Origin of the sequence: Streptomyces sp. NBC_01003 (genome assembly GCF_045162695.1) — a bacterium.
In the GTDB taxonomy this organism is placed as follows: Bacteria; Actinomycetota; Actinomycetes; order Streptomycetales; family Streptomycetaceae; genus Streptomyces.
Genome location: NZ_CP108707.1, coordinates 2,398,289 through 2,455,959 on the forward strand (window position 1 = coordinate 2,398,289; position 57,671 = coordinate 2,455,959).

A 57,671-nucleotide genomic window follows, 5' to 3' on the forward strand; every position below is an offset into this window, starting at 1 on the left:
TCGCCCCAGCGCCCGCCCGACCGGCGCCACCCTCGCTGTCCGCCTCGACGCGGTCGACGCGATCCTGCGCACCAGCGGCGCGAGCCCGGACGGCCTGGCCGCGGCGGTGACCGCGCTGACCGGACCCGTCACCCCGCGCCGCGCCACCCGCGAGGCCGAGGACCTGGCATGGGCCCACGCGCACGCCCCGCTCGACGGACTCCCCGCACCGCTCGCCGCCTGGGCCGAACGCGTCCGCACCGAAGGCCGGTTGCGCCGTCTCGCCCGCTCCCCCGACGCCGCCCGCACCCTGGCCGAACAGTCGGCACACGCCCTCGCCGCGCTCCCCGCCGACCCGCCCGTCTCCCTGCCGACCTTCGCCGCCCGCGCCCTGGGCTCCGCCCACGCCCTGGACGACGGCACCCCGACCGCCACGCTCATCCTGTCCGGCGTGCGCGCTCTCACCGGGCACTCCGACGGCAGTGGCGCGGCCTGGCGACGCGCCGCGTGGGCCGCGGCAGGCCTGCTGCGCGACGAAGTCTCCTCCACCGTCCTGACGTTGGGGCTGCGCGGCAACCCGGCCCTGGACTGGTATGCCGACCAGGGCGAACCGGCGATCCTGACGCTACGCCAACTTGCCGCACCCGCTGTCGCGATCGCCGCTCCGGCCCTCGCCTACGTCTGCGAGAACCCGGCCGTCCTCACCGCTGCCGCTGATGCGCGAGACCCCGCCGCCCCGCCGCTGATCTGCGTACAAGGCCAGCCCTCGGCTGCCGCCCTCGCCCTCCTTCGCCACCTCGCGGGCCGGGGCACCCGGCTGCGCTACCACGGCGACTTCGACTGGGGCGGCCTGCGCATCGCCACCGCCTTGCGCACCCACGTCCCCTGGGAGCCCTGGCGTTACACCGCCGCGGACTATCGAGCGGCCGCTCCCCACGCGACGCTTCCCCTGAGCGGCACGCCGGCCGACTCTCCGTGGGATCCGGAACTCGCCGTCGAGATCGGCCGATTCGGCGTCCGTGTGGAGGAGGAAGCGGTGCTCGACAGCCTCCTTGATGACGTGACGGTCGGGTAGCCGGAGGGAACTTCCCCTCCGGCTACCACAGAGTGAAGTAGGCCGCCGACGAGGTGCCTCTGGAGGAGGTCCTTTTCCGACGGCCCCTTCCCGAACCGGGCAGGCGAGATTTCCCCGCACCCGGCTCTCCGGTAGTCAATTCCGGGCAAGTGCTGTACTCCGTCCCGCGTGGATGTTCTGGTGGCAGCGCCGCCCATTCCTCGCCGCACTGCTCACCCCACTCCCGCGCGCGGCACGGGGCCGACTCCGGCCGCTGGTCAACCCAGACACAGTGCTGCGCCGGCACCGCAACCTGCAGAAGCACCGCCACGCCCGCGCGAGTACCGACCCTGCGGGTGCCGATTAATACGTCCATGCAGGTCAGGCCGCGTGCGCGTACTCGTGGAGGATGCCGCCGAGTCGGTCATGTCGATGGACAGTGAGGCAGTCGAGCCGGTCGTGGTCCGTGATCGGTTCGGGGACTGATCGCAGAGGCGCGGCGCTGCGCAGCGTACGGTGAGGCCGATGCTGGTTGTAGAACGACTCGAACTCCCCGAGCGCGGGAAGCAGGCGAGCTTGGTTCCAGATCAAGGTGCGGTCGAGGAGCTCATGTCTACTGGTCTGCACCCAACGTTCCATGATTAAGTTCATCCGAGGAACGCGGATGCCGGTGGTGACGATCTCGATGCCCTCGCCGGCGAAGACGGCGTCGAACGCGCGGGTGCACTTGCTGTCGCGGTCCCTGATCAGGTACGCGACCGTGGCACCAGCGTCCTGAAGGTCCATCACCAGGTTCCTGGCGGCCTGGGTGACCCAAGCCGCGGTGGGATGGCCAGTGACGCCGAGGATACGGACGCGGCGGTAGGCATGTTCGATGACGGCGAAGACGTACAGGGTCGCCCCGCTGAGCGTGGTGGCGGTGAACGAGAGCCTGGATCGCGCGACGGGTCGGCGGTCTGCCAGCCCGCTTGCGGCGGGAGGCATGGGCGTGGCGGTGGCGCATGAGGTCGCGGTGCCACCGCAGGATCGTGTCCGGTGAGACGATCAGGCGCAGCCTGGGCCTGGGCAGTTGGTGGAGGAGCGCGCAGCGAGGAAGTCTCGGTCCGCCGCGACAATACGCGGCCTGTCGATCTGGCGCTGCAGGACGGCCAGTTGGTGGCGCAGCGTCAATATCTCGATCTTCTTGTCAACCTCGCTCATCGGAAGCAGCCGCATGAAGGCGAACACGCTCGACACGGCGAGGTAGGTCAGTCGCAGCAGCACGATCCAGCAGCCTGACACGCCGATCCGGCAACTGTCGGTCACTCACAAGAACACGCAGGTCACAGACTTTGGATGGGGTATTCGGCACCCGCAAGGCCATGAGGCGCGGGCGCCATGGACTTGCCGCAACTTGCCTGAACTGGCGCGCATGACTGGCTTCGCCAGGGGTGGGCGGGCCGCCAGCACACCTGGGCCGGAACGGCATTCCGCCACCCGGGCAACGACGCGGCACGCTCACAGCAAAGAGCGCCTCCACGCCCCGCCCTGTGCGCACTCTGCGCCCAACCCCGGACGCGACACCGTGACATCCACGGAGAACTCTTCTCGCCACGCACAGGAGGATGTTCATGACCGCATCCCGCCTCGCCCGCGGACGCGTCTACCGCGCCTGCGGTTGCCGCGACGAGCAGCGCAAGCAGTACGGGCCACGCTGCCCGCGCCTCAAGGCCAATACGCAGCACGGAAGTTGGGCCTATGCCATCGACCTGCCCGACACACAGGGACGGCGCACCACGCGGCGGCGCACCGGGTTCGCCAGCCGTAGCGAAGCCGAGCGGGCCCTGACCGCATTCGCCACCGGAGAGGCCACCGGCGTATACGAGGAACCGCGCCTGACCGTCGGCGCCTACCTCGAAGAGTGGCTGGCCGGACGCGAAGAGCACCTGAGCCCGTCCACGCTGGCTGGCTACGCCCGGGCCGTCCACTACGATCTGCTGCCCGGCTTCGGCCCGCTGCGCCTGCTCGATCTGCGCGCCCGGCACGTTCAGGAGTGGGTAGCCGGCCAGCGCGCTGCCGGACGCGGGGCCGTCACTCTCTACCGGACCGCCGGCACGTTGCGTACCGCGCTCAACGCCGCGGTACGCACCCGGCGCCTGGCCTACAACCCCGCTGCCTACGCCGTACCCGCCCGGCCCGCCGCACCAGAGCGCAGGTGCTGGACCCCGGCTCAGGCGGCCGCCTTCCTGCGGCACAACGCCATCGCCTACGCCGACCAGCTCACCGACCTGTTCGAGCTGATGATCGGCACCGGACTGCGCCGCGGCGAAGCACTCGGCCTGCACTGGCACGACGTCCACCTCGCCGAGCGCCGCCTGTACGTGCGCTGGTCCCTGACCGCTGTGGGCAACAACCACCTGCACCTCGGCCCGCCGAAAACCCGAGCCAGCCGCGCCTGGATCGCGCTGTCCCCGCGCGTCACCGCGGCCTTGACCCGTCAGGCCCGCTTCCACCACGCACTGACGCCCGCGGGTCCCCCGCTGGAGGGACTGGTCTTCGCTCACGCCGACGGCTCACCGCTGCGGCCTCAGTGGGTCCTGGACCAGCTGCGCCGGCGCACCTCCGAACTCGAACTGCCCCGCATCGGCCTGCACGACCTGCGTCACACCGCGGCCACCATCATGATCTCTTCCGGCGTCCCGCTCGCAATCGTCTCCAAAACCCTGCGCCACTCCACCCTGTCGACCACCCTGAACACTTACGGCCACCTACTCGCCTACGCCGCCCGCGACGCGGTCAGCGCCCTCGGCGCGGCCCTGGACCACGCCGACAACGACAGCCTCACAGCACCCACCGCGCCCATGGCCGCCTAGCGCACGAGACAACACAACTCCCCAGGCCAGAAGGGAACCGTCCCAGGGAGTTGTCGCACCCGGCGACAACCATGCGGCCCGCATACCTCTGCGATCACCCCCAGCAGCAGCACAGTGCACGCGAGAGATCCAGGATCCGGACACCCGTCCCACCAGCCGACCATCCCGCCCCTCCGCACGGCGGCCAGAAGGCTATCGACGGCCATCAGGGACGCCAGGGCGCGACAACCGTGCGACAACACCCGCCCCGAGCACCAGAAAGGCCGTCTCCGCAATTCTGCGGAGACGGCCTGCGACCTGCGTAAACGCTGGTCGGGACGACAGGATTTGAACCTGCGACCCCTTGACCCCCAGTCAAGTGCGCTACCAAGCTGCGCCACGTCCCGGTGCTCGTCTGACCTGGGCTTTCCCCTGGCCGAACGCGCACGGAAACCATACCGCACTCGGAGCGGTGGTCGCGCACCCCTTTCTTCCACGGCCGCTGGGCGACAGGTCACTCTTGACCTCAAGTTGGCTTGAGGTTGCACGCTCCTGTCATGACAACGACAGCGGCACGTACAGCGGCGGGCTCCCACACCTACGAAGACCTTCCGGCCCTCATGGGACGCATGACCGGCGACGAGAAGCACGGCCCTGCGGCGACCTCCACCCTCGATGTCCTCTGGGTGCTCTACGACCGGGTGCTGCGGGTGACGCCCGAGGGCGTGCGGGATCCGGAACGTGACCGGTTCCTGCTGTCGAAGGGCCATGGCCCGATGGCGTACTACGCGGTGCTCGCGGCGAAGGGCTTCGTGCCGGAGGAGTGGCTGCCCGGCTTCGGGTCGTACGACTCCCCGCTCGGGCACCATCCGGACCGGGTGCTCGTCCCCGGGGTGGAGATCGCGAGCGGGTCCCTGGGGCACGGGCTGCCGATCGCCGTCGGGACCGCGCTCGGACTCCGCGCGCAGGGCCTTACGGGACCGGCGGTCTGGACGCTGATCGGGGACGCCGAGCTGGACGAGGGCAGCAATCACGAGGCCATCGCCTTCGCCGGGCCGGCCGCCCTCGACCGGCTGCACACCGTCGTCGTCGACAATTCCTCGGCCAGCCACTCCAGGCCCGGCGGCATCGGCGCCCGCTTCGAGGCGGCCGGCTGGTCCGCCGCGACCGTCGACGGCCGCGATCACGAAGCCCTGTACGAGGCCTTCACCGCGCCGCACCCGGGAAGGCCGCGCGTGGTCGTCGCCCGCGTGGAGCCCAAGAGCGCCTGAGCCGCGCGCCGCCCCCTCTCCTGTTCTCATTTCTCTTCCCCGGAAGGACACCGCGTCATGGACACCATGCGTGATCGATTCGCCCCTGTCGTCTCCCGGCTGCTCGACGAGGACCCCCGGGTCGCCGTCGTCCTCGCGGAGATCGGCAGGGACCGCTTCGTGGAGGCGGAGCGCAGGCACCCGGATCGGGTGATCAACGTGGGCATCAGGGAGCAGCTGCTCATCGGAACGGGTGCGGGGCTCGCGCTGACCGGGCTGCGGCCCGTCATGCACACCTTCGCGAGCTTCCTGGTGGAGCGCCCCTTCGAGCAGGTGAAGCTGGACTTCGGGCATCAGGACGTGGGCGGGGTCCTGGTGAGCGCCGCCGCCTCCTTCGACTGGCCGTCCGGCGGCTTCACGCACATGTCGCCGGGCGACGTGGCGCTGCTCGACACGCTCGACGGCTGGACAGTGCATGTGCCGGGCCACCCGGACGAGGCCGAGACGCTGCTGCGGCACGCGGTCGGCGCCGGTGACGACCGGGTGTACGTCCGCCTCTCGGTGCAGTCGAACAGGGAGGCACTCGCCGTCGACGGGGAGCGATTCCTGACCGTCCGCGAAGGCCGGGGCGGCGTCGTGGTCGCGGTCGGACCGATGCTCGACGCGGTCCTCGCCGCGACGGAGGGCCTCGACCTGACCGTGCTCTACGCGACGACAGTGCGGCCCTTCGACGCCGGGGCGCTGCGGCGTGCCGCGGGCGCGGCCGACGTCGCCGAGGTGGTGATCGTCGAGCCGTATCTGGCGGGTACGTCGACGGCGGCCGCCAACGACGCGCTCGCCGACCTGCCGCACCGGGTGCTGGGGCTCGGTGTGGGCCGCCGTGAGCTGCGCCGATACGGACAGATCGAGGAGCACGTGGCCGCGCACGGCCTCGACCCCGCGTCGCTGCGAGAGCGGATCAGCGGCTTCCTCGGCGGGCGGGCTCGCGGCTAGCGGGGGCCTTGCGCGGGCTCCCGCCGGGCACGGTGCTGTCGACCCGTATCAAGCCTCTGATCGCGGGGACAGAGAGCAGGGCCGCCGCCACGAGGACGGTCGTCACGCCACCGGCGAGCAGTACGTGGCGAGTGCCGAAGACTCCGGCGGCGGGCCCCGCGAGGGCCTGGCCGACCGGCGTCATCGCAAGAGAGCCCGCGACGTCGTAGGCGTGTATGCGGTTGAGGACGTCGCGCGGGACCTGGGTCTGGATACTGGTCGCCCACATGACGCCCCAGAACGACATCCCCGCGCCCGCGACGACCGCGCCCGCCGCCATCCACTCCACGCCGAGCCCGGCGCCCACCGTCGCCGGGAACAGGCTGAACCCGAAGAGGGCGACGGCCCCGGCGCGCAGCATCCGGCGAGGGCGCAGCCGCAGGGCGAAGACGCCACCGATGACGGTGCCGAGGCCGAGCGCAGAGTTGACCAGGCCATAGACGCGCGGGCCGTGCTCCTGGACGACCTGCGTGGCGATGAGCGGGACGGCCGGGCCCCAGGCGGCGATCATCAGCACGCACCAGATCGCTATGACGCCCCAGAGCCAGGTGCGCGATCTGAACTCCCGCCAGCCCTCGACGAGATCGGCCCGGAACCCGCTGCCGCGGATCGCCTCGGTGCCGGGCTGGGCCGGGGGCAGTCGGAGCAGGAGCAGGCACAGGGCGCTCAGGCCGTACGTGCCCGCGTGGGCCGCGAAGACGACGCCCGGCGAGGCGAACGCGACGAGCAGGCCGGCGACGGCCGGGCCGGCGAGCTGCGCCACGGACTCGGCGACGCGTATCGCACCGTTCGCCGCCTGTACGTCGGCGGCGAGGCGCGGGACGGTGCTGGCGACGCCGGGTTGGAAGAGGGCGGACGCCGCGCCGTTCACCGCGCCGATCACGCAGATCTCCCACAGCACCACGTGCCCGGAGAAGAACATGACCGCGGCGAGGGACTGGGTGACCAGGCGCGTGACGTCGGCGCCGATCATCAGCAGCCGGGTGCTGAAACGGTCCGCGAAGACACCGCCGAAGATGACTAGTCCGGCGAAACAGGCAACGGAGGCGGCCATCGCGAGGCCGACGGCGCCGGCGCCGTACCCGTGCTGGAGCAAGCCCGCGGCGAGCGCCACCGGCAGCATGGTGTCCCCCAGCTTGGCCACGGCACGCGCCGAGAAGAACAGCCCGAAGTCCCGCGACCAGATACCGCCGCGCGGCCGCTTCAATTCACCGGGGCCAGGATTCGACCCCTCAATCGAATCCCGCGGCCCCCTCGGTTCACCAAGACCAGGAACCGACCCCCCAGCCGAATCCCCGGCCCGCTCCCGCTCCTCCCCCGACCCCCGTGACCCTTCCGTCGACATTCCGCCCATAAGTGCCCGTACCCTCCCCGGCGGCGCGGCAGCCCCAGCGGCTCCGCGTCCCCCACCCCTGCCGGATGATGCCACGCGGCACTGACATCGCCCCGGGAATATCAGCCCGTGGGCTCCGGTGGGCCCAACTCCGGGTGGGCGTCCAGGAGTCGGCCGGGGGCGGCCTGGCGCCAGGAGTCAGTGAGGATGTCGCGCAGCTCGTCGCCGTCGTCGAGCGCGGCGAGCCTCACCCGCACCCACGCGAAGCCCGCCTCGTGGTCCGCGATCCAGAACTTCTTCGGCTCCGCGAGAACCAGTTCATCGCGCTCCACCTTGGGGCAACGCACCGCGATGGAGGTCTCCTCCTCCGGCATCGTGGCGAACATCTTCCCCGCGACCCGGAACGTCGGCATGCTCCAGGCGATCTTCTCCGTCACCTCCGGCAGGGCGAGTGCGATGGAACGTACGTCGTCGGCGTCTTGCATGGAAGAAACCTAGCCAAGGCCACTGACAACCGCCGGTCGGAGCGCATACGTGGGACAGTCGCCCACCGGTTCGGGCGCGACCGGCGCCGGGCCCCCGCCCCGTCCGCGTCCCCGCGAACGACGACCGGCCCGCCCACCACTTGAGGCGCCACCGCCACCGGCCCTCCGCGATCGACAGCCAACCGCTCAACCGGTTCGCCGGCGACTGCAACCCAATCCCCCGCGTGGCGACTGCCACCCGCTCCCCCGTGATCGCGGCACCCCCTCCGCATCTCCTGGCCCGTTCCGACCCATTGACCCCTCTCCGCCCGGAACCTACGCTGTGCGATGCCATCGGGAAAGCGCTTTCTAAGCTTCGGCTTCCAGGCGCTCCGGCATTCCCGCAGCACTCACCGCACGCCCGAGTCGGCCCACCGGCCAACAGCCCAGGGAGCGCCATGAGTTCTACGAGTTCCGCCACACCCGTACCGTCCGGGAGACACGGTCCTCCCGCGCCCAGCACCTCCACCGCCCGAAGCCCGCACGGTCCGCGACGCCCGCGCAGGTACTCGCCCTGGACCGTCCTCCTCGCGCTGATCGCGCTCGTCGTCGGCCTCGGTCTGGCGGCCCCGCCGCGTGCGGAGGCCGCCGCCTCGTACCGCGTACTCGTCTTCTCCAAGGTCACGAACTTCGCCCACGACTCGATCCCCGCGGGCATCGACGCGATCAAGAAGCTCGGCAGTGAGAACGGCTTCGAGGTCGAGGCGACCGACGACGCCGCCGCGTTCACCGACGAGAACCTCGCCCGCTTCAAGGCGATCGTCTTCAACAACACCAACTCGACGCCTGAGAAGGGCGATCTGCTCGATGCCGACCAGCGCGCGGCCCTCCAGAAGTACGTGCGTGGGGGCGGCGGCTGGGTAGGGCTGCACGCCGCGTCGGCCAGCGAGCGGGACTGGGGCTGGTACGAGGGGCTCGTCGGGGCCATCTTCGACCAGCATCCCGCCGTACAGACGGGCCGGATCAAGGTCCTCGACCACGCGCACCCGTCCACGAAGGGGCTTCCGGAACTCTGGGAGCGTACGGAGGAGTGGTACAACTGGCGCACCAACCCCACCGGGAAGGTGCACACGCTCGCGCAGGTCAAGGTGCGTGACGGGGTCACCGGTCTCGACGAGGGCGTCGATCACCCGTGGTCGTGGTGCCAGAACTACGACGGCGGCCGCTCCTGGTTCACCGCGGGCGGGCACGCCAAGTCGGCCTTCGAGGAAGCCGGTTTCCTCCAGCACATCCTCGGCGGCATCCAGTGGGCGGCCGGCGACAAGCCGGGTGACTGCTCGGCGACCAGGACAGGCAGCTTCCAGCGCACCCCGCTGGCGACGGCCGATCTCGCCGACCCCTTCGAGCTGGCCGTGGCCCCGGACCGGCGCGTGTTCTTCATCCAGCGGACCGGCAAGCTGAAGATCATCGATCAGGAGACGCTGAAGGTCACCACGGCGCTCGACTTCGCCTACACGCCCGAGATGACGAGTCAGTCGGACGGTCTGCTGGGGCTGGCGCTCGATCCGAAGTTCGGGGACAACCACTGGATCTATCTATTGAACTCCGACAAGACCGAGAAACGGATCAACCTCTCGCGGTTCACCGAGTCGGGCGGCAAGGTCGACCCGGCGTCGGAGAAACGCCTGCTCACCGTGCCGACCTGGCGGGGCGAGGGGCGTGCCAACTCCCATATGGCGGGCTCCATCGCCTTCGACAACAAAGGTGACCTCTACATCGCGACGGGCGACAACACCGACCCTTTCGCGTCGGACGGGTTCAACCCGATCGACGAGGGCGAGGGCCGTCGCGCCTGGGACGCGCAGGGCACCGCGGGCAACACGAACGACCTGCGCGGCAAGGTGCTGCGGATCACCCCGAAGGCCGACGGGACGTACGGCGTCCCCGAGGGGAACCTGTTCGCGCCCGGCACCGACAAGACGCGCCCGGAGATCTACGCGATGGGCCTGCGCAACCCGTTCCGGATCACAACCGATCCGGTCAGCGGCGCGCTGCTCCTGGGTGATTACGGTCCCGACGCGCGCAACGCGGTGGCCGACCGCGGGCCTGAGGGAACCGTCGAGTTCAACCGCATCACCGAGGCGGGGAACTACGGCTGGCCGTACTGCATCGGCGACAACACCCCGTTCAACGACTACGACTTCGAGTCGAAGAAGTCCGGGGCGAAGTTCGACTGCGGCCACCTCGTGAACGACTCGCCGAACAACACCGGCCTGCGCGACCTGCCGCCCGCGCGCGCGGCGTCGGTCTGGTACGCGTACTCCGCCTCGGAGCAGTTCCCGGAGCTCGGCACCGGCGGCGGTGGCCCGATGAGCGGACCCGTGTACGCCTACGATCCCGCGAACCCCAACAAGACCAAGTTCCCGGAGTACTTCGACGGGAAGTGGTTCAACTACGAGCTGACCAGGCAGTGGTTCAAGACCTTCTCGATCCAGGAGAAGGACCAGACGTTCACGGATCCGCGGTTCGCGCCCGCCAAGGCCGGCGATCTGCAGTCCGTCAACTCCGTGTTCGGCGACATGAAATGGAACCAGCCCTTCGACGCGGACTTCGGTCCCGACGGGGCGCTCTACGTCATCGACTTCGGGCTGGGCAGCGGTACGGGCCGCGGTGGCAGCAACGAGGGCGCCGGCATCTACCGGATCGATTACGTCGCCGACAGCCGCCTGCCGGACGCGCGGGCAGCCGCTGCGCCGGACAGCGGCTCGGCACCGCTCGCCGTCACGTTCTCCAGCGAGGGCTCGGGCCTGCCGGACGACAAACCGGTCACGTACGCCTGGGACTTCGACGGGGACGGCACCACCGATTCGACCGACGCGAACCCGAAGTACACGTACACGAAGAACGGCGTGTTCACGGCGCGGCTGACGGTGACCGGGCCGACGGGGCTCACCGGACTCGCTGTGCAGGACATCACCGTGGGGAACACACGGCCCGAGGTGACGATCCAACAGCCGCCGAACGGTGGGACGTTCAGCTTCGGCGACACGATCCCGTTCAAGATCAAGGTGACGGACCGGGAGGACGGGCGTCCCATCGACTGTTCGCGCGTCGTCGTCCAGTCGCAGCTCGGCCACGACTCCCATCTGCATCCGCTGGACAACTACACGGGGTGCGCCGGGGAGATCGTGACGGACGCGGGTGACAGCCACGGTCCCGGCCAGAATCTCTACTACGGCATCAGCGCCCAGTACGAGGACAAGGGCGGGGCGGGCGGCGTGCCCGCGCTGACGGGGTCAGCGTCGCTCTCGCTGCGCACGTCGTTCCGTGAGGCCGAGCACTACACGAAGACGGGCGGCGCGCACGACGGTGTCGTGGTCGCCGGCCGCGCGGACGCGTCGGGCGGCAAGCGGCTGACCGAGATCGAGGATGGGGACTGGATCTCCTTCGACCCCGTGCATCTGAAGGGCGTCGACTCGGTGACCGTGGGCGCCGCGTCGGGCGGAATCGGCGGCGACGTCGAGTTCCGCGTGGGCTCCCCCACCGGCGAACTGCTCGGCAAGGTGCCGGTCCCCAACACGGGAGACTGGGGCAACGTGGTCTCCCCCACCACCCAACTCGCCGACCACGACGGCACGTTCCCGCTGTACGCCGTCTTCACCAACCCGCAGTGGAGCGCCGACAAGCCCGACCTGTTCGCGGTCGACTGGCTGCACTTCAACGGGCCCGGGGTGGAGAAGCGTGCGGGCGCCAAGGTGAAGGTGACCGCGACGCCGGAGGCCGGTGCACCGCCGCTCACCGTCGCGCTCAAGGGCACCGTGAAGCTCCCGGAGGGCCGTACGGCGGCCTCGTACCACTGGGACTTCGGGGACAACGTCAAGCCGGTCGGTACGGAGGGTGCCGACGCCCAGCACGCGTACGCGCGCGCGGGTGCGTACACGGCGCATCTGACCGTCACCGACGACAAGGGCGACACGACCACCGGCTCGGTCCGGATCACGGTGAAGTGAAGGGTGAGGAGTGGCATGAGAAGCAGTAGAAGGGTCTTTCTCGGTACGTCGTTGGGGCTCGCGGCGGCGGTCGGTACGGCGCTGCCCGCGTCGGCCGGGCAGCGGCGGCGCATCCCGCGCGGCGGCATCGGCATGCACCTCTACACGATGCGTGACGTCCTCGCGACGGACTTCGCCGGCACCGTGGAGCAGCTCGCGGAGATCGGGTACGCGACGGTTGGTGTGAGCGGGCGGCACGGGTACGGGGCGGCGGACATCCGGCGGATGCTCGACACCGTCGGCCTGCGCGCGGTCCTGGAGCATGTCGCGTACACGACGCTGACCGGCAGCGGCCTGCCGCAGGCGCTGGAGGATCTGCACACCTTGGGCGCCAAGTGGCCGGTGGTGCCCAGCCTGCCGGGCTCCATGCACAGTCCGGCCGGATACCGGGAAGCGGCAAGGGAGTTCAACCGGATCGGGGCCGCGTCACGCGAGGCGGGTCTCGGCCCCGTTCTGTTCCACAACCACGACGGCGACCACGACGTGATGGACGGGGAGAACCTGTACGACATCCTCGTCCGCGAGACCGATCCGCATCTGGTCGCCTTCGAGCTGGACGTGTACTGGGCGTCGAAGGGCGGCGCGGATCCCGCCGCGTACTTCGTGCGGCACCGGCGCCGCTTCCCCGCCCTGCATGTGAAGGACATGGCGCCCGACGGCGGGTTCGCCGACGTGGGGTCGGGGACGCTCGACTTCGCCGCCATGTTCGACAAGGCGGACACCGGCGGCGTCAAGCAGTGGCTCGTGGAGCACGACACCCCGAAGGACCCGTTCGCGACGGCCCGTAACAGCTACGAGTATCTGGCGGCGCTGCGGTACTGAGAAGGCCGGTGCAGGAGACCAGAAAAGGGACCCCGCGTCCCGTGACGCTTGCGGAACAGCGTCACGGGGCGCGGGGTTGCCAGTTGCTGGTTGTGAAGGTTGATGAGTGGGCGTGGCCGCGTGGGAGTGGGTGGCGTCATCAGCATGCGAATGGCCGCGGCTTCACGCCGAAAAGCGAGTCCCATTCTGGTGCGGCTGAACTCGTCAGACCACACCTTCACCACAAGTTCCGCATCCCGCGCCGCATGTGGGACGTCAACGGAACTGCCGCCGAACGCAAGCGGGTTGATCGCAGTGCAGACCTCGTCGATCATGTACGCGAGTTCATCCGCCCCCGCGGCAACAAGCAGGAACTCACCGAGCTCGAATCGGCGGAGCAGGAACTCGCTGAGCGCCGCGCACGCGAGGGTGGCCGGCCGAAGAGGGAGTCAAACGCATGAGCATCTGGTCGAGCGTGCCGGGTCCGGACATCCTCGCCCTCAGCGGGGCGGACGACGCAGCGAACTATCACGCCGAGGGTGAAGCCACGATCAACGTCGACGTGGCCACGAACGGCCTCCATGACCACATCCGGCTCGCCCTGTTCTTCGGCTGCCCCGAGGTGGATGCGCTGCTCTCGCCGGCCGCCGCGCGCACGCTGCGCGATCGACTGACCGCGGCACTCGGCGACGTATCCACCGCATGACCACAGCCGCGCACGGAACCACCAGGCGGGGCCGCTGCGTGAGGCCTCGCCACCCCTGCGTCGAGTCGTCCGTGATCTCCACAGACACCTTCGTACTCGCCGTCGCCGTACTGATCACGGACGGCGTGTAGTTCAAGCTCGTCCGATCCGACAGCTCGACCGTCTCGATAGTCGGGCCGGGCTCGTCGCCGTGGATCTCGTGCGGGCAGACGTTCCCGGGGTGTCGACCGCGATCAGGCGTTGCGCGCGCTCGCCGAGGGCGTCGCCGTCTGCCCGCACTGCCGGCCGGACACGGAGCTCGGCGTCCTCGATCAGGGCCGGTCCGGCGGGTCGTGGGGCCTGCGGAGCTATGGACGTGCGATGCGCCGGGTGCCATCATCACGCTGCCGTCGGGCATGGGCCCGGCGCGCAGGGGAGAGACCGTGACGCTGTACATTGCTGTGCCTCTTGTGCTGTTGGCGTTGCTCTACGCTGCCTCCGGCGTTGCGGGGGTTACTCGCGGCTGGGTGCCGCCCATGAACCGGCGCCATGTTCACGCCCCGCGGATCTACGGCTGGGGACAGCTGACGGTGGCCTTCGCGCTGTGCTGGGAGGCGGCCTTTGGGTTGTTGATCAGCGATTCGGGCATTTGGCCGTCGGCACCGCTGATCGGCAGCGCGATTCTCGTGGCCGGCTTCATCGTCATGATGATGGGGCAGCGCGCCGGTGGTAAGCGCGAGCGCGGCGGTACGCCGTAAATCTTGTCCGAGCGGTCTCGTTCGGAGTCGGATGGCATGGGCTACTGCTGTGGCGGTGCCGTTGAAGGTGCAGCCGCACATGTCATAGCGGGCGGCTTGGCCCCTGTCATGGGAGAGCCCTTCCAGCGGCGCCCCACGACCCCTAGGATCGCCGTCGGATCACGGGGCATGGATGTCAACTGGGGGCGCATATGGGCTTCTTGATAGGGATCCTGCTGATCATCGTAGGAGCGCCGCTGGTCGGCGTCATCGGCACCTGGATCGAGGACGCCGGACATGCCATGGCAGGCAAGACGATCTCCGTCGGTGGGTACCTGGCGGTGCTCGGTGTCGCGGCGTGGCTGATCATCAGCTCTTTCTGACGCCCGTAACGCCGCGACATGTGTGCGGTGCGTCGCTAGGAGACGCTTGCCCTCATCGACGACATCGGGGACGGGTGGCGTCGCCGTGGATCCGGTGCGTACCTCCATCTGGGGCGGTGAGTAGTGGCGCAAGCCCCCACTAGCGTAATGCGCATTGCGACTCGCCATGCGCCGCTTCGGTGGCGATCGGTAGGCGCGCCCTCGGACATTCGATCCGGCGGCGGACGACACCGCCCCGCTACGACCGGAGCGATCGTCGTGGGCATCGGACCGTCCAGGCCGATCACCGTATCTCAGGGCGTGAGGTACCCCGCCGTCCCGTCACGGAGCGTGCACACGATGCGCCTCGCCTGACATGGACAACGAGAACGCGGGAGACCAGCGCATCCAACACCGTTCGGGATGCGCACAGTTCCAGGACATTAGTCCAAGACTCACTCCTGCATGCTGTTTAGGAACGGTCCCTGCCGTGCGCGTAAGGCGTACGTGCACGTCGTAGGCGTGCCGGTGCGCGCTCAGTCGTGCGCCGAGACCGCCCCCAGGAGCGCGCGGATGCGGCCCGTCGCCGTGCGGAACTCGGGGGTCGCGAGCGTCTGCGCGTAGTCCCGCTCGGCCGGCAGGCCGACGTCGATGATCTCGGTGACGGTTCCGGGGCGTGGGCTCATGACGACGACGCGGTCCGCGAGGTAGACGGCCTCCGGGATGGAGTGGGTCACCAGGAGGACGGTGGTGCGGGTCTGGCGCCAGATGCGGTTCATCTCGACGTTGAGCTGCTCGCGGGTGAGCGCGTCGAGCGCGCCGAACGGCTCGTCCATGAGGAGGACGGGCGGCTCGTGCAGCAGGGCCCGGCACAGGGCGACCCGCTGCTGCATCCCGCCCGACAGCTCGTGCGGATACGCGTCCTCGAAGCCGGTGAGGCCCGTCATCCGGATCAGTTCGTCGGCACGCGCGCGTGCCAGTTCGGTGGCCATGCCGCGCATCTCCGCCTGGAGGAGGATGTTGCGGCGCGCCGAGCGCCACTCCAGGAGGGCCGCGCGCTGGAACACGTACCCGATGTCGTGGCGCGGGCCGCGCACCCGCTCGCCGTAGAGGCTGACCTCACCGGACGAGGGCGAAAGGAGCCCCGCGACGAGCTTGAGGAGCGTGGACTTGCCGCAGCCTGACGGTCCGACGATGGCGACGAACTCGCCCGACGCGACGTCGAGCGAGACGTCGGTGAGGGCGGTGACGTCCTTCTTCTTCGTACGGAAGCGGACGTCGACGTCCGCCGCGCGCACGGCGGGCCCGACGTGTCCGCTCGCCGTGGCGGCCTTCTTCAGTGTCGCGTCCTTCGGCATGGTGCAGCTCTCCTTGTGGGCTGTACGGGACGGGTGCTCAGCCCTTGATCCCGTTGGCCGAATCCCAGTAGTCCGCCACCGGCTTCGCGCTCTTGACCATGCCGGCCTGGGCGAAGACGTCGATGGTCTGCTGCCAGTCGGCCTCGGTGTTGGCGCCGGGCGCCTTGCCCTGCGTCGCGTCCGTGTGCAGGAGGGTCAGGGTCGTCTTGAACTGCTCGGACAGCACGTTCTCCGGCGGGAGTTGCTCGGACGCGCCCTTCATGGAGGCGACGGCCGGCTCGGGGCTCTTCTCCGCTGCGGCCCAGGACTCGCTGACGGCCTCGACCATGCGCTTGGCCAGATCGCCCTTGCCCTGAAGGGTCTTGGGACCGGCGATGAGCCCGTTCGAGTAGAAGTTCAGGCCGTGCTCGGAGAAGCGGAGGTACGAGACGTCCTTCTTGGCCTTGTCCTGCATGGTGGGGCCCTGGTCGCTCGCGTAGCCGAGGAGGGCGTCGGTCTTGCCCGAGATGACGGCGGCGATCTTGCCGGCGGGGTCGGTGTTCTGGACCTTGACGTCCGACTCGGAGAGGCCGTTCTTCTTGAGGAAGATGGGGAACGTCTTGGAGAGCGCGTCGCCCGCCGTCCCCGCGATGGTCTTGCCCTTGAGGTCCGACGGAGACTTGATGTTCTGGCTCGCGAAGGACTGCACCGAGGCGGGCGTCGTCTGGAGGAACACGCCGAGGCTCTTCACGTTGACGCCCTGGTCCACGCCCGCGAGCACCGCGGGGGTGTCGGCCCAGCCGAAGTCGGTCTGGCCCGCGCCGGTGGCCTGCACGGTCTTCTGCGAGCCCTGGCCAGCGCGGATCTCCAGGTCGATGCCGTGCTTCTCGAAGATCTTCTCCTTCTTGCCGTAGTAGAACGGCGCGTGCTCGCCGTACGGGTACCAGTTGAGCGTCAGCGTGACCTTGTCGAGCTTCTTGCCGGAGTCGTTGGTCGACGTGGCGTCGGAGTCGTCGCCGCAGGCCGTCACCGTGAGGGCGACGAGCGTCAGGGGGACGAGTCCGGTCAGGAGTCTGCGCGCGTGCATGGGGCGGCCCTTCTCGCGACGGTCGGTGAGTGGTCCGGGGAGGTTCCCGGGGTGCCGGCGTTCAGTACGCCGTGGTCGCCGCGACGTCGCGGCGGCTCGCGTGCCACGGCAGGAGCAGCTTCTCGGCGATCTCGACGAGGACGAACAGCACGACACCGATCAAGGACATGACGAGCAGTCCCGCGAAGAGCATCGGGGTGTCGAGGTTGCCGTTGGCCTGGAGGATGACGTAGCCCAACCCCTCGTTGGCGCCCACGAATTCACCGACGACGGCGCCGGTGACGGCGAGCGTGACGGCCACCTTGAGGCCGGAGAACAGGTGCGGCAGGGAGGCCGGGAAGCGGATCTTCCGGAAGGTCTGCCAGGGGCTCGCGCCCATCGTCGCGGAGAGCTGGAGCATCTCCGGGTCGACGGCCTTGAGTCCGGTCACCATCGAGATGACGACCGGGAAGAACGCGATGAGTACGGCGATGAGGATCTTCGGCGCGATGCCGAAGCCGAGCCAGACCACGAACAGCGGCGCGATCGCGATCTTCGGGACGACCTGGGCGAAGAGCAGGATCGGATAGAGCGTCTTCTCGACGGTCGACGAGTAGACCATGATCACGGCGGAGAAGATGCCGACGCCTACGGCGATGACGAAGCCGAGCAGCGTCTCGTACGTGGTCACCCAGGTGTGCTGCCAGAGGTAGTCCGGCTTGTCGAGGATGACGTCGAGAGTCCGCCCCGGCGACGGCACCAGATACGGCTCGACCAGCTCCGCCGCGGCGATCACCCACCAGGCGACGAAACAGACGACGAGCAGCGCGACCGGGCGCCAGCTCCGCTCGGCCATGTCCGCGGCACGCCGGCCAAGGCTGGGCCCCTGCCGGTCGGCAACTCCAGCTGTCTTGGCGGGAGTTGCTGGCAGTGTGCTCTGACTCACGATGAACTCCTACGGAATCGGGAGGCAGTTGAGGAGAGCTGAGGTAACAGAACTCGCGAGGTAACGGAACAACAGGTGGGACGGTAACGAAGAGGGGAAATCGCTTTCAGAAAGCGCTTTCTGGTACGATGTCAGCCACGCTAATGACTCGTGGAGCACAGGGTCAATAGGCCGTTCCGAAGTTTCCTGCGACCGGTGTCGCGACCGGAATCCGAGGGGGCAGAGTGAGCGAACCGCACGGGCACCCGCAAGAACCGCACGTGACTCTCGACGCGGTGGCCCGCACCGCGGGGGTCTCCCCCGCGACGGCGTCCCGCGCCCTGAACGGAACCACCCGCGTCCGCGACGACCTGTTACGCCGGGTCCGCGCCGCGGCCGACGAACTCGGCTACATCCCGAACGCCCACGCGCAGGCCCTCGCCAGCGCCTCCAACAACACGGTCGGCGTCATCTGCCACGACGTGGGCGACCCGTACTTCGCCGCGATCGCCAGCGGCATCATGGCGCGGGCCGCCGAGCGCGGGCTGCTGGTGATGCTGTCCAGCACGTTCCGCGCGCCCGAGCGCGAGATCGCGTACATCTCCATGCTGCGGGCGCAGCGGACCCGCGCGATCCTGCTCATCGGCTCCGGCTTCCAGGACCCCGCGTGGGAGCGTTCACTGGAGTCCGAGATCGCTCCCTATCTGCGCGGCGGGGGCCGGGTCGCCGTCGTGAGCCGGCACCGCAGTCTGCGCGTCGACACCGTACTGCCGGAGAACCGGGCAGGGGCGGCGGCGCTCGCCCGGGCGCTGCTCGGCCTCGGTCACCGGGAGTTCGGGGTGCTCGCCGGGCCCGCGCGGCTGACGACCGTCGCGGACCGGCTGACCGGATTCCGGCAAGGTCTCGCCGAGGCGGGGGTCGAGCTGGCGGACGAGCGGGTCGTCGAGGGCGCCTTCACGCGTGACGGCGGATACGCGGCGGCGAGCGAACTGCTGCGCCGCGCACCCCGGCCCACGTGCGTCTTCGCCGTCACCGACGTGATGGCCGTGGGGGCGCTCGCCGCGTTCCGCGACCACGGGCTGCGCGTCCCTCAGGACATCTCCCTCGCAGGCTTCGACGACATCCCGCTGGTCCGCGAACTGACCCCGCCCCTCACAACGGTGGCCCTCCCCCTGACCGGCATGGGCCGCGCCGCCCTCGACCTCGCGCTGCGCGAACCGAGGGGGCCGCGCTCGCGGGTGGAGCGGATCGTGGGCGAGGTACGGATACGGGCGAGCACGGGGACACCGGGGTGACCCGGTCGCCTCTCGGCTACTCGGCCGCTTCCCCCAGCGCTTCCAGGACCGGCCTGATCAAGGGGTGCTCCTCCGCTCCGCAGCGAACCGCCGCGAAGACCCTGCGGGTCGGAGCCACCCCGTCGACGGGGCGGACGACCGCGTCGGACAGGTCCATGCCGCGCAGCGCCGAGCGCGGCACCAGGGCGACGCCCGCACCCGCCGAGGCGAGGGCGACGACGGCGCGGAAGTCGTCCGAGGAGTGTTCGACCCGCGGCTGGAAACCGGCGTGCTCGCACGCCAGGACCACCACGTCGTGGCACGGGTTGCCGGGGAACGGGCCGATCCAGGTGTCCTTGGCCAGCTCGGCGAGCGGCACCCGGTCGGACGCGGCGAGACGGTGCGCGGCGGGAAGCACCGCGTCGAACGGCTCGGCGTACAGCGGTACGCGCGTGAGGCGGGCGTCGTCCGCGCCCGGCGCCCCCCGGTACTCGACGGCGACCGCGACGTCGACCTGCCGGTCCAGGACCATGGGCAGGCTCGCGTCGCCCTCGGCGTCCTGGACGCGGATGCGGATGCCGGGCGCCGTCCGCGCGAGGCGGGTCAGGGCCGGTGCGACGACCAGGCCGATCCCGGTGGCGAACGCGGCGACGGTGACCGTGCCGGCCGCCCCCGAGCTGTACGCGGCGAGCTCGGCCTCCGCCCGCTCCAGCTGCGCGAGGACCGCGTTCGTGTGCGTGAGCAGGATCTCGCCGGCCGGGGTGAGCCGGACACCTCTGGCGCCCCGCTCGACGAGCCGGTGGCCGGTCTCCTGCTCCAGGGCGGTCAGCTGCTGGGAGACCGCCGACGGGGTCAGATAGAGCGCGGCGGCAGCCGCCGTCACGGTGCGGTGGTCGGCCACCGCACGGAGGATGTGCAGCCGCCGCGCTTCGATCATGCGACCGATTCTCCCAAATGTGCCGCCGATGTCCGAACCGGGGGCCGTCCGGCGGATCAGGCCGGAACCGGGTGGCCGTGAATGTCCGCGCCGACGAGCGGGGTCATGGGGATCCCCCTGCTCGAGCGAAGCCGAGCAGGGGGGAGCGTGCAGCCACAAGGCGGAGGACTGGGGCATCGCGGATCGATGGTCATTGACGACAACGCCGATGGGGCCCCTGCTCCTCAAGAGCTTGAGGAAGGGCTTGCCAGAGCCCGCGCCCCGGCATGATCCGCCGGACAGGCCCCAGGTCAGCTCGCCGCCCCGGCGGACTCCGCGTCGAGCTCCGCGCGCGCCGCGACGAAGGCGTCCACGGCCCGGTTCACGTCCTCGGTGGAGTGCGCCGCGGAAAGCTGGACGCGGATCCGGGCCTTCCCCTGCGGGACGACCGGGTACGAGAAGCCGATCACGTACACGCCCCGCTCCAGGAGCAGCTCGGCCATGCGGCCCGCGACGGACGCGTCGCCGATCATGACGGGCGCGATGGCGTGGTCGCCGGGCAGGATGTCGAAGCCCTCCTGCGCCATGCGCGTGCGGAAGAGCGCCGTGTTCGCGGCGAGCCGCTCGCGCAGCTCGCCCGCCGACTCCAGGAGGTCGAGGACCTTGAGGGACGCGGCCGCGATCACCGGGGCGAGGCTGTTGGAGAAGAGGTACGGGCGCGAGCGCTGGCGCAGCAGCGCGACGATCTCGGCGCGGGCCGCGACATAGCCGCCGGAGGCGCCGCCGAGCGCCTTGCCGAGGGTGCCGGTGATGATGTCGACGCGGTCCATGACGCCGTGCAGCTCGGGGGTGCCGCGGCCGCCGGAACCGACGAAGCCGACGGCGTGCGAGTCGTCGACCATGACCATGGCGTCGTAGCGGTCGGCGAGGTCGCAGATCTCACGCAGCGGCGCCACATAGCCGTCCATGGAGAAGACGCCGTCGGTGACGATCAGGCGGCGGCGCGCGGACTGCGCCTCCTTCAACTGCCGCTCCAGGTCCGCGAGATCGCGGTTGGCGTAGCGGAAGCGGCGGGCCTTGGAGAGGCGGATGCCGTCGATGATCGAGGCGTGGTTCAGCGCGTCGGAGATGACGGCGTCCTCCTCGCCGAGGATCGTCTCGAAGACGCCGCCGTTGGCGTCGAAGCAGGAGGAGTAGAGGATCGTGTCCTCCTGGCCGAGGAACGCGGACAGGCGCGCCTCGAGCTCCTTGTGGACCTCCTGGGTGCCGCAGATGAAGCGGACGGAGGCCATGCCGTAGCCCCAGCGGTCGAGCGCCTCGTGGCCGGCGGCGATGACCTCGGGGTGGTCGGCGAGGCCGAGGTAGTTGTTCGCGCAGAAGTTGAGGACCTCGCCGGGGCGGCCGCCCGCGGTGACGGCGACCGTCGCGGACTGCGGGGTGCCGATGACGCGCTCGGGCTTGTGCAGGCCCGCGGCGGTGATCTCGTCGAGCGTGGCCTGGATGTCTTCGCGTACGGAGTTGAACATGCGTCTTCCTTTAAAGAAGAGGTCGGTCGGGAGGTCGGTGCCGGCCGGGCCGGGTCAGACGGTCCAGTCGAGGATGACCTTGCCGCCGCGGCCGCTCGCCGCGTCGTCGAAGGCCGCCTCGAAGTCACGGTGGCTGTAGCGGCCCGTGATCACCGGGGCGAGGTCGAGGCCGCCCTCCAGGAGGACCGACATCGCGTACCAGGTCTCGAACATCTCGCGGCCGTAGATGCCCTTGATCGTGATCATCGAGGTGACGATCCGCGACCAGTCGACGGCGAACTCCTCGGCGGGCAGACCGAGCATGGCGATCTTGCCGCCGTGGGTCATGTTGGCGATCATGTCGCGCATGGCGACCGGGTTGCCCGACATCTCCAGACCGACGTCGAAGCCCTCGCGCAGGCCGAGGGTGCGCTGGCCCTCGGCGATCGTCGACTCGGCGACGTTCAGGGCGAGGCTGACGCCGATCTTGCGGGCCAGGTCGAGCCGCTCCTCGCTGACGTCGGTGACGACGACGTTGCGGGCACCGGCGTGCCGGGCGACGGCCGCGGCCATCAGGCCGATGGGCCCGGCGCCGGTGATCAGGACGTCCTCGCCGACCAGCGGGAACGACAGGGCGGTGTGCACGGCGTTGCCGAACGGGTCGAAGATCGCGGCCACGTCGAGGTCGACGGGCACGCGGTGCACCCACACGTTGGCGGCGGGCAGAGCCACGTACTCGGCGAACGCTCCGTCGCGTCCGACGCCGAGCCCGACCGTGGAGCGGCACAGGTGGCGCCGCCCGGCGAGACAGTTGCGGCACTTGCCGCAGACGAGGTGGCCCTCCCCGCTGACGCGGTCCCCGACGGCGATGTCGGCGACGTCACGGCCGGTCTCGACGACCTCGCCGACGAACTCGTGGCCGACGATCAGCGGCGCGCTGATCGCCTGCTGCGCCCAGCCGTCCCAGTTGCGGATGTGGAGGTCGGTGCCGCAGATCCCGGTCCTGAGGACCTTGATCAGCACATCTCCGTGGCCGATGGACGGCTCGGGCACGTCCGTCAGCCACAGACCCGGCTCGGACTTCTCCTTGACCAGCGCCTTCAACGCACGGCTCCCGTCGTCGCACCCCGCGTCGCGGCATGCCGGGACCGGCCGCCGTGCGAGGGGAAGAGTGAAATGACAGCACGGGCGGGCGCCTTGGTGCGGCTACGGCGCGCCCTGCTGCCGACGGGGCAAATCTGCCGTACGGCGGCGCTCTTGGTCCATCGAGGATTTCTTAAGCGCCGCCGCAGGTTTCCTTCAGGCCTCCCTCGGCCCGGGGATCACGGGTGGACCAGTACGTGGGCGAGTGCCACGCGTCCCGTTCCCGTGAGCTTGATCCGTACGTAGCGGGCCTCGGTGCCCTTGCCGGCGTCCAGGACGGTGGGCCGCAGGGCCTTGCCCGGGACCTGGAGGGTGGTGGCGTCGGCGAAGTCCGCCGTGCGGGACAGCTGGACGTCGAAGCCCGTCGTGGTCATCGAGGTGTTGTTCCAGACCTCGACCTGGCCTACATGCTGTACGGAGCCCAGGTCGACCTGCCACCAGGCGCCCGGCTCGGACAGGGTGCGGGTGTCGGTGGAGGTGTCGCCGTCGGTGGCGTACGTCGCCGCCGCGGTGCCGTCCGTCGAGGACTGGGTCGCGGTGCCGCCTCGCGCGAGGTCGGGGCGCAGCTGTTCGACGCGGCCTTGGCCCTGGGCGCCCGCCGCGGCGGCCACCTTCAGCGCGGCGGCGGGGAGCCGGTCGAGCTCGGTGTGGTTGTCGGTCATCGCCGAGCCGGTGCCGGCGAGGGCGGGGGCGTCGGTGTCGGTCCAGTTCCCGGTGGCGTGGTTGTCGATGCCGTAGTCGGCCCAGTTCGACACCCACTTGTAGCCGAGGCGGGTGAGGACGTTGCCCTCGACGCGGATGTGGCTGGACTGTTCGTCGAGGTAGATGCCGTTGCCGTCGCGCTCGGTGTTGCCGAAGGCGCTGCGGTTGATGTAGTTGCCGGAGATGACGGTGCCGGGCTGGGCGCGCTGGGTGTAGATGGCGCCGCCGTCGTGCTGGTCGTGCTCGACGCGCATGACGTTCGTGATCCGGTTGTTCGTGATCCGGTTGTCGCGCAGGACGGACTTCCGGGCCTCGGGCTGGTTCCAGCCCCAGCCGACGGAGATGCCCGAGTAAGGCAGGTCGTCGAGGGTGTTGTGGTCGATGACAGTGGCGGCCTCGTAGCCCGCCCAGATGCCGACGGCGTCGGTGAACTCCACTCCGGTGCGGCGGATGGTGTTGTACGACACCGTGTTGCGCGCACCCACGAGTTCAGGGGCCGGCATGGGTTCCGTGTCCCCTATGTAGGCGGCTCCGGAGGACAGGTCGGTGAAGCGGGACCGGGTGACCTTCGAGTCCTGGGTGCCGGCTTCGAACACGACTCCGGCGCCGCCGAGCCGCCTGAACTCCACCTGGTTCACGGTCACATGCCTGCCGCCGCGCACGGTGAGGGCGGCGGAGGGCTTGGTGTAGTAGCGGCCCGCGTGGTCGGCGGGGCCGGTGGCGCCGGTGAGTACGAGTCCTGCCTGCATGCCGGCATAGCCCTCGTCGGTGGAGGGCTGGTGCCAGGCCGCGTACTCAAGGCCGATGCCCTCGACGCGTACGTCGTGGGCGCCGTCGAGAACGAGGAGCCGCTCGGTGGCGGGGGTGACGGCCTTGGCGCGGCGCATGTCCTCGCCCTTGCGCGGCAGATAGGTGAGGGTGCGGGCGTCCGAGTTCCAGACGAACTCGCCCGGCTGGTCGAGGAGTTCGGGCGCGTTCTCGAAGTAGGCGACCTTCGCGTAGCGCGACGAGTCGACCGTGGTGGTGTCCCAGGCGGGGCCCGTGCGGTTCGTGCCGGAGGCCGAGTTGGTCCAGCAGGGCTGGGCGAAGGTCAGGACGTCGCCGGTGACGGAGTCGATGCGGCAGTGGTAGTTGCGCCAGCGGACGCTGATGACGGCCTCGGCGTCGGTGGGGTGGGCCCAGGAGGCGATGCCGGTGGCTTTCGCGCCGGTCATGCCGGTCTTGGTGGCGTCGCACACGGAGGCGGCGCACGACGCGCCGCGTGCGCGCACGGCCCGTACCCCGTCGACGAAGAGCTGGCGGGGCGTGACGCCTTCGGGGACGTGTGTGGTCCAGGTCCCGTCGGTGTTGCTGTCCCAGCCCTTCAGCCCCCTGCCGCCGGAGAGCACGGGGTGGGCGCCTCGCGCGGCGGTCCAGGTGACGGTGTGCCCGTCGCGCCCGGAGTCGGCCGCGCCGAGCTCCAGGGATCTGCTCAACGTGTAGGTGCCGTCGGCGAGTTCGACGCGCACGTCGCGTCCCTCGATTGTGCGGGCGGCGTCGCGGGCGCCGTCGAGGGAACAGGGGCGGCCGTGCGTGCAGGCCGTGCCGGAGCCGTCGGGGGCGGCGTGCAGGACGCGGGCGGACGGCTCGGCGTGTGCGGCGGGGGCGGTGGACAGCAGGGCGGCCGTGGCGGCGAGGGCGACGGCGATGCGGGTGCTGTTCATGGTCGGCGTCAGCTCCAGTCGGGGTGGCCGGGCATGGGCGGGTTGTCCTTGCTGAACAGCCAGTCCTCCAGGAAGGGCCGGAGCGACGAGTCGTGCGTGACCCGTACCGCGTTGTCGATGAAGTCCTGGGAGTCGGCGTTGGCGTGCCGGTGCTTCGTGAGCCAGGACTTCATGATCGCGTCGTAGTCGTCCTGGCCGACCCGCTGGTTGAGGGCGTACAGCACGACGGCGGCCCCGTCGTAGATGTTGAACCCGCCGAGTTCGGTGGGCAGTCCGGGTGGCCCGTCTGTCTTGCGCACGGCGTCGAGCTTCCCGTACGCCGTCCTCATCTTGTCCTCCATGGAGGCGGTGCCCTGCTGGTCGGCCCACAGGGCCGCGTAGTAGACGGCGGGTCCCTCGTTCAGCCAGGCGCTCTGCCAGGTGGTGGGCGTGACCGAGTCGCCGAACCACTGGTGGGTCATTTCGTGGACCATGACGTTCGTGTACGTCGTCGACGTGGACGCGTCCTTGAACCAGCCCGGCCCGAACAGTGACAGGGTTTGGTTTTCCAACGCGTCACTGTAGCCGTCGCGGACGATCTGCATCCCGTAGGTGTCGAACGGGAAGCGCACGCCGAGGGTCTGCTCCAGCCACGCGATCTGGCCGCCGGTCTGCTCGACGATCGGCCGGTACGTGGCCACCTGGTCGTCGGGGACGTAGTGGCGCAGCTTCACTCCGTGCGGCCCCCGTCCCGTCAGGAGTGTCTGCTTCTCCACGGAGATGCCGAGGAGTTCGGAGGCCATGGGTGCGTCGAGCCGGAAGTCGGAGGTGGTCTTCCCCGCTCCGGCCGGGCGGGTGCCGGTCGCGGTGCCGTTGGCTCCGGGCGTCCAGCCGTCGGGGGCGGTGAGGTGGAAGGTCCAGCTCGCCTTGTCCATCGTGGTGTCGTTGACGGGGGCGAACGTGTCGGCGCGGGACGACTGCGCCGCGGAGGCGAACCCTCCGTCGCTCATGTAGCGCCAGCCGGGGACGCCGACGGGCTTCGTCTTGCCGTTGCCGTGATAGGTGACGGCGACCTCGAAGGGACGGTTGTCGTGCAGGCCGCCGGCGGGGGTGATCGTCAGCTCCTGGCCGCTCTTGCCGAGCGATACGGCGAAGGCCGCGTCCTTGCCGTTGACCGTCACCGCGTCGATGGCGAGCGAGTCGATGTCGAGGTTGAAGGAGGAGAGGTCCTGGGTGGCCTTCGCGCTGATCTTCATGGTGCCGGTGAAGTCGTACGTCACCGGCGTGAAGTCGAAGGACAGGTCGTAGTGCCGGACGTCGTAGCCGCCGTTGCCGAGCGTCGGGAAGAGCGGGTCCCCGACGCCGTCCGCGCCGGGCTTCGGGTCGAACGGGTGGGCCTGCGCGGGCGCGGCCAGAGCGAGGGTCGCGGCGGCCGCGGCGGTGGCGATGGCGGCGCGTACGGTGCGGGTCACTTGCCGGCTCCCTTCTGGGCGGCGTCCTCGAATTCGGAGCGGCACAGCTCGCCGCCCTTGGCCAGGTAGTCCTTGACCAGAGCGTCGTAGTCCTTCATGGACTTGCGGCCGGAGATGATGTCCTTGAGCCCGTCGAGCTTGAGCGTGTAAAGGCTGCCGTATCCCTTCGAGTCCCAGGTCGGGGACGTGTAGTCCAGGAAGTCGGACTTCTCCAGCATCGGGATGAGCTTCGTGTACGCCTCGTGCGCGTGCGTCACCGCGTCCTTCGACGTCGGCGAGAAAAGGGCCGGGATGGCGGAGGCGAGCTTGCCCCAGGGGACGCCGATGTCCTGGCTGCCGGTGGACGTGAGCACGGGGATGCCCTTGGCGTCGCGCTTGAAGTCGGCGCCCTCCACCCCGAAGTTGATGAGGGTGTACTCCTCGGTGCCGAACGGTGCGGCGATGAAGTCGAGGAGGCGAAGAATCTGCTCGACGCGCGCCTTGGGAGCCTTCTTCACGAAGGACTCGCTGAGCGTGGCGTTGTCGGTCCAGGTGACCGCCTTGGTGCCGACCGGCACGAAGGGCCGCACGTCATAGCCCTTGTCGATGGCGGCCATGGCGTCGACATAACCGCTGGAGGGCTGAAGGTAGGCGGGCATGCCGTCGTAGACGTAAGCGCCCTTGCCGTTCTTGAAGAGGTCCGTGTACTGGGCCTTCTGGGCGCCGGTCATGGCGAGGGTGCCGGGGTAGTAGCAGCCCGCCTTGTAGAGCTTGGCCGCCATCTCGACGGCAGAGCGGTACTCGTCGGTCTCGAGGTCGGCGGTGAACTTGCCGGTCTTCTTGTCCATCGACCAGAAGTAGGGCGCGCCTGCCGACATGGCGAGCATGCTGGTGGCGCCCGCGATGATCGCGTACTGCTTCTTCTTCGGCTGCGTCAGCTCCTTGCAGACCTCGAAGAAGCGGTCCAGGTCGGTGATCTGGTCGAGGTTGTCGACCCCGACCTCCTTGAACAGGTCGTGCCGGTAGAAGCCGGCGCCGGAGGTGCCGTAGCGGGTGATCGGGACGCCGTAGAGCTTGTCTCCGTAGAGGGCCTGCTGCCACGCACTCGCCGGGATCGCCGCGAGGTTCGGGTACGCCTTGACCTTGTCGCCGGACAGGAACGGCGTCAGGTCGGCGCATTCGGCGGCGAGGAAGGCCGCCTTGTGGTCGACCCCGCCGGTCTCCGGATACATGAAGACGTCCGCGAGGTCACCGCCCGCGACCATCGTCGAGAACTTCGCCGGATAGTCGTCGGCTGCCACGGCGGTGATGTCGACCGTGCCGCCGAGCCGCTTCTCGATCGCCTGCCAGGCGGCGTTCCTGCCGCGGTCCGGGGCGGGCGGCGCATAGGTCTCGGTGAACGTCTTGACGGTCTTGGCTCCCTTGAGCGGAGCGCCCTGGACGGAGCGCACCGGGGTCTTCGGGTAGCTGTAGAAGGCGTTGGGCACACCGGCGGCCGTGCCGGGGAGGTCGGCCTTGACGCTGTTGGCCGTGACGGTGGACGGCAGCACCTTGCGGCTCTTCGCGGCGGACTTCTCGGCGGCGCCGCCGTCACCGCACGCGGTCAGCAGCGGGGCCGCGGCGAGTCCGAGGCCCAGGCCGAGGGACGTCCTCAGCAGGTTTCTGCGATTGATGGGGGTGGAGCGCGGCACGGTGAACTCCTCGGTGACGGAGGGGACATGGGCGCGGGGGGTGCGAGCGGGGACTGTGCGGGGTCAGCCCTTGATGGCGCCGGTGAGGACGCCCTTGGTGAAGTAGCGCTGGAGGAAGGGGTAGACACACAGGATCGGCACGACGGCGATCACCAGGACGGCCATCTGTACGGCCTGCTGGGGCGCGAGGGCCTCACCGGCCGAGGCCCCTTCGAGGGACTGGCCCTGGAGGACGAAGGTGCGCAGCACCATGGAGAGCGGCCACTTGTCGTTGTCGCTCAGGTAGAGCATCGCGTTGAAGAAGGCGTTCCAGTACGTCACCGCGTAGAACAGGCTGATCACGGCGATGACGGCCTTCGACAGCGGCAGCACGATGCGCACCAGGGTGCGCAGGTCGCCGGCGCCGTCCACCTTCGCGGCGTCGTACAGCTCCTCGGGCAGGTTCATGAAGAAGGAGCGCAGGACGACCAGGTTGAACGCGCTGACCATGGTGGGCAGCACGAGCGAGGCCAGGGTGTTGTACAGACCGAGTTCCTTGACGGTGAGGAACTTGGGGATGATGCCCGGGTCGAAGAGCATCGTGAACAGGGCCGTCATGAGGATGAAGCGGGAGCCGGTGACCTCGCGGCGCGAGAGGCCGTACGCCATCCCGATGGTGACGAGGACGCTGGTCGCGGTGCCCACGAGGGTCACGCCGACGGAGACGAGCAGCGCGTGCGTGACGACGCCGCCGCTGAAGACCGTGCGGTACGCCTCCAGCGTCGGGTGGTCGGGCCACAGGACCAGGCCGGGGCTGCGGATGATGTCGGACTGCGAGGCGAAGCTCGTGCCGATCACTCCGAGCAGTGGGTAGGCGACGGCCGCGACCACCAGGACCAGCACAAGTCCCTTGAGAAACAGGCCGGTTCGGGTGGGCTTCTCCATCCAGGGCGGGCGGCCGTCGGTCACTCTCATGCCGGTTTCGGCCGGGGCGGCGGGCTTGCGTGTGCGGCGTCCGGCGGCCGCCGTCTGCGTCTCAGCGGTCAGCACCGCGGTACACCCCTTCGTGGCCGAGCCGGTGGGCGAACTTGTTCGCGCCGAGTACGAGGACGGTGCCGATGACCGCCTTGACCAGCCCTACGGCCGCCGACGTGCCCCAGTCGTTGTTCTTGATCCCGTGGAAGTACACGTAGGTGTCGAGGACTTCACCGGCGGCGGGGCCGACCGCGTCGCGCTGGAGCAGGATCTGCTCGAAGCCGACGGAGAGGATCTGCCCCAGGTTGAGGATCAGGAGCAGGATGATCACCGGGGAGATGCCGGGCAGCGTGACGTGCCAAAGGCGCCGGGCGCGCCCCGCACCGTCGATCGCCGACGCCTCGTACAGGCCGCGGTCGATGTTGAGCAGGGCTGCGAGCATGATGATCGTGCCCCAGCCCGCGTCCTTCCAGGCCACCTGAAGGGTGAGGAGCCAGGGGAAGGCGGCCGGGTCGGTCGTCATGTCGTAGCGCGGCAGGCCGAGTTGGCCGAGGAGGTCGGGCAGGACGCCGGCGCCGCCGAGGATCTGCTGGAAGATCGAGACGATGATGACCCAGCCGATGAAGTGCGGCAGATAGACGACGCTCTGCACGAACCGGCGGACCTTGTCGCTGACGATGCTGTTGAGCAGCAGCGCGAGCGCGATGGGGACCGGGAAGAAGAACACCAGCTGGACGAGCGCGATCTTCAGCGTGTTACCGGTCGCCGACCAGAACGCCGGGTCGGCGAAGGCGGACGTGAAGTTGGAGACGCCCGACCAGGCGCTGTGCATGTAGCCCAGGTACGGCTGGTAGTCCTGGAACGCCACCACGTAGCCGAGGAGCGGCACGTAGTGGAACACGCAGAAATAGAGCAGGCCCGGCAGGGTCAGCAGCAGCATGACCTTGTCCCGCTTGAGCCGCTGCCCCAGCGAGAGGCGGTGAACTGCCCGCGGCGGGAAGGGCGTTGTATCAGCCATGGGGCGGCAAGTTAGTAATCGGTTACCCCTCGCGTCAATAGGTCTGGGCAACACCTGAGTTAAGCGAGCTTTTCAACTGCCCGTTCCTGACGGGCATTTGGCGCTATCTCGCGCTAAGGCGGGCGAGGGTCGTGGTCGGCATGCTTGACGCTCACCCCTCGCGATCCCTAGCGTGCGGTGACTTCATAGAACACGTTTACTGTCCGGAGGCAGGGTGCGTACCACTGACGAGTCGCCGGTCCAGGCCGACTCCGCCGGCTCCACACGGCCCCCACGCAGGCCCCGTACCGTCCTGGCGATGGACGCGGGGCTGCTCGACGACGTCTTTCCGCCCGCCGTACGGCTGCGGCTCGAGGAGTCCGCGGACATCCGGCCACCGCAGGTGGTGGGCGAGTTCGGGAGTCCCGAGGCGGTGGCCGCGCTCGCCGAGTGCGAGGTCCTGCTGACCGGCTGGGGCTGCCCGCCCATCGACACAGGTGTGCTCGACCGGGCGCCGCGGCTGCGCGCGGTGATCCACTCGGCGGGCACGGTCAAGACGTTCCTGACCCCCGAGGCGTACGGGCGCGGCATCGCGGTGTCGTCCGCAGCGGCCGCCAACGCCGTACCCGTCGCCGAGTTCACCCTCGCGGCGATCATCATGGGCGCCAAGCGGGCCTTCCCGCTCGCCCAGCTCTTCCGCTCCCGCCGCTCCCACCGCACCGCGGCCGACCTCGACCGCCACCACTGGCTCGGCACGCACGGCATCACCGTCGGCGTGGTCGGCGCCTCACGCACCGGACGCAGGGTCATCCAGCTGCTGCGCTCCATCGACGCCGACGTACTGCTCCACGACCCGTACGTGAGCGACGCCGAGGCGGAGCTGCTCGGGGCCACCCGCACCGACCTCGACACCCTCGTCGCCACCAGCGACGTCGTGACCCTGCACGCGCCGTCCACCCCTCTCACCCACCACCTGCTCGACGAGCGGCGCATCTCGCTGATGCGCCCGGGCGCCCTGCTGATCAACACGGCACGCGGCCCACTCGTCGACACCGAGGCCCTCATCGCGCACCTGGTCAGCGGCCGGATCGACGCCGTGCTCGACGTCACGGACCCCGAGCCGCTGCCCGCCGATCACCCCCTGTGGGACCTGCCCAACGTCTTCATCACCCCGCACCTGGCGGGGGCGCAAGGCAACGAGGTGGGGCGGCTCGGTGCCCTCGCGGTCGACGAACTCGCCCGCTACGCGCGCGGGGTGCCGCTCAACCACCCCGTACTCCTGGAGGAACTGGAGCGGATCGCGTGAACGGGCGCCCGGCGGACGCCATAGGCTCTGCGCACGGAACGGTCGCGGGACGGGTCGCGGGATCCGCCGCGCAGACCCGTGGTGACCAGGACGGTCAGGACGACCGCGACGACCGCGACGACCAGGGGGAGGTTCGGATGCCCAGGCAGGGCTCGACGGCGAACGGACGGCGCGCGACCGTCGTGGACGTGGCGCGTCTCGCGGGCGTGTCGACCGCGACCGTGTCCCGAGTGATGAACCGCAACTATCCGGTCGCGGCCGCCACCCGCGAGCGCGTCGAGGAGGCCATGCGGGAGCTGGGCTATGTGGTCAACGCCCATGCCCGCGCCCTGGCCGGTGTCTCCGGACGCACGGTCGGCATCATCATCAGCGACGTGGTCGACCCCTTCTACGCCTACATCGCGCGCGGCGTGGAACGCGAGGCCACGGCGGGCGGCCGGCTCTGCCTGGTCTGCAGCACCCAGGGCGACCCGCAGCGCGAGCTGGCCTTCATCGAGCTGATGCACGAACGCCGCGCCGACGCGGTGATCCTCGTCGGCGGCAGCGTCGCCGACCGGGGCTACCGCACGGAACTCGCACGCCGCGCCCGCGAACTGGACGCCGGCGGCTCGAAGCTCGTGCTGTGCGGCCGCCCCTCCCTCGGCAAGGACGCGCCCACGGTCGGGGTCGAGTACGACAACGAGGGCGGCGCCTTCGCGATCACCGACCACCTCCTGACCGAGGGCCACGAGCGGATCCTGTACCTGGGCGGGCCGCCGGGGCTCTCCACCACCAAGGAACGGATCGCCGGCCACCGTCGCGCCCTGGAGCAGCGCGGGCTGCCGCGCGATCCGGCGCTTGTGCAGCCCGGGGCGTTCAGCCGCCAGTTCGGCCACCGCCGGATGACTGAACTGCTGCGCGACGGGCCGGAGTTCACCGCCGTCTTCGCGGCCAACGACATCGTGGCGGCGGGCGCGGCCCAGGCCCTGGAGGAGGCCGGGATGCGGGTGCCGCAGGACGTCTCCCTGGTCGGCTACGACGACGTGCCCGTGGCGCAGGAGCTACGGCCGCGCCTCACCACCGTGCACATCCCGCTCGAGGAGATGGGCCGCCAGGCCGTCCGCGTCGCCCTCGCGGGCGGCGACGAGGACGACTGGCGGGCCCCGACGACGGGCACGCTGCGCCTCGGTACGCATCTGGTGGTACGCGATTCCGTCGCGCCGCGTGAAGTGCGGCGGCGCCGGGGGTGAGCCGCCGGGCTCCGGCCGGCGTTCTGCCTCGGGGCTCCGCTTGGCGCTCGTCTTGGAGTCCCGCGTGGCGGTGCCCTTGGCAGTCCGCGTGGTGGTCCCCTTGGAGTCCCGCTCGGCGCTCCCCGTGAAGCCCCCCGGCGCTCCCCTTGGAGTCCCGCTCGGCGGTCCGCTCGGCGTTCCGCTTGCCGGTCCGCTCGGCGTTCCGCTTGCCGGTCCGCTCGGCAGCGTTCAACGACTCTCCGACCGGGCGCTGTTCACCGGTTTCCCCCTCAGGTCGTAGTAACAGACAGAAACTTGCCGGACCCTCTTGCGGCGGCATAGCAAACGCTTACATGCTGGCGCGCAGCCCGCACATCACTCCGATGCTGTTGATCCCCATGGGAGTCTCTGGATGCGCCCTGCCCGTATGCCCTCCGCCGCCTCGGCCGACGCCGTTGTCCCCGCCGACACCCCCGCCACCTCGGGCTTCTCCCGTCGTGGGGTGCTCGCCACCCTGGCCGGCGCGGGAGCCGCCACGCTCCTCGGCACCGGCACCGCAAGTGCCCACGCCGTGCGCGGTGTCGGCCTCACCGTCCCGCTCATCGCACGCCCCTCCGCCGAGACGGAGCGCCTCCGCCTCGGACAGGCCCTGCGCGCCACCGAGTTCCAGCCGACCGGGCAGTACGTCCCCGCCGGGACCGCACTGCACTTCGACGTGCTGCCCCACGACGGCCTCGTGCCCACGCTCTGGATCGGGCAGTGGGACTACTACGGCACGGTGACGGAGCCCCGCAGCTATGCGCTGAAGTCCGGCGCCAACACGGTCACCGACCCGCACGGCGGTCCCGTCTACTTCTCCCTCGAAGGCAACGGCGAGCGCGCCGCCGTGAAGTTCAGGTCGGGCGCCGCCGCGATGCCCGTCTTCACGCTCGGCCGCACCTCCGAGGCCGACTACCAGCGGCAGTTGGACACCCTCACCGACGTGCCGGTGGTCGAGCTGCACGCGCCGCGCACCATCATGACGCTGACGCGCGACGGCGCGCTCCTGTACCGCGACCAGGACCACGCGGCACTGCTCCAGCTCGTCGAGCAGATCATCGAGGCCGAGTCGCAGATCAGCGGGCTCGACGGGTCGAAGCCGGTACACCGGCCGAAGGCGGGCAGCTACCACTTCACCGAGGTGTCGGTGGTCCCGTCCGGAGTCGGCGCCTACGCCACGCACGGCTACAACGGCTTCCCGCGCGCCTATCTCGACCGCGCCACCACCGTCGACGGGCTGCGCACCCGGGGCTGGGGCCTCTACCACGAACTCGGCCACCTGCATCAGCAGATGGCGTACAAGCCGACGGGTCTGACCGAGGTCACGGTCAACATCTACTCGCTCGCGGTGCAGCGGGCCCTTGGCCAGCCGTCCAATCTGCTGACCGTCGACCCGAAGACCGGACTCAACCCCTTCCAGTCCGCGCGCGCGAAGTTCGGCACGGACGGGCTGACGTACGAGAAGTCCTTCGGCGCCTACGAGAAGCTCGTGCCGCTGCGGCAGCTGGAGCTGGCCTTCGGTGACGACTTCTGGCCGCGGTTGCACCGGCTTGTGCGGGAGGAGAACCCGCAGTCGGACTACACCGAGACCGCCAAGCGGTACCGCGCCCTGTCGACCTACGCCAGCCGTGTCTCCGGCCGCGACCTCACGGACTTCTTCGTCCGCGACTGGGCCTTCCCCATCGACGCCACCGGACTGGCCGAGATCGCCGCGCTCCAGCTGCCGAAACCGACCGTCGAACCGGCCACGCTGACCGACTGACTTGAGTGACCGGACTGACCTGAGTGACCTGCTGGCTTGAGTGACCTGCTGACCTGACTGACCTGACCGACCCGGAGGGGACCCACCGAGCATGGACCTCACTCGCAGACAGACCCTGACCCTGGCGGGCGCGACCGCCGCGGCGGCGCTCCCCCTGACAGCCGGCGTCGCGTCGGCAGCGGACGCCGCAGAAGCGGCGGACGCCCCTGCCGCCGACGCCTTCGACGTACTGCTGGCGCGCGCAGAGGAGCAGCTCACCGGCGGCGCGTTCGACACCGCCGATCCGGACTTCGCCGCCGCAGTCAAGGCCCTCGACACGCAGGCGTCCGCCTGGTGGAAGGACCTCGACCGGAATGCGGGCAGGAAAGCGCTGTGGGCCGACCTCTCCCCCGCGTCGGACCCCGGAATGTTCGGGCAGAGCTATCCCCGCCTGCGCACCCTGGCCACCGCCTGGGCCACCCCCGGCACCTCGCTGACCGGCAGCGCGGAGGTCGCCGACACACTCGTCGCGGCGCTGAGCTTCCTGGGCACCACCGGCTACAACCCGGCCCGCGGCGAGTCCGGCAACTGGTGGTTCTGGGAGATCGGCGCACCCCGGGCCCTGATGGACACCTGCGTACTCCTGCGGTCGAAGCTGCCGGCCGCGGACCTGGCCGCATACGTCGCGACCGTCGCGAAGTTCTGCCCGAACCCCGACCGCCGCACCAACTCCCCCTCCCTCTCCGAGACCGGCGCGAACCGCGCCGACAAGGCCGTCATCGTGGCCCTGCGCGGGCTGCTCGCCCGGGACGCGGCCACGGTCACGCTGGCCCGCGACGGCCTGTCGGACGTGCGGGACAACGGACGCCGCAGCCTGTTCACGTACGTCACCTCGGGCGACGGCTTCTACGAGGACGGGTCGTTCGTCCAGCACGACAGCGTCGCCTACACGGGCACGTACGGCAGTGTGCTGCTCGGCAGCGCGGGGCAGCTGATCGCGCTGCTCGCCGGGTCGGACTGGGCCGTGAACGACCCGAAGGTGTCGGTGCTGTACGAGGCGGTGGAGCGGTCCTTCTCGCCCGTCATGTTCGACGGGCTGATGATGGACGCGCTGCGGGGGCGGGCGATCTCGCGCGAGCGGGCCCGCGACTACAACGACGGTGCCGTGACGCTCACTTACATCCTCCAGCTCGCCGCGGGCGCCCCGGCCCCGTACGCCGAGCGCTGGCGCGCGCTCGCCAAGGGGTGGATCAGCCGCAACAAGGCCAATCCGTACGCGGGCCTCGTCGGCATCCCCGCTCTGGCGCGCGCGAAGACCGTCCTCGACGACAAGGCGATACCGGCGGCGGAGCGTCTCACCGGTCACTTCTCGTTCGCCGACATGGACCGCGTGGTGCACCGGCGGCCCGGCTGGGCGCTCGCCCTGTCGCTCTCCTCGAAGCGCATCGCGGCGTACGAGGCGGGCAACGGCGAGAACCTGCACGGCTGGTACACCGGCGACGGCATGGCGTATCTGTACGACGGTGACGACCTCGGCCAGTTCGGCGACGGGTTCTGGCCGACCGTCGACCCGTACCGGCTGCCGGGCACGACGGTGGACACGCGCGCGCGTGCGGACCTCGGAACAGGCGCCGGCACGGGAACGCACCGCCCGAAGAACGCCGTGGCGGGCGGCGCCGTCCTCCAGGACCGCTATGGCGCGGCCGCGATGGAGCTCATCGCCGACGGCAGCACCTTGCAGGCGCGGAAGGCGTGGTTCTGCCTGGACAACGCGGTCGTCGCGCTCGGCGCGGGCATCACCGCGAGCGACGGCCGCACGATCGAGACCGTCGTCGAGAACCGCAATCTGCGCACGGACGGGGCGCAGCGCCTCCTCGTGGACGGGCGGCAGCAGCCCGGCAAGCAGGGCTGGTCCGCCTCGCTGTCCGGCGCCGGCTGGGCGCATCTGGAGGGCACGGGCGGCTACGTCTTTCCCGACCATCCGGGACGCGCGCCCGGTGGCGTCTCTTTGCGGGCGCTGCGCGAGGTACGCACCGGCACCTGGGGCGCCCTCAACTCCGGTGCGGACACCGGCGGCGGCACCGACCCGGTCACCCGTCGCTACGTCACCCTCTGGTTCGACCACGGTTCCTCCCCCACCGACTCCTCGTACGCCTATGTGCTCCTGCCGGGTGCGAGCGCCGTGGCGACCGGGATCTGGGCGCACTCGCGGCCCGTGCGCATCGTGGCGAACGACGCCACGGTCCAGGCCGTCGAGGCGCGCCGTCTCGGACTCCTCGCCGCGCACTTCTGGGGTCCCGGCAGCGCCGCCGGACTCACGTCGTCCGGTCCCGGCACCGTCCTGGTGCGGCGGCACGGCGACGCCATCGCGGTCGCCGTGGCCGACCCCGGACGCACCGGGTCGACGCTCACGGTCGAACTCCCCTTCCCCGTACGCAAGGTGACGCGTGCCGACGACACGATCACGCTCACACCGGGCCGCCGCCCCGTTCTCACGGTCGACGTCGCGGGTTCACGCGGACACAGCCACACCGCCGAGCTGACATGAGTACCTGTCCGACGGTTCCGACCGTCGACGTGCGTCCCAGGCGCGCATAGGGTCACCCCGGCCCGCCACTTTCGATCAAGGAGCGACACGCCCCCATGCCCGCACCGCACCTCTCGCTGCCGCCCACCGACCGTGTCCTGTCCCCGCTCACGGGCTGGACGCGGGCCCACTGGGAGGCGCTCGCCGACCGGCAGTTGGAGGCGCTCGTCCCGTACGCGACGCCTGGGTTCGCGCAGTACCGGCTGCCGGGGCGGGCCAGTTGGTCGGGGGTCGTGTCGGACGGGCTCGAGGGGTTCGCGCGGTCATTCCTGCTGGCCTCCTTCCGCATAGCGGGCGCGGGCGGGGACGTGGATCCCCGACTCGTAGAACGCTACGCGGAGGGTCTGACAACTGGCACGGACCGCGGGCGCGGCACAGGCCTCGACGGCGAGGCGTGGCCCGAACTCACCGACTGCTCCCAGCAGATGGTGGAGGCCGCGTCCATCGCGATCGGGCTGCACGAGACCCGCCCCTGGATCTGGGACAAGCTCGGCTCCCAGGTCCAGGAGCGGATCGTGGACTGGTTCTCCGGCTTCGTCGGCGGCCGCACCTGGGACAACAACTGGCGCCTGTTCCAGGTGGTTTCGGAGCAGTTCCTGGCCTCGGTCGGGGCCCCGTACAGCCAGGACGACATCGACGGCGGCCTGGACCGTATCGAGGACTGGTATGTCGGCGACGGCTGGTACACCGACGGGGACGGCCGCAACTTCGACTACTACATCGGCTGGGCCATGCATCTGTACCCGCTGCTGTGGGCGCGGATGGCGGGCCCGGACGGCAACGGCGGCCGCGCGAAGGTCTACCGGGAGCGCCTGTCGCAGTTCCTCACCGCCTACCCGCACTTCTTCGGCGGTGACGGCGCACCCGTGCACCAGGGCCGCTCACTGACGTACCGTTTCGCCGCCACCGCGCCGGTGTGGATGGGCGCGCTCGCGGACTGCACCCCGCTGGAGCCCGGGCTCACGCGGCGCCTCGCGTCGGGCACGGCGCGGCACTTCGTGGAGCGCGGCGTCCCCGACGAGCGGGGTCTGCTGCCGCTCGGCTGGTACGGGACGTTCCTGCCGACGACGCAGGCGTACTCGGGCCCGGCCTCACCGTACTGGGCGAGCAAGGGGTTCCTCGGACTGCTGCTGCCCGCCGACCATCCGGTGTGGACCGAGCGCGAGGCGCAGCTGCCCGTCGAGAAGTCCGAGCGGGCCATCCAGTACACCGCGCTGCCCGCGCCCGGCTGGCTGCTGCACGGCACGCCCCACGACGGGATCGTGCGGCTGATCAACCACGGCAGCGACCACAACCCGCTCGAAGGTCCCGCCACTGACGATCCGCACTACGCGAAGCTCGCCTACTCCACGGCGACGGCGCCCGAGTCGGCGCCGCACGCCTGGAAACGGACCGTCGACAACCACGTGGCGCTCCTCGCACCGGACGGTACGCCGTCGCGCCGGCGCCGCATCTACCCGATCGCCTGCGAGGGGCGCGTCGCCTCGTCCCGTCATGACGCCGAACTGCCGGGATTCGACGAGGAGTTCCCCATCGAGTCGACGACCGTGCTGCACGGTCCGTGGGAGATCCGCGTGCACCGGGTGCAGGCTCCCGCGGGCGTGACGGTCCGCGAGGGCGGCTACGCGGTCGCCGACGAGACCAGCGTCCACGCCGAGCGGGGCCCGGGCTGGGCGCTGACGCGCACGGAGTCCGGGGTGACCAGCGCGGTGGTGGCGCTGCACGGCTGGGACGAGGAGTCAGGTATCGCACGGGAGGTCGAGGCCAACGCCTACGGCCCGCACTCGGCGACGCCGTACCTCCGCTCGACCGGCCACCCCGGAGGATCCAGCGTGCACGTCACGCTCGCGGTCCTGACGCGCGATGTCGTGCATCCGCAGGCCCTGCGCGAGTCCATCTCATGCGCGGCGGACCCCGGGGACGACGGGCAGGTGCGGATCACGTTCCCCGACGGCGGGACGGTCACCGTCTGACGCCGTCATGTGTGGGCCCCGTACGTCGTCTGGGCGGGGGCGTGGGCGAGGAGGTGCCTGACGAGGGTGAGGAGGGTCTGGATGCCCGAGCTGGAGATCCGCGCGTCGCACCGCACGACGGGCACCTGCGGGTCGAGGTCGATGGCAGCCCGCACCTCGTCGGGGTCGTAACGGTAGGCGCCGTCGAACTCGTTGACGGCCACGATGAACCCCATGCCGCGCTCCTCGAAGAAGTCGACGGCCGCGAAGCAGTCCTCGAGACGGCGGGTGTCCGCGAGGATCACCGCGCCGAGCGCCCCCTCGGAGAGCTCGTCCCACATGAACCAGAAGCGCTCCTGCCCCGGCGTGCCGAACAGATACAGCACGTGTTCCGGGTCCAGGGTGATCCGCCCGAAGTCCATCGCGACCGTCGTCTCGACCTTGTTCTCGATGCCTTCGAGGTCGTCGGTCTCGGCGCTGACCGTGGTGAGCAGCTCCTCCGTGCTCAGCGGGGCGATCTCGCTGACCGCGCCGACGAAGGTCGTCTTGCCGACACCGAAGCCACCCGCGACCAGGATCTTCAGCGCGGTGGGGAAGGCGTCAGAGCTGTCGTCGTAGTCCATCGAGCACTGCCTCCAGTAGGGACCGGTCAGTGGGGTTGTCGTGGAACGTGGGGGGCTTGGTGGTGATCGCCCCGCAGTCGACGAGGTCGGACAGCAGGACCTTCGTGACGGCGGCGGGGAGTTTCAGATGGGCCGCGATCTCCGCGACCGATGTGGGGTGGGCACACAGTTTGAGCGCCTCACCGTGTTCGGGCCCCAGGTAGCCGAGAGGGGTGCCCCCGGTCGCCATCACCAGCGACAGGAGATCCAGCGAAGTGGTCGGCCGCGTCCGCCCGTTGCTCACCGTGTACGGGCGGACGAGGCGGCCGGCCGCGTCGTCGAGCCACGGCCCGTCCTGCGGGGCCGTCATGCTCAGTTCCTCATCGCCGTGGGTTCGGCCGCGTGCTGGCGGGGCGCGGTCATCAGGTACGGGCGCACGCTCTTGACCAGCATGGCCATCTCGTAGCCGAGTACCGCCGCGTCGGCCTCACGCCCGGCGAGCACCGCGAGGCACGTGCCGGAGCCCGCGGTGGAGACGAACAGCAGGGTGGAGTCCAGCTCGACGACGACCTGCCGGACCTCACCCCCGTCCCCGAAACGGACGCCGGCGCTACGGCCGAGGGAGTAGAGCCCCGACGCCAGGGCCGCCATGTGGTCGGCGCTGTCGGCGTCGAGGCCGTGGACGGACTTGACCAGCCCGTCGGACGAGAGGAGGACGGCGCTGCGGGTGTGCGGCACACGCTGGACGAGGCCGCTCATCAGCCAGTCGAGATCGGACACATGACCCGTCGGCACATCGCTCGCCATGGGGGATCGACTCCTTGGTGGACTGCTGGGGGTGCGTTGACTGTGGGAAGTGCGGGACTGGTGGCGGCATGTGGCGGGTGCACAGCGGGCCGGCGCTCAGGGGGCAGGTGCTCAGGCGGCCGGTGCTCAGGCGGCGGGCGAACGTCATCCGGCGGTGTCGCTCCCGTCGTGCCGTGCGTCCGGTTCGTAGGCGGCGACCGAACCGGTGGCGGGCCCGCCGGCCGGCTCGGGACCGGCCTGAGGCAGGTCGCGCACCCCGAGAGTCAGGTCCCGTGCCTCGGCCGCCTCCGCGAGCCCGATGCCGCGCTGGAAGGCCGCCATCAGACCCGGGTCGTGCAGTACGGGTGCCTCGTTCTCGGGGCTCTCCTGCCGCTGCGCCGGGCCGCCCCTCAGTTGCGGCGCGAGGTGCTCCTGGACGCGCCGTTTGGGGAGTTGGGGCCGCCCCATGGTGCCGCGCACCGCGCCGTTGACCGGGGTCGGCGGGACGGGCAAGTGCTCCCCGGCGGCCTGCCGGTCCTCCGCCCGGATACCGGGCAGCGCGTCGGCCGGTGTGCGTCGCTCGTCCCTGGCGGTACGCAGCGGGAGGGGCGGCGCGACACCGTTCGCTCCCGGATGCCCGCCGTCGGAGGCGCCGCCCTGGGGCTGTCGCGGGACGACAGCCACGCCGGCGTGCGGGGTCTCGCGGGGCGGAAGGGGTTGATGCGGTGCCTCGTACGGCTGGCGGTCGAACGGCCGGGGGTCGGGCTGAGGGGGACGGTGGAGCTGGTTCTGTGGCTGTGGCTGCGGTGGCCGGCGGTGGGACTGCGGCTGAGGCTGCTGTTCGAGCTGGTGTTGGCGTTCCTGCTGGCTCTGGTGTTGCGAGAGTCGCCGTTCATGCGCCTGGTGCCGCTGGTGCATGGTCTGCGCGCTGTCGTCCGTCGCGTCCGCGGCGCTCCGTGGCCTCGGCGCGGGCTCGTTCTCGTCGCCGCCGAGCAGGCTCTGCGGCACGACGAGGACCGCCTGCACACCACCGTAGATATTGCTCTGGAGCCGGACTGTGATGCCGTGTCTGCGGGCGAGCTGCGAGACGACGAAGAGGCCGATGCGCCCGTCCTGGAGCAGGCTCGCGACGTTGACCTGGTCCGGGTCGGCGAGCAGCGTGTTCATCTTGTTCTGCTCGGTGACGGGCATTCCGAGGCCGCGGTCCTCGACCTCGATGGCGAGACCGGACGTGACGGTGTTGGCGCGGAGCAGGACTTGGGTGTGGGGGGCCGAGAACACGGTGGCGTTCTCGACGAGTTCGGCGAGCAGGTGGATGCAGTCGGCGACGGCGTGCCCGCGCAGGGTTCCGTCGACCGGCGGGACCAGCTTGACCCGTGAGTACTGCTCGACCTCCGCTATGGCCGACCGCATGACCTCGGTCATGGAGACCGGGCGGCTCCACTGGCGCCGGGACACGGCGCCGCCGAGCACGGCCAGGTTCTCGGCGTGCCTGCGGATCCGGGTGGCGAGGTGGTCGACGTGGAACAGGCCCTTGAGCAGGTCGGGGTCCTCGACGTCGTTCTCCAGTTCGTCGAGGATCGAGATCTCGCGGTGCACGAGGGACTGCAGACGCCGGGCCAGATTGACGAAGACCTCGACCTTCTGTTCGCTGCCCGCGTGGCTGGAGAGCTGGGACGCCTGGACGACGGCGGTGACGGCCACGTCCTGGGCGCGCGTCATGTCCGCGGCCAGCAGGTCGAACTCGTCGGCGTCCGGGGCGGCCGCGGGGGCCTGCCTGCGGGGCGGCGGCCCCTCGCCCTTACGCAACTGCTCCACGAGACCGCGCAGTTCACCCTGCCCGCGCGCACTCGCACGGCGCAGGACACCGACCCGTTCGCGTACGGTCCTGGCCGCCCGGTCGGCGGCCACGGCGGCGATCACGATGCCGGCCAGGGTGACCAGGCACGCTCCGGCGAGGACGGCCCAGAGGGCGAGCCCTGGGCGGGCGCCCGTGGAGCGGATGGTGAAGAGAACGGCCGCGCTGGCGCTCAGGGCGACGGCGAGCGGGGGCAGTACGGCAAGGCGCAGAAGCTGGGGCCGTATGTGGGTCTCGGGTTGCGGGGGGACGGACCGGCCGCCCGGCCTGCCGTGCCGACCGCCCTCTCGGCGGTCTGCGCGGGGGGCCGGCGAGCGAAGGTGAGACATTCGGCGTCCTCGTACGTGGGGGCTCCTGCGGGTCGGCGCGAGGCGGGCAGGCGGCATCGCGCTCCCGGCCGGGAGCGGGTGGGAATGCCGCCGCTGCGTCGCTCAGCGAGCACACACGGTAGTCGGGGACGGCACACATGCGGTGGGCAGTTGCCAAAGTCCGGCGGCCCAGGTCCCGCTCTGGTATGAGGCTTCGTACGACAGACCGATAACAGTTCCGGACACCCGACCGGTCATGGGTACGGGTGTTCCATAGCCCGAAGAGACGTTGCATCGGGGGCGAGTGCCGTACAGGTTGGCGGCCTCCTCCTCGAAGATGGAGTCGGCGTATCCAGCGGTCTGAATGATGTCGCAGATGACATGAGGCTCCCAGTTCCTGAGAACCTTGGCCTTCACGCAGAGCGGCTCTAGCGAGCCCGACGGCCCAACCCTTTCTCGATGCGGCGAACTTCACCCCGGACCAGCGGAAACGAAACGATCAGGTTCGGAAAGGCGACGGCTTCCGAGCCGGCATCAGGCGGCTCCTGGCCCGAGTTCACCGCAGTGGACTTGAGAATGATCGAGCCGCCGGGCGCCTCGATGGGTTCATGGTGGCGGTGGCGCCGGCCGAGGCCACGGCCTTTCCCACTCCCCTGGCCCCGTTCCCCCATCTCTGATCTGGGCGCGCTGCTTGTATCTCTGATCTGGGCGCGCTCCTTGCGCATCCTGCGTGACGCGCGTTCGTTGACCCGTTGATCATGGTCGTCTTCATAAACTCGGCCTGGAAGCCGTCGGGCAACGCCTTGAGCCGGATCAGGCGGTGATCGAGTGCCGGCACCCAGCCGCGTTCACCGATGAGCGGCCAGCACTGCCCCGAGGCCCTCTTGCAGATCCTTGACGAAATACTCGGGAACCTCCAGCGACGGGAAATGTCCCCCGGTTTCGGGCGACCCCCATCGGACGATCTGTCGGTACCGCTCCTGTGCCCAGGGACGCGGACACTTCTCGATGTCGCGGGGATACATGCTGATCGCTGACGGGACGTCGACCCGAAGTTCGGGGTCCAGCGAGTCGTGGCTTTCGTAGTAAATGCGGGCCGCCGATGCGCCGGTTCGCGTCAGCCAATACAGGGTGACGTTGTCAAGAAGCCTGTCCATGGAAATCGTCTCGAACGGGCTGTCTTCGGTATCTGTCCACTCGGCGAACTTGTCAAGGATCCAGGCGAGAAGCCCGACCGGTGAGTCGACGAGCGAGTAGCCGATGGTCTGCGGTCGGGTCGCCTGCTGCTTCGCGTACGCCGCGCGGTGGCGCCAGAAATCGCGGGTCTCCTCGGTCCACTTGCGCTCGACCGCCGTCAGCCCGTCCGTTGTCAACCCGGGCGGTGCCTGCGCCAACGTTGAGTGGATGCCGAGCACGTGGTCCGGGAACCTGCCGGCGAGGATTGTGGTGATCACACCTCCCCAGTCGCCGCCGTAGGCTGCGAACTTGCCGTAGCCGAGCCTTCCCATCAGTTCCACCCATGCGGCCGCGATCTTCTCGGTTCCCCACCCGGTGGTGGCCGGCTTGTCGCTGTAACCAAAGCCCGGTAGCGACGGGACCACGACGTGGAACGCCGGCGCGTCCGCATCTTTCGGATCTGCCAGCTCGTCTACTACATCGATGAACTCAGCAACGCTGCCTGGCCAGCCGTGCGTCAAGATCAGCGGAGTGGCATCTGCGCGCGCGGATCGGCGGTGCAGGAAGTGGATCCCCAGACCATCAACGGTCGTACGGAACTGGCCGATCCGGTCAAGGCGCGCTTCGAACGACCGCCAGTTGTACCCGGTGCGCCAGTAGTTCACGACGTCCACGAGGTCGGCGAGAGGAACGCCCTGTTCCCATCGGCGAGGGTCGGGCGCGGCGCGACAGACCGTCTCAGCCTCCGGCAGCCGCGCCGCGGCCAGTCGCGCGCGCAGATCGTCGAGGTCAGCGTCAGTCGCCTGGGCTTCAAATGCTTGCACGTCGCTGGTTGGACGGGGCATGAGACCTCCTGGCCATCGCGGAACCGGCTGCGTACGGTTGCGAACCGGCTAAGGCGGTTCTACCGCGCCTACATGCCAGCGCGCAACCAGCTAAGGTGGTTCCATGCGTTCTGGGTTCCCTGACTTCCGCCTCGGTAGCGTGCTGGCGACCAGCTTCACGGGGACTCTGTCGGAGCGTCATGGCAACGCTGTGGAGCGCATTCCCACGCCGCACCGACTCATCGACTGGCTGGCAGTGAACGGCCTCGCCGTGGCGTCCTGCACCACTGCCCAGCTCGACCTCGCTCGGGAACTGAGGGAGTCGATTCACGCCGCCGCGACAGCGGCCGCGATCCAGGACGCTCTCCCTGCGTCTGCTGTCCAAGTCATCAATGACCGCAGTACTCAGGGTCGGGCCGCGGCCGTCCTGACGCCCGAGGGCGAGCGGCGATGGCTACTTGGCTCTGCCTCCTGCGTGGAAGATGCCCTCAGCGTGATCGCCGCCGACGCGATCAGCATCATCGCAGGCGAACGAGACGGAAAATTGGCCTTGTGCGCATCGCCAACCTGCCAAGCCGCATTCTTCGACACCAGCCAAAGCCGCACCCGCAAATGGTGTGACATGAACACGTGCGGGAATCGTCAGAAGAAGGCGCGCTTCAATGCCAACCAGCGCAAAAACCCCAGATCAGCGGAGTGATCGTTACCTCGGTACATCCAAGTGGGCCCCACGCCTGCGACACATCTGTCGCGTGGGGTGCACCCCAACGGCACCACTAAGAGCCGTCCGTCGCCTTCGATCAACGTCCTCAATCAGTACGTCTACGTTCCCTGATCGGCGACGTTCATCGGCTCTTCGCAGTCGGGGGTGTTTCGGATAGGCAGTGCAGGAAGAACTTCCGTCCTGGAAGACCTCCACGCCTACCCGCCATAGCCCCGTCCGCCGGGCTGAGCCCACGCACCTTCGGCAAGTTGGTGAACGCACTGCACTGTCCAACTACCAGCCCTGGTGCGCAACTTGGATCTCGTGGGCGACTCTGAAGGCAGGCGTGGCCAGCGTCTTCCCGCGTACCGCAAGCGTGTTCACCGCGGTGCAGTGGTTCAAGAACGCCGGGCGGTGGAGCGACTACCCGCGATCGATGTCCAGGTCAACTACGGCACGAGCGGCAGCATCACGGGCTCCATGGGACCTGCTGCGGCGCTGCGACGACGCCGCCGCCGCCGAGGGGATGGAGGCAGAAGGCCCGTGGCTCGCCCACAACAAGGTGGTTCCACTCAACCGGTGAACGCCACCGAAAGTACGACGGTCTGCGGAACCCGAGCGGCGCGACCCGCTCCTGCCGAGTTCCACCCGCCGGACGACCCGCCCGGCGCACCAGCACCGAAGGTCACACCTCAGACCGCCGGCACAGCCTCCTGCTCGCCGGAGCCTGCCCCGGCACCCGTGCCACTCGGTGTCGCGCCGGTGCCCGGCCGGTCCGCCGGCTCCGTCTCGGGCCATCCTTCCGCCGGCTGTGTGGCGACGCCACGCCACCACGGCTGGGAGGGGAGTGTCTCGGCGGTGGGTTCGAAGGGCTCGCCAGGGCACGGGAGCGCGATCTTGGCACCGGCCTGCTGCCCCGCCGCGAACGTGCCCTCGCCGGGCTCCGCCCACGGGTGGGGCGCCAGATTGAACGTGCCCCAGTGGATCGGGAGCATCGGCCCGCCGCCGGGGCCGCCCTGGAGGTCGAGGTGGGCCCGCATGCCCTCCTCGGGGCGCATGTGGATGTCAGGCCAGAAGTCGCTGTACGCGCCGATCTGGATCATCGTTGCGTCGAACGGCCCGTGCTCCGCGCCGATGTCCTTGAAGCCGGGGAAATAGCCGGTGTCACCGCTGTGGTAGACGCGGTGCTCGGGTCCGGCGACGACCCAGGACGCCCACAGGGTGTGCTGCTCGTTGCGCAGGCCGCGGCCGCAGAAGTGGCGCGCGGGCGTGGCCGTCAGGGTCAGCCCCGCCACCTTCGTCTGTTCGTTCCAGTCGAGCTCGCGGAGGCGGTCCGCGGGGACACCCCAGTGCTCCAGATGCGCGCCGACGCCGAGCGGCACCGCGAACACCGTGTCCGTGTCGGCCAGCGCCCGGATCGTGGGCAGGTCGAGGTGGTCGTAGTGGTCATGGGAGATCACCACGACGTCCACCGGGCCGAGCGCGGCGAGCGGCAGCGGTACGGGGTGCAGTCGCTTGGGGCCCGCGAAGTCGAACGGCGAGCAGCGCTCACCCCAGACGGGGTCGAAGAGCACGCGGCTGCCGTCGATCTCGGCGAGGACGCTGGAGTGTCCCATCCAGGTGAGCCGCAGGCCGCTCGCCGGGGGCTTCGCGAGGTCGGCGAGGGTCGTGGAGTGCACGGGGACGGTGCCCGTGGGCGCCCGGCGGACGCGCCCCTGCTTGGCGAAGAAGACCTTCGCGAACTCGATCATGGAACCGGCGGGCCTGGTGCGTGCGCCCACCGGGTTCTGGAAGCTGCCGTCCGCGAAGTTCGGCGACCTCCGGATCCGCTCGAGTCGCTCTCCCGCCGGGTCCGCGCCGAAAGCGGCAGGCCGCAGCGGGCGGAGCCCGGAGCTCAGGGAACGTGACACAGCGCCTCCCGGTGGGTCGATCGGGGATTCCCGATCGGGGATTCCATTATGGGCGGCCCCGCCGACAGTGCCCGATCCGGGACCCGGACACACAGGGAATTCCAAGGCACGCCCTGGATCCGCCGCACCCACGTCACTCGGCGTTACGGCAGGTAACTCACCCGCATCCCGCTCAAGCCACCCCGCGAGCCGGGCGCCGGGTGCCTCGCCGCAGCCGCAGCCGCGCCGGAGAGTCACGTCAGAAAGTCGCATGGGAAAACTGATCCATCATTCAGTAGCCGTTGCGTTGACACCGGTCTTCGCGGCCTCGGATACTGACTGGCGATTCAGTAATCGGGGCAGCGATCCCCGCCGGTCGGTGATCCCCTCGTCGGTATCCGTCAGTTTCTGGAGGCACCGTGTCAGAGCTCCCCATCGAGCTGGTCCCCCTCACCCCGGAGCAGCGGGACATCGTGGACCTCACGAGGACGTTCGCGCGTGAGGAGATCCGGCCGCGCGGGCGCGCCGTGGACGAGGCGGACGTGGAGACGCCCTGGGATCTGTGGCGCGCGGCCGCGAAGGTCGGCATCACCGGGTTCATGCTGCCCGAGGAGTACGGGGGCGGCGGATTCACCGACGTGTTCACGCAGGTCCTCGTCCAGGAAGAGCTGTGCGTGGGCGACCTGGGGATCGGCAACCTCCTCTGCTCGAACGGCTTCTTCGCCGACCCCGTCATGGAGCTCGGTACCGAGGAGCAGAAGCGCGCGTGGCTGACGCCGCTGGCCGGTGCCGACACCCCGATGACCTCGCTGGCGACGACCGAGCCGGGCTCCGGGTCCGACGCCGCGTCGATCGTGACGACCGCGACGCGCACGGCGGGCGGCTACCTCCTGAACGGCCAGAAGGCCTGGATCTCGAACGCGGGCGAGGCCGAGCAGTACGTCGTGTTCGCCAAGACCGACCCGGCGCAGCGCTCGCGCGGTGTCACGGCGTTCCTGCTGCGCAAGGGCGCCGAGGGGCTCACGTTCGGTGAGCCGATGCGCAAGATGGGCCAGCGCGCGATCGTGTGCCGCGAGGTGTTCTTCTCCGACGTGTTCGTGCCCGACGCCGACCGACTCGGCGACGAGGGGCAGGGCTTCGCCGGCCTCATGCGGACGTTCGACATCTCGCGCGCCGTCCTCGGCGCGGCCGCCACGGGTGTGGCGCGGGCCGCTTACGAGTACGCGCGTGACTACGCACGCACGCGCGTGCAGTTCGGCAAGCCGATCATCGAGCACCAGGCCGTGGCCTTCCGCCTCGCGGACATGCGGACGCGGATCGAGCAGTCCCGTCTGATGACGTGGCGTGCCGCGCGGCGCCTGGACGCCGGACTCGACGCGACCGCCGAGGCGGCCATGGCCAAGCTGACCGCGTCGGAGACGGCGGCGTACTGCACCTGGGCGGCCGTGCAGACGCTCGGCGGGTGGGGCTACTCGCGGGAGTTCCCGGTCGAGCAGTGGATGCGGGACGCCAAGTTGGAGGAGATCGAGGAAGGCACCTCCGACATCATGCGTCTGGTCATATCGAGGTCGCTGTGACCGAGGAGACGGTGACTGACGAGATGCGGACGTCGACCGGCGGCGAGGCCCTCGTCAGGGCACTCGCCGCCCATGGGGTCTCCACCGCGTTCGGCATTCCGGGGACCCACAACCTGGAGATCTACCGGCACTTGGTGGCGTACGGCATCACGCATGTCGCCCCGCGTCACGAGCAGGGTGCCGGGTACGCGGCCGACGCCTACGCGCGCGTGACGGGCGATCCCGGAGTGGCGATCACGACGACGGGGCCCGCTCTCCTGAACATCGCGGCCGCAGTCGGGCAGGCGTACTCGGACAGCGTGCCGCTCCTCGTGGTGTCGCCGGGCATGCCGCTGCGCCATCCGCGCCAGTCGACGGGTCTGCTGCACGAGATGCGCAGCCAGACGGAGGCGCTGCGGAACGTGGCGGCGTTCAGCCATCGGGTGTCCTCCGTGGAGGAGATCGGGGCAGCGGTGGCGCGCGCGTTCAGCCTGTTCCGTACACAGAGGCCGCGGCCCGTACACATCGAGGTGCCGCTCGACCTGCTCGAGGCGACGGAGCCCGCCGGACCGGTACGGCGCGCTCCCCTGCTGGCGCCCCGCACGGCGGACGGCCCGTCGCTCGATGCGGCGGCCGCCCTCCTCGCCGGCGCGGTGCGCCCCGGCCTGGTCCTGGGCGGTGGCGCACGCGGTGCGGCCGAGCAATGCCGGGCACTGGCAGAGCAGTTGGGCGCTCCGGTGGCGACCACCGCGAACGGCAAGGGCATCGTCGACGAACGGCATCCCCTCGCCCTCGGTGTGTCCCTGCACAGCCCCTCGGTACAGAAGTGGCTGGGCGACTGCGACGTCGTGCTCGCCGTCGGGACAGAGCTCGCCGAGTCGGACCTGTGGTCCGCGCCGCCTGCGCTCGGCGGCCGGCTGATCCGCGTGGACGTCGATCCGGCGCAGATGTACGCGGGCGTCCCCGCGGACATCGCCCTGGTGGGCGACGCGCAGGCCACGATGCAGGCCCTGAAGGAGCGGCTCGCCAAGGTGCCGGGCCCCGCGTCCACGGACGCGGCCACGCAGACCACAGCCGCCGTGCGCGCCGCCCGCGACGACGAGACACGCGCGCGTGACGCTCGTTGGGTGCCGTATCTCGAAGCGATCAGGAGCGTCCTCGCAGCCGATGCCGTGGTGACCTCCGACAGCGCCCAGTGCTGCTACTACGGCGCGCTCCCGCACCTCGCCGTCGGCCCCGAGGGACGCTATCTGCACCCCACCGGGTTCGGCACGCTCGGCTACGCACTGCCCGCCGCGATCGGCGCGAAGACCGCCTGCCCCGACCGGCAGGTGATCGCGATCAGCGGGGACGGCGGGCTCCAGTTCTCAGTACAGGAGCTGGCCACTGCCGCGCAGCTCCAACTGCCGCTGCCCGTCGTTGTGTTCGACAACGGCGGCTACGGCGAGATCCGCGACGAGATGGCCGCGCGCGGCGACACACCGGCCGCAGTCGACCACGCACACGTGGACCTCGCCGGCCTCGCGCGGGCCTTCGGCGGCAGTGGCGCCCCCGCGCACTCCCCCGGCGAACTCGCCGCGCTCCTGACCCGCGCCCTGGCCACCCCCGGCCCCACCCTGATCACCGTCCCCGAGGAGACCGCATGACCGCGCCCGCCACCCCCCTGATGTCGCTCACCTGGACCGACCACATCACCGGCAGGCACGGCTACCTCGTCGTCGACCGGCTGGTGCGCGGCGTGTCCAGCGGCGGGCTCCGGATGCGTCAGGGCTGCACCCTCGACGAGGTCGCGGGCCTCGCGCGCGGGATGACGATGAAGGAGGCCCTGCACTACAACCCTCAGGGCCGCTACATCCCGCTGGGCGGCGCCAAGGGCGGCATCGACTGCGACCCTCAGGACCCGGAGGCGTACGGCGTCCTCGTGCGCTATCTGCGCGCCATGCGGCCCTACATCGAGTCCTTCTGGACGACCGGCGAGGACCTGGGGCTCACCCAGGACCTCGTCGACAGGGCGGCCGAGGAGGCCGGACTCGTTTCGTCCGTCCAGGCGGTCTACCCGCTGCTCGACGACGAGGCTGCCGCGCGCCGGCGCCTCGCCGACGCCTTCGCGGTGGACGTCGACGGCATCGGCCTCGACGAGCTCGTCGGCGGCTGCGGGGTCGCCGAGTCCGTGCTCGCGGCCCTGGACCGCGCGGGCGTCCCGTACGGGGGCACCCGGGTGTCCGTGCAGGGTCTGGGCACCATGGGCGGGGCGACCGCCCGGTTCCTGGCGCGCGCCGGTCTGCGGGTCGTGGCCGTCGCGGACGTGAAAGGCACCGTCGCCAACCCCGAAGGCCTGGACGTGGACGCGCTCCTCGCCGCCCGTGACGCCTACGGGACGGTGGACCGCTCCGCGCTGCGCGAGGGCGACCGTGAACTGCCGGGCGACGCCTGGCTGTCGGCCGACGCCGAGGTCCTCGTGCCCGCCGCCGTGTCGTACGCGGTGGACGCGGCGAACCAGGAACTGATCACGGCGCGCTGGATCGTCGAGGCCGCCAACATGCCCGTGCTGCCCGAGGCGGAGGAGCTGCTCGCGCGGCGCGGCATCACCGTCCTGCCCGACGTGGTCGTCAACTCCGGTACGAACGCCTGGTGGTGGTGGACCCTGTTCGGGGACATCGAGGCCAACGCGGACGAGGCGTTCGCGTACACGCGGCGCTCCATGCGCGCCTTGATCGACCAGATGCTGGCGCGGGCCGAGGCAGAGGGGACGACGCCGCGCGCCGCCGCGCACGCGATCGTCGCGGACCGTCTTCCGGTGATCGCGGAGCGGTTCGGGTGGTACAGGTGACGCCACCCCCGCCGGACGCCGGTGTGCACGCGCGCGTGGGCCTCGACGCGCTCTTCGACCCTCGGTCGGTCGCCGTCGTCGGGGCGTCCGACAACCCGGAGAAGTGGGGCTACTGGCTGGCGTCGGGGGCCCTGTCGGGCCGCGACCGCCGGGCCGTCCACCTCGTCAACCACCGAGGGGGTGCCCTGGACGGTGAACCGTTCCTGCCGGATCTCGCGTCGCTGCCCGTACCGCCCGAGCACGTCGTCGTCGCCGTGCCGCCCCGCCATGTGCGGCCGGTGGTCACGGACGGTCTCGCGGCGGGCGCGCGGTGTTTCACCGTGATCACGTCGGGCGGCGCCACCGCCGAGGAGGAGCGGGCGCTCGCCGAGCTCGTCACGGCCCGGGGAGCGCGGCTGCTCGGCCCGAACTGCATGGGCGTGGTGGACACGACGAGCGAACTGCGGCTCAGCTGGGGCGAGTTCCCCTCGGGCGGCCTCGGCCTCGTGTCCCAGAGCGGGAATCTCGCCCTGGAGATCGGCCGACTCCTCGCGCGCTCCGGGCAGGGCTTCTCCCGGTTCGTGTCGCTGGGCAACCAGCGGGACATCGACGCGGCGGACGCCTTGGAGTCGCTGATCGCGCACGGGCCCACGAGAGCGCTCGCCGCGTACATCGAGGACTTCCGCGACGGCCGGCGGCTCGCGCAGGTCCTGGCGGCCGCGCACGCCGCCGGGAAGCCCGTCCTGCTCCTGACCGTGGGACGCAGCGCCGCGTCCGGGCGCGCCGCCGCGTCCCACACCGGCGCCCTCGTGAGCGCGCGCGCCACCGTGGAGGCGGTGTGCCGCGACGCCGGCGCCCTGCTGCTCGACACGGCGGGCGAACTGGTGGACACGGCGGTGTACTTGCTGGCACAGGGCGTACGCCACCGGAGTGCGGGGCACGCGACGGCCAGCCCGTCGCCTCACCTGCGCAGCGTCGCCGTGGTCGGGGACAGCGGCGGCCAAGGCGCCCTCGCCGCCGACGCGTTCGCTGCTCAGGGCCTCGACGTGCCCGCCCTCGCGGACGGCACGCGCGCGGCGGTGGCGGAGCAACTGCCGGGCGGCGCCGGGTGCGGCAACCCGGTCGACCTGGCGGGCGCGGGTGAGGCCGATCTCGCCAACTACGCGCGCGTGGCGGGCACTCTGCTGCACTCGGGAGACACCGACGCCGTCGTCCTCACGGGGTACTTCGGCGACTACGCGACCGCCAACCCGGCCCAGGCGGAACGCGAGTGCGACGTCGCACACGCCCTCGCAACCGCCGCCGTCGCATCCGGGCGCGCCCTCGTGGTGCACACCATGGCCCGCGACACCCCCGCCCTGACGGTTCTGCGGCAGCGCGGTGTGCCCGTCTACGAGCGCATCGAGCAGGCCGCGACCGCCGTCGCCGCGGCGGCCCGCCTCACGGGCCCTCCGCTCACGCGCGAGGATCCGCCGGCCCCGGCGACGTACAGGCTGACGGACGGCGGCTACGAGAGCGTGCGGGAGCTGCTCTCGTCCTATCAACTCGCCTTTCCCGCAGCCGAGTTCGTGACTGACGCGGACGGAGCCGCGGAGGCGGCGGAGCACCGGACGGGGTATCCGCTCGTCCTCAAGGCGATGGGGCTCGCGCACAAGACCGAGGCGGGCGGGGTCGCCCTGTCGATCGCCGACGCCGACGCCTTGCGGGCCGCGTTCGCCCGCATGAAGGCGGCGACGGGCGCGGACCGCTACGCCGTGGAGGCCATGGCCACACCACCGTACGGACACGAACTGATCGTCGGTGTACGGCGCGACCCGTCGTTCGGGCCCGTCGTCATGGTCGGCATCGGAGGGGTCACCGCCGAACTGCTCGCCGACACGGCGCTGGCCCTCGCACCCCTGACGCCGGCACGCGCGCGTGCCCTGCTCCTGCGGCTGCGGCACGCACCGTTGCTGACGGGCTGGCGCGGCGCGCCCGGAGCGCATCTGAACGCGGCTGCCGCCGCCGTGTGCGCGGTCGCGCGGGCCGCCGTCGACCATCCCGAGCTGGCCGAACTGGAGGTCAATCCGCTGCTCGTGCACCCGGGCGGTGCGATCGCACTGGACGCGCACGGGGTGCTCGACCAGGCCGGCACCTCACCGACGCCCGTCCATGGCGTCGGCGAGGAGGGCGGCGGTCTCCTGATCGAGCGGTAGGAACGCCTCCAGTTTCAGCTCGGCGAGCGTGACGTCGACCGCCGTCCCGAAGTGGGTGAGCGTGCTCAGGAGGCGCAGCTCGCCGCGCTCCGTACGCAGCCGCAGCGGGACGGCGAAGCCGAGGTAGTCCGGACCGGCCTGTCGGGGCCGGTCCGGCACCATGCCCTCCAGTTCGGCGACCAGCTCCGTAAGAGCTCGGTTGGAATTCCGGACGGACTCGTCGTGCAGTCCGTCGATGACGTGCCAGGCCCACTCGTCCAGGTTCACGATCCGCGGCGCGAGGCCGCGCGGATGCAGCAGCACGCGCGCGATGTTCACCGGCGCCGAGAGCAGCGCCGGATCGACCCCTTCGGTCAGCGCGTCGAAGGCTTCGTTGCGCGAGACGAGATCCCCGCGCCGGTCGATGATGACCGCCGGATACGGCAGGTGCGCCTCCATGATGCGCTCCAGTGCCGTACGGACGGCGGACAGCTGCGGGCCCTCGAAGTGCGACTCCTGGTACGCAGGCGCGTAACCCGCCGCAAGGAGAAGGGCGTTGCGCTCCCTGAGCGGCACCGTCAGCGCTTCCGCCAGGCGTACGACCATGGCGCGGCCCGGCACCGAGCGGCCGCTCTCCACGAAGCTGACGTGCCGCTGCGTGGTTCCCGCGCGTGTGGCCAGTTCCAGTTGGCTGACGCGGCGCCGCACGCGCCACTCACGCAGCGCGTCACCGAGCCCGCCCTGCGCGTCTCCTGCCCCCCTTGCGTATGGCCTGGCCTCTGTCCCCGTCCCCGCCTGCGTCGTCACCGGACCGTGTCTACCCGAAGGCGGGCCAACGGGCCATTCCCTGCGGGGAATTGTCGCGCCACACCCCGCAGCGCACAGTTCACACATCACCGACAGCCATCAGGGACAGGACAGGAAGAGAGCGAGTCCATGCCGCACATCGACGCACAGGAGCTGGCCGGCCGGTACGCGGCCGTCTGGAACGAGCGGGACCCCGAGCTGCGCCGCAAGGCAGTGCACGCCCTGTGGTCCCCGGACGGCGTGCACGCCCTGCTGCCGCCGCAGGAGGTGCAGGAGACGGCCGTACGCCTCGGCTTTCCCACGGCCGCGCTGGAGGCGCGCGGTCACGACGAGCTGGAGGCGCGGGTGGCGCGGGCCCACGAGGAGTTCGTGGCGTCCGGCGAGTACACGTTCAGGGCGACGGCGGCGCACGCACAGCAGTTGAACGATGTCGTCACGTTCCGCTGGGAGTCGGTACTCACGCAGAGCGGCGAAGTGACGGGCGGGGGCCTGGAGTTCGTCGTCGTGGCGCAGGACGGGCGCATCGTGCGCGACTACCAGTTCGTGGGGGTCTGACACGCAGGAGGGCCTTTCCCCGACTACGGGGGAAGGCCCTCCTGTGGGCGTGAGCGGCTACTCCCCCACGCGCCGGCGCGTCCTCGCCCCCATCGCGTAGAAGACGAGCCCGATGCCGACGAAGAGCACCAGGGGCACCACCTGGCTCAGTGTGTACTGGGCGCGCTGACCGGCGAACGACTCCGGGAGTGAGTCCGCCGCGCTGCCCGCCGAGCCGAACCAGCCGACCCCGAAGCCCGGCCAGATCAGCACGATCACGGTGAACGCCACGAACCCGGTGGCGAGGACGCTCACGACCCACGCGCCCACGCGACCGCCCGGGACGGCGTACGGGCGTGGCGTGTCCGGGTACTTGCGGCGCAGCACGGCGAGGCTGGGGAACGTGATGACGTACGAGATGAAGGTGGTGCAGATCGTCAGGCCGAGGCCCGCCGCGAAGTACTTCTCGCCGTTGCCGCCCGTGAGGTTGAGGGCGACCACGAAGAGGATCGAGCCGAGCACCGCGGAGAGCAGGTTCACCCGCACCGGCGTCCCGTGCTTCTCGGAGATGCGGCCGAGCCACGCCGGACCCGCACCGTCCGCACAGGCGACGGCCTGCGCGCGGTGGGCGCCCATGGCCCAGGTGACGCCCGACGTGAGCAGGCCGATGATCAGGCCCGCCGCGGCGACCCCGCCGAATACGGAGCCGAGGCCCGTGAGCGTGACCGTGCCGTCGGCCGCGATCGAACCGCCGTAGACCGTGAACACGGCCTTGCATGCGTCGATGAATCCGCCGAGGCTGCCGATCTCCTGGCTGGGCAGCACGAAGAGGATGCCGAGGATCGGGCCGCCGTAGAGGAGGACGGCCGCGAAGCCGGAGCGCAGGATCGACAGGGGGATGTCGCGCCGCGGGTTCGTCATCTCCTCGGCCGCGGAGCTGGGCAGTTCAAAGCCGACGTAGTTGAAGATCAGGACCGGGACCAGCGCCACGAAACCGGCGTACGTCGGGACGAACTCGCCCGCGGGCAGCGCGTGCACTCCGTGCTGGACGGCGAACACCACCACGGAGATCAGGAAGAACCCGAGGAGCACGATCCGGGCGACGGCGCCCGCGATGGGCACCCACTTGCCGATCCGCACGGACTGCACGACGGCCAGCGCGCCGCCCCAGATGAAGACGAGGCCGGCCGCGTACTTCCAGAATCCCGGCAGCGGGGTGAAGAACTCCTCCCACGTGGTGAGCGCGATGATGCACAGACTGCCGCCCACCCAGACGGGGTTGGAGATCCAGTACAGGAGCTGATTCACACCGGCGACGAGCCGCCCGAACGCCAGGCGCGTCCACACGTAGGGGCCGCCCTGCACGGGGAAGGCCGAGCCGAGTTCGGCCACGAGCAGCCCGTACGGGAGGAAGAACGCGAGGGCGAGGATCGCCATCCAGGTCAGGCCCTGGGGACCCTGCGCGGCCACGGAGCCGATCGTGTCGAGGCCGACCAGGGTGCAGATCAGGAAGAACAGCACGTCCAGCCTGCGCAGGTCCTTCTTGAGCCTGGAGCGCTGTTCACCCCACCCCGCTGACAGGTCAGGCAGGTCTGGCGCGCCCGTGGCGGACGGCTCGGTCGGCGGTATCGGCGGCGCTTGGGTCACGGGGAAACTCCTGCTGCACGGCTGGGCACGGGCGTGACAGTTGTTCTTGAGACGGCCTATTGACTGAACGGCCAGTCAGTAAGCGAGACTGTGACGGGCACCACTGGGCACTGTCAAGAGTCGCGCACGAGGCGTTCGCACCGGGTTCGCCGCCCGGCACCCGACTCCGGTGCCCGTGTGTAGGGTTACCGCGTGGCAAGAGTGCGGTTGAGCGTGGCCGAGCGGCGCGAAGAGTTGCTGCGGGCCGCCATCGAACAGATCGAGGCGCGGGGCGTGGCAGCCGTGCGCATCGCCGACGTCGCCGCAGCGCTCGGGGTGAGCAACGCGCTGGTTCTGTACCACTTCTCGACGAAGGAAAAGCTCGTCGCGGCCGCGTTCGCGCACGCCGCCGAGGGCGACCTGGCGCATCTGCGCAAGCTGCTCGGCAAGCGCACGACGGCGCTGCGCCGGCTGCGCTCGGCCGTGCGCTGGTACGCGCCGACCGGGCAGGCCAAGGGGTGGCGGCTGTGGATCGAGGGCTGGTCCGCGGCGCTGCGCGAGCCCGCGCTGCGGGAGGTCACCCGCGACCTGGACAAGCAGTGGAAGGCGGCGCTCACCGAGGTCGTCGCGGAAGGCGTGGCGGCGGGCGAGTTCCGCTGCCCGGACCCGGCGGGCTCCGCGCTGCGCCTGACGGCGCTCCTCGACGGGCTCGCGGTCCAGATGACCGCGTACACGGGGACGGTTTCGCGGACCCGCATGCAGGAGTGGGTGGACGACGCACTGGCCCGCGAGCTGGGACTCGAGCGGGCGCACCTGACGGCGACGACGACGGCTACGACGTCGAACTGACGGCGGTGCGACGTCGGGCTCCCAGGGAGCCCCGGGTGGCCCCCGGAGAAATGGCGCGGGGGAGCCGCCCCCAAGGGCAAGCTCCCCCATAACGCGCGCCGTTCCCGTCAGAGCGGC

At 70.6% G+C, this 57,671-nt stretch carries 46 protein-coding genes, 1 tRNA gene and 1 pseudogene (2 of these 48 running past the window's edge); 24 read left to right on the plus strand and 24 right to left on the minus strand.

Annotation, left to right across the window (positions count from 1 at the left end; genetic code table 11):
- Positions 1-1,054 carry the 3' portion of a TIGR02679 family protein gene (locus OG698_RS11205; protein WP_406102949.1) on the plus strand. The gene continues 182 nt to the left of window position 1, outside the view, so the window shows 1,054 of its 1,236 coding nt (coding positions 183-1,236); its start codon lies off the left edge, out of view; it ends in the stop codon at positions 1,052-1,054.
- 360 nt (positions 1,055-1,414) lie between these two features.
- Here OG698_RS11205 and OG698_RS11210 read toward each other — a convergent pair.
- Positions 1,415-2,296 (minus strand): annotated as a pseudogene (locus OG698_RS11210) (integrase core domain-containing protein).
- A 347-nt stretch (positions 2,297-2,643) separates the two neighbouring features.
- Between OG698_RS11210 and OG698_RS11215 the strand changes: the two are divergent.
- Entirely contained in the window at positions 2,644-3,885 is a 1,242-nt protein-coding gene (locus OG698_RS11215) for a tyrosine-type recombinase/integrase (RefSeq protein ID WP_406102951.1), read from the plus strand.
- A 309-nt stretch (positions 3,886-4,194) separates the two neighbouring features.
- On the opposite strand, the gene OG698_RS11220 is transcribed toward OG698_RS11215, so the two are convergent.
- Positions 4,195-4,271 (minus strand) — tRNA-Pro (locus OG698_RS11220).
- Between the two features lie 150 nt (positions 4,272-4,421).
- Here OG698_RS11220 and OG698_RS11225 point away from each other — a divergent pair.
- Both OG698_RS11225 and OG698_RS11230 read left to right on the plus strand, forming a co-directional pair.
- The gene (locus OG698_RS11225; RefSeq protein ID WP_406102953.1) at positions 4,422-5,135 is read left to right on the plus strand and encodes a transketolase; all 714 of its coding nucleotides are present in this window, start codon (positions 4,422-4,424) and stop codon (positions 5,133-5,135) included.
- Positions 5,136-5,192: 57 nt separating this feature from the next.
- Positions 5,193-6,107: a transketolase family protein gene (locus tag OG698_RS11230; RefSeq protein WP_406102954.1), complete on the plus strand. Its 915-nt coding sequence runs from the start codon at positions 5,193-5,195 to the stop codon at positions 6,105-6,107.
- Here OG698_RS11230 and OG698_RS11235 read toward each other — a convergent pair.
- The gene (locus OG698_RS11235) at positions 6,073-7,353 is read right to left on the minus strand and encodes an MFS transporter (protein WP_406102955.1); all 1,281 of its coding nucleotides are present in this window, start codon (positions 7,351-7,353) and stop codon (positions 6,073-6,075) included. The two genes, OG698_RS11230 and OG698_RS11235, sit on opposite strands and share 35 nt — an antisense overlap.
- A 248-nt stretch (positions 7,354-7,601) precedes the next feature.
- Positions 7,602-7,964: an MmcQ/YjbR family DNA-binding protein gene (locus OG698_RS11240; protein WP_406102957.1), complete on the minus strand. Its 363-nt coding sequence runs from the start codon at positions 7,962-7,964 to the stop codon at positions 7,602-7,604.
- Between the two features lie 437 nt (positions 7,965-8,401).
- On the opposite strand from OG698_RS11240, the gene OG698_RS11245 reads away from it, so the two are divergent.
- The 7 genes from OG698_RS11245 (at position 8,402) to OG698_RS11275 (ending at position 14,598) form a co-directional block, all read left to right on the plus strand.
- A complete protein-coding gene (locus tag OG698_RS11245; RefSeq protein WP_406102958.1) occupies positions 8,402-11,953 on the plus strand; it encodes a ThuA domain-containing protein in 3,552 nt (1,183 codons plus the stop codon).
- A 15-nt stretch (positions 11,954-11,968) separates the two neighbouring features.
- Complete coding sequence (locus tag OG698_RS11250) at positions 11,969-12,814, plus strand: sugar phosphate isomerase/epimerase family protein (RefSeq protein ID WP_406102960.1); 846 nt, start codon at positions 11,969-11,971, stop codon at positions 12,812-12,814.
- Between the two features lie 41 nt (positions 12,815-12,855).
- Positions 12,856-13,254, plus strand: coding sequence for a hypothetical protein (locus tag OG698_RS11255; protein WP_406102961.1), 399 nt, complete (start codon positions 12,856-12,858; stop codon positions 13,252-13,254).
- Complete coding sequence (locus OG698_RS11260) at positions 13,251-13,499, plus strand: hypothetical protein (protein ID WP_406102963.1); 249 nt, start codon at positions 13,251-13,253, stop codon at positions 13,497-13,499. The genes OG698_RS11255 and OG698_RS11260 overlap by 4 nt, the downstream gene beginning before the upstream one ends.
- A gap of 240 nt (positions 13,500-13,739) precedes the next feature.
- Positions 13,740-13,925: a DUF6233 domain-containing protein gene (locus OG698_RS11265; RefSeq protein WP_406102964.1), complete on the plus strand. Its 186-nt coding sequence runs from the start codon at positions 13,740-13,742 to the stop codon at positions 13,923-13,925.
- Positions 13,922-14,236 carry a hypothetical protein gene (locus tag OG698_RS11270; RefSeq protein ID WP_406102965.1) on the plus strand — a complete coding sequence of 105 codons (315 nt, stop codon included), beginning with the start codon at positions 13,922-13,924 and terminating at the stop codon, positions 14,234-14,236. Before OG698_RS11265 ends, OG698_RS11270 begins: the two co-directional genes overlap by 4 nt.
- Before the next feature lie 191 nt (positions 14,237-14,427).
- Positions 14,428-14,598 carry a hypothetical protein gene (locus tag OG698_RS11275; RefSeq protein ID WP_406102967.1) on the plus strand — a complete coding sequence of 57 codons (171 nt, stop codon included), beginning with the start codon at positions 14,428-14,430 and terminating at the stop codon, positions 14,596-14,598.
- A 515-nt stretch (positions 14,599-15,113) separates the two neighbouring features.
- Here OG698_RS11275 and OG698_RS11280 read toward each other — a convergent pair.
- The 3 genes from OG698_RS11280 to OG698_RS11290 form a co-directional block, all read right to left on the minus strand.
- The gene (locus OG698_RS11280; RefSeq protein ID WP_406102969.1) at positions 15,114-15,935 is read right to left on the minus strand and encodes an ABC transporter ATP-binding protein; all 822 of its coding nucleotides are present in this window, start codon (positions 15,933-15,935) and stop codon (positions 15,114-15,116) included.
- A gap of 37 nt (positions 15,936-15,972) precedes the next feature.
- Positions 15,973-17,001, minus strand: a complete 1,029-nt coding sequence (locus tag OG698_RS11285) for an ABC transporter substrate-binding protein (RefSeq protein ID WP_406102970.1) — start codon at positions 16,999-17,001, stop codon at positions 15,973-15,975.
- Positions 17,002-17,062: 61 nt separating this feature from the next.
- A complete protein-coding gene (locus OG698_RS11290) occupies positions 17,063-17,926 on the minus strand; it encodes an ABC transporter permease (RefSeq protein WP_399968316.1) in 864 nt (287 codons plus the stop codon).
- 260 nt (positions 17,927-18,186) lie between these two features.
- Here OG698_RS11290 and OG698_RS11295 point away from each other — a divergent pair, with 260 nt between their 5' ends.
- Positions 18,187-19,200, plus strand: coding sequence for a LacI family DNA-binding transcriptional regulator (locus OG698_RS11295; RefSeq protein ID WP_406110963.1), 1,014 nt, complete (start codon positions 18,187-18,189; stop codon positions 19,198-19,200).
- Positions 19,201-19,216: 16 nt separating this feature from the next.
- Here the strand turns inward: OG698_RS11295 and OG698_RS11300 are convergent, their stop codons facing one another.
- From OG698_RS11300 to OG698_RS11335, 8 genes are all read right to left on the minus strand, one after another.
- On the minus strand, positions 19,217-20,116 hold the full coding sequence (locus OG698_RS11300) for a LysR family transcriptional regulator (RefSeq protein WP_329568539.1): 900 nt from the start codon (positions 20,114-20,116) through the stop codon (positions 19,217-19,219).
- A 290-nt stretch (positions 20,117-20,406) separates the two neighbouring features.
- Entirely contained in the window at positions 20,407-21,621 is a 1,215-nt protein-coding gene (locus tag OG698_RS11305; RefSeq protein ID WP_406102971.1) for a glycine C-acetyltransferase, read from the minus strand.
- Between the two features lie 54 nt (positions 21,622-21,675).
- Complete coding sequence (gene tdh, locus OG698_RS11310) at positions 21,676-22,704, minus strand: L-threonine 3-dehydrogenase (protein ID WP_406102972.1); 1,029 nt, start codon at positions 22,702-22,704, stop codon at positions 21,676-21,678.
- 218 nt (positions 22,705-22,922) lie between these two features.
- Entirely contained in the window at positions 22,923-25,148 is a 2,226-nt protein-coding gene (locus OG698_RS11315; RefSeq protein ID WP_406102973.1) for a right-handed parallel beta-helix repeat-containing protein, read from the minus strand.
- An 8-nt stretch (positions 25,149-25,156) separates the two neighbouring features.
- Positions 25,157-26,599, minus strand: a complete 1,443-nt coding sequence (locus tag OG698_RS11320; RefSeq protein ID WP_406102974.1) for a M1 family metallopeptidase — start codon at positions 26,597-26,599, stop codon at positions 25,157-25,159.
- Positions 26,596-28,269: a hypothetical protein gene (locus OG698_RS11325; RefSeq protein WP_406102975.1), complete on the minus strand. Its 1,674-nt coding sequence runs from the start codon at positions 28,267-28,269 to the stop codon at positions 26,596-26,598. The genes OG698_RS11320 and OG698_RS11325 overlap by 4 nt, the downstream gene beginning before the upstream one ends.
- A 63-nt stretch (positions 28,270-28,332) precedes the next feature.
- Positions 28,333-29,193 (minus strand): carbohydrate ABC transporter permease, encoded by an 861-nt coding sequence (locus tag OG698_RS11330; protein ID WP_406110965.1) that lies wholly within the window; start codon positions 29,191-29,193, stop codon positions 28,333-28,335.
- A 91-nt stretch (positions 29,194-29,284) separates the two neighbouring features.
- Positions 29,285-30,241: an ABC transporter permease gene (locus tag OG698_RS11335; protein WP_406102976.1), complete on the minus strand. Its 957-nt coding sequence runs from the start codon at positions 30,239-30,241 to the stop codon at positions 29,285-29,287.
- 298 nt (positions 30,242-30,539) lie between these two features.
- Here OG698_RS11335 and OG698_RS11340 point away from each other — a divergent pair, with 298 nt between their 5' ends.
- The 5 genes from OG698_RS11340 (at position 30,540) to OG698_RS11360 (ending at position 39,074) form a co-directional block, all read left to right on the plus strand.
- On the plus strand, positions 30,540-31,526 hold the full coding sequence (locus OG698_RS11340) for a hydroxyacid dehydrogenase (RefSeq protein ID WP_406110967.1): 987 nt from the start codon (positions 30,540-30,542) through the stop codon (positions 31,524-31,526).
- A 137-nt stretch (positions 31,527-31,663) separates the two neighbouring features.
- Positions 31,664-32,755: a LacI family DNA-binding transcriptional regulator gene (locus tag OG698_RS11345; protein ID WP_406110969.1), complete on the plus strand. Its 1,092-nt coding sequence runs from the start codon at positions 31,664-31,666 to the stop codon at positions 32,753-32,755.
- A 391-nt stretch (positions 32,756-33,146) separates the two neighbouring features.
- The gene (locus OG698_RS11350) at positions 33,147-34,535 is read left to right on the plus strand and encodes a M60 family metallopeptidase (RefSeq protein ID WP_406102977.1); all 1,389 of its coding nucleotides are present in this window, start codon (positions 33,147-33,149) and stop codon (positions 34,533-34,535) included.
- Between the two features lie 91 nt (positions 34,536-34,626).
- Positions 34,627-37,062 carry a polysaccharide lyase 8 family protein gene (locus OG698_RS11355; protein WP_406102978.1) on the plus strand — a complete coding sequence of 812 codons (2,436 nt, stop codon included), beginning with the start codon at positions 34,627-34,629 and terminating at the stop codon, positions 37,060-37,062.
- A 95-nt stretch (positions 37,063-37,157) separates the two neighbouring features.
- A complete protein-coding gene (locus OG698_RS11360; protein ID WP_406102979.1) occupies positions 37,158-39,074 on the plus strand; it encodes a DUF2264 domain-containing protein in 1,917 nt (638 codons plus the stop codon).
- Between the two features lie 5 nt (positions 39,075-39,079).
- Here the strand turns inward: OG698_RS11360 and OG698_RS11365 are convergent, their stop codons facing one another.
- The 5 genes from OG698_RS11365 to OG698_RS11385 all read right to left on the minus strand — a co-directional run bounded on the left by OG698_RS11365 (position 39,080) and on the right by OG698_RS11385 (position 44,628).
- Complete coding sequence (locus tag OG698_RS11365; RefSeq protein WP_100591715.1) at positions 39,080-39,676, minus strand: ATP/GTP-binding protein; 597 nt, start codon at positions 39,674-39,676, stop codon at positions 39,080-39,082.
- Positions 39,654-40,025, minus strand: a complete 372-nt coding sequence (locus OG698_RS11370; RefSeq protein WP_406102980.1) for a DUF742 domain-containing protein — start codon at positions 40,023-40,025, stop codon at positions 39,654-39,656. The genes OG698_RS11365 and OG698_RS11370 overlap by 23 nt, the downstream gene beginning before the upstream one ends.
- A gap of 2 nt (positions 40,026-40,027) precedes the next feature.
- The gene (locus OG698_RS11375; protein ID WP_100591713.1) at positions 40,028-40,462 is read right to left on the minus strand and encodes a roadblock/LC7 domain-containing protein; all 435 of its coding nucleotides are present in this window, start codon (positions 40,460-40,462) and stop codon (positions 40,028-40,030) included.
- A gap of 144 nt (positions 40,463-40,606) precedes the next feature.
- Positions 40,607-42,628, minus strand: coding sequence for an ATP-binding protein (locus tag OG698_RS11380; RefSeq protein WP_406102981.1), 2,022 nt, complete (start codon positions 42,626-42,628; stop codon positions 40,607-40,609).
- An 827-nt stretch (positions 42,629-43,455) separates the two neighbouring features.
- Positions 43,456-44,628 carry an epoxide hydrolase family protein gene (locus OG698_RS11385; protein ID WP_406102982.1) on the minus strand — a complete coding sequence of 391 codons (1,173 nt, stop codon included), beginning with the start codon at positions 44,626-44,628 and terminating at the stop codon, positions 43,456-43,458.
- Between the two features lie 103 nt (positions 44,629-44,731).
- Between OG698_RS11385 and OG698_RS11390 the strand changes: the two genes are divergently transcribed.
- Entirely contained in the window at positions 44,732-45,307 is a 576-nt protein-coding gene (locus OG698_RS11390; protein ID WP_406102983.1) for a CGNR zinc finger domain-containing protein, read from the plus strand.
- Positions 45,308-46,002: 695 nt separating this feature from the next.
- Here the strand turns inward: OG698_RS11390 and OG698_RS11395 are convergent.
- Positions 46,003-47,220, minus strand: coding sequence for an MBL fold metallo-hydrolase (locus tag OG698_RS11395; protein ID WP_406102984.1), 1,218 nt, complete (start codon positions 47,218-47,220; stop codon positions 46,003-46,005).
- A 398-nt stretch (positions 47,221-47,618) separates the two neighbouring features.
- Here OG698_RS11395 and OG698_RS11400 point away from each other — a divergent pair, with 398 nt between their 5' ends.
- Genes OG698_RS11400 through OG698_RS11415 form a run of 4 tightly spaced genes read left to right on the plus strand, consistent with a single transcriptional unit; the run spans position 47,619 to position 53,759 of the window.
- On the plus strand, positions 47,619-48,776 hold the full coding sequence (locus OG698_RS11400) for an acyl-CoA dehydrogenase family protein (RefSeq protein ID WP_329568570.1): 1,158 nt from the start codon (positions 47,619-47,621) through the stop codon (positions 48,774-48,776).
- Positions 48,777-48,787: 11 nt separating this feature from the next.
- Positions 48,788-50,401 (plus strand): 5-guanidino-2-oxopentanoate decarboxylase, encoded by a 1,614-nt coding sequence (locus OG698_RS11405; RefSeq protein WP_406102985.1) that lies wholly within the window; start codon positions 48,788-48,790, stop codon positions 50,399-50,401.
- Positions 50,398-51,585: a Glu/Leu/Phe/Val dehydrogenase dimerization domain-containing protein gene (locus OG698_RS11410; RefSeq protein WP_406102986.1), complete on the plus strand. Its 1,188-nt coding sequence runs from the start codon at positions 50,398-50,400 to the stop codon at positions 51,583-51,585. The genes OG698_RS11405 and OG698_RS11410 overlap by 4 nt, the downstream gene beginning before the upstream one ends.
- Positions 51,582-53,759: an acetate--CoA ligase family protein gene (locus OG698_RS11415; RefSeq protein WP_406102987.1), complete on the plus strand. Its 2,178-nt coding sequence runs from the start codon at positions 51,582-51,584 to the stop codon at positions 53,757-53,759. The genes OG698_RS11410 and OG698_RS11415 overlap by 4 nt, the downstream gene beginning before the upstream one ends.
- Here the strand turns inward: OG698_RS11415 and OG698_RS11420 are convergent.
- Positions 53,700-54,545 (minus strand): helix-turn-helix domain-containing protein, encoded by an 846-nt coding sequence (locus tag OG698_RS11420; protein ID WP_406102988.1) that lies wholly within the window; start codon positions 54,543-54,545, stop codon positions 53,700-53,702. The genes OG698_RS11415 and OG698_RS11420 overlap by 60 nt on opposite strands.
- A 129-nt stretch (positions 54,546-54,674) precedes the next feature.
- On the opposite strand from OG698_RS11420, the gene OG698_RS11425 reads away from it, so the two are divergent.
- Complete coding sequence (locus tag OG698_RS11425; protein ID WP_406102989.1) at positions 54,675-55,100, plus strand: hypothetical protein; 426 nt, start codon at positions 54,675-54,677, stop codon at positions 55,098-55,100.
- Positions 55,101-55,157: 57 nt separating this feature from the next.
- Here OG698_RS11425 and OG698_RS11430 read toward each other — a convergent pair whose 3' ends face one another.
- Entirely contained in the window at positions 55,158-56,726 is a 1,569-nt protein-coding gene (locus OG698_RS11430; protein WP_406102990.1) for an APC family permease, read from the minus strand.
- Between the two features lie 192 nt (positions 56,727-56,918).
- Between OG698_RS11430 and OG698_RS11435 the strand changes: the two genes are divergently transcribed.
- Positions 56,919-57,554, plus strand: a complete 636-nt coding sequence (locus tag OG698_RS11435) for a TetR/AcrR family transcriptional regulator (RefSeq protein ID WP_406102991.1) — start codon at positions 56,919-56,921, stop codon at positions 57,552-57,554.
- Positions 57,555-57,661: 107 nt separating this feature from the next.
- Here OG698_RS11435 and OG698_RS11440 read toward each other — a convergent pair whose 3' ends face one another.
- On the minus strand, positions 57,662-57,671 hold the final stretch of the coding sequence (locus OG698_RS11440; protein WP_406102992.1) for an SGNH/GDSL hydrolase family protein. Its footprint extends 782 nt past the window's final position; 10 of the gene's 792 nt are visible here — the last part of the coding sequence; its start codon lies beyond the right edge, outside the window; the stop codon is at positions 57,662-57,664.

What these genes read in the sequence shown, in the direction of transcription:
- OG698_RS11215 (WP_406102951.1), top strand. Translation starts at nt 2,644, where the DNA reads ATGACCGCATCCCGCCTCGCCCGCGGACGCGTCTACCGCGCCTGCGGT.
- OG698_RS11225 (WP_406102953.1), top strand. Translation starts at nt 4,422, where the DNA reads ATGACAACGACAGCGGCACGTACAGCGGCGGGCTCCCACACCTACGAA.
- OG698_RS11230 (WP_406102954.1), top strand. Translation starts at nt 5,193, where the DNA reads ATGGACACCATGCGTGATCGATTCGCCCCTGTCGTCTCCCGGCTGCTC.
- OG698_RS11240 (WP_406102957.1), bottom strand. Translation starts at nt 7,964, where the DNA reads ATGCAAGACGCCGACGACGTACGTTCCATCGCACTCGCCCTGCCGGAG.
- OG698_RS11245 (WP_406102958.1), top strand. Translation starts at nt 8,402, where the DNA reads ATGAGTTCTACGAGTTCCGCCACACCCGTACCGTCCGGGAGACACGGT.
- OG698_RS11250 (WP_406102960.1), top strand. Translation starts at nt 11,969, where the DNA reads ATGAGAAGCAGTAGAAGGGTCTTTCTCGGTACGTCGTTGGGGCTCGCG.
- OG698_RS11260 (WP_406102963.1), top strand. Translation starts at nt 13,251, where the DNA reads ATGAGCATCTGGTCGAGCGTGCCGGGTCCGGACATCCTCGCCCTCAGC.
- OG698_RS11275 (WP_406102967.1), top strand. Translation starts at nt 14,428, where the DNA reads ATGGGCTTCTTGATAGGGATCCTGCTGATCATCGTAGGAGCGCCGCTG.
- OG698_RS11280 (WP_406102969.1), bottom strand. Translation starts at nt 15,935, where the DNA reads ATGCCGAAGGACGCGACACTGAAGAAGGCCGCCACGGCGAGCGGACAC.
- OG698_RS11285 (WP_406102970.1), bottom strand. Translation starts at nt 17,001, where the DNA reads ATGCACGCGCGCAGACTCCTGACCGGACTCGTCCCCCTGACGCTCGTC.
- OG698_RS11300 (WP_329568539.1), bottom strand. Translation starts at nt 20,116, where the DNA reads ATGATCGAAGCGCGGCGGCTGCACATCCTCCGTGCGGTGGCCGACCAC.
- OG698_RS11305 (WP_406102971.1), bottom strand. Translation starts at nt 21,621, where the DNA reads ATGTTCAACTCCGTACGCGAAGACATCCAGGCCACGCTCGACGAGATC.
- OG698_RS11315 (WP_406102973.1), bottom strand. Translation starts at nt 25,148, where the DNA reads ATGAACAGCACCCGCATCGCCGTCGCCCTCGCCGCCACGGCCGCCCTG.
- OG698_RS11330 (WP_406110965.1), bottom strand. Translation starts at nt 29,193, where the DNA reads ATGGAGAAGCCCACCCGAACCGGCCTGTTTCTCAAGGGACTTGTGCTG.
- OG698_RS11335 (WP_406102976.1), bottom strand. Translation starts at nt 30,241, where the DNA reads ATGGCTGATACAACGCCCTTCCCGCCGCGGGCAGTTCACCGCCTCTCG.
- OG698_RS11340 (WP_406110967.1), top strand. Translation starts at nt 30,540, where the DNA reads ATGGACGCGGGGCTGCTCGACGACGTCTTTCCGCCCGCCGTACGGCTG.
- OG698_RS11345 (WP_406110969.1), top strand. Translation starts at nt 31,664, where the DNA reads ATGCCCAGGCAGGGCTCGACGGCGAACGGACGGCGCGCGACCGTCGTG.
- OG698_RS11350 (WP_406102977.1), top strand. Translation starts at nt 33,147, where the DNA reads ATGCGCCCTGCCCGTATGCCCTCCGCCGCCTCGGCCGACGCCGTTGTC.
- OG698_RS11355 (WP_406102978.1), top strand. Translation starts at nt 34,627, where the DNA reads ATGGACCTCACTCGCAGACAGACCCTGACCCTGGCGGGCGCGACCGCC.
- OG698_RS11360 (WP_406102979.1), top strand. Translation starts at nt 37,158, where the DNA reads ATGCCCGCACCGCACCTCTCGCTGCCGCCCACCGACCGTGTCCTGTCC.
- OG698_RS11365 (WP_100591715.1), bottom strand. Translation starts at nt 39,676, where the DNA reads ATGGACTACGACGACAGCTCTGACGCCTTCCCCACCGCGCTGAAGATC.
- OG698_RS11370 (WP_406102980.1), bottom strand. Translation starts at nt 40,025, where the DNA reads ATGACGGCCCCGCAGGACGGGCCGTGGCTCGACGACGCGGCCGGCCGC.
- OG698_RS11375 (WP_100591713.1), bottom strand. Translation starts at nt 40,462, where the DNA reads ATGGCGAGCGATGTGCCGACGGGTCATGTGTCCGATCTCGACTGGCTG.
- OG698_RS11380 (WP_406102981.1), bottom strand. Translation starts at nt 42,628, where the DNA reads ATGTCTCACCTTCGCTCGCCGGCCCCCCGCGCAGACCGCCGAGAGGGC.
- OG698_RS11385 (WP_406102982.1), bottom strand. Translation starts at nt 44,628, where the DNA reads ATGCCCCGTCCAACCAGCGACGTGCAAGCATTTGAAGCCCAGGCGACT.
- OG698_RS11390 (WP_406102983.1), top strand. Translation starts at nt 44,732, where the DNA reads ATGCGTTCTGGGTTCCCTGACTTCCGCCTCGGTAGCGTGCTGGCGACC.
- OG698_RS11410 (WP_406102986.1), top strand. Translation starts at nt 50,398, where the DNA reads ATGACCGCGCCCGCCACCCCCCTGATGTCGCTCACCTGGACCGACCAC.
- OG698_RS11425 (WP_406102989.1), top strand. Translation starts at nt 54,675, where the DNA reads ATGCCGCACATCGACGCACAGGAGCTGGCCGGCCGGTACGCGGCCGTC.